Source organism: Nitratireductor pacificus pht-3B (assembly GCF_000300335.1).
Classification (GTDB): Bacteria; Pseudomonadota; Alphaproteobacteria; order Rhizobiales; family Rhizobiaceae; genus Nitratireductor; species Nitratireductor pacificus.
Map to the genome: position 1 here is coordinate 54,872 of NZ_AMRM01000018.1, position 55,870 is coordinate 110,741.

Annotated in this window: 54 protein-coding genes, 1 tRNA gene and 1 pseudogene (2 of these 56 cut by a window edge); 28 read left to right on the forward strand and 28 right to left on the reverse strand. The window is 65.2% G+C overall.

The window, feature by feature from the left end; genetic code table 11:
- On the forward strand, positions 1–267 hold the 3' portion of the coding sequence (locus NA2_RS15680) for an Lrp/AsnC family transcriptional regulator (RefSeq protein WP_008597996.1). 228 nt of this gene lie to the left of the window's left edge; only the last 267 of its 495 coding nucleotides appear in the window; its start codon lies beyond the left edge, outside the window; it ends in the stop codon at positions 265–267.
- 55 nt (positions 268–322) lie between these two features.
- On the opposite strand, the pseudogene NA2_RS15685 reads toward NA2_RS15680, so the two are convergent.
- From NA2_RS15685 to moaA, 9 genes and pseudogenes are all read right to left on the reverse strand, one after another.
- Positions 323–1,216: pseudogene (locus NA2_RS15685) on the reverse strand (NAD(P)-dependent oxidoreductase); the annotation flags it as partial.
- A 24-nt stretch (positions 1,217–1,240) separates the two neighbouring features.
- Entirely contained in the window at positions 1,241–2,065 is an 825-nt protein-coding gene (locus NA2_RS15690) for an ABC transporter permease (RefSeq protein WP_008597998.1), read from the reverse strand.
- Entirely contained in the window at positions 2,062–2,775 is a 714-nt protein-coding gene (locus NA2_RS15695) for an ABC transporter permease (RefSeq protein WP_008597999.1), read from the reverse strand. The genes NA2_RS15690 and NA2_RS15695 overlap by 4 nt, the downstream gene beginning before the upstream one ends.
- A 179-nt stretch (positions 2,776–2,954) precedes the next feature.
- Positions 2,955–3,740, reverse strand: coding sequence for an ABC transporter substrate-binding protein (locus NA2_RS15700; RefSeq protein ID WP_040678149.1), 786 nt, complete (start codon positions 3,738–3,740; stop codon positions 2,955–2,957).
- Between the two features lie 109 nt (positions 3,741–3,849).
- Positions 3,850–4,386 carry a molybdopterin-guanine dinucleotide biosynthesis protein B gene (mobB, locus tag NA2_RS15705; protein ID WP_008598001.1) on the reverse strand — a complete coding sequence of 179 codons (537 nt, stop codon included), beginning with the start codon at positions 4,384–4,386 and terminating at the stop codon, positions 3,850–3,852.
- On the reverse strand, positions 4,383–5,003 hold the full coding sequence (gene mobA, locus NA2_RS15710) for a molybdenum cofactor guanylyltransferase MobA (RefSeq protein WP_008598002.1): 621 nt from the start codon (positions 5,001–5,003) through the stop codon (positions 4,383–4,385). Before mobA ends, mobB begins: the two co-directional genes overlap by 4 nt.
- Positions 5,000–6,220 (reverse strand): multidrug effflux MFS transporter, encoded by a 1,221-nt coding sequence (locus tag NA2_RS15715; protein ID WP_040678177.1) that lies wholly within the window; start codon positions 6,218–6,220, stop codon positions 5,000–5,002. Before NA2_RS15715 ends, mobA begins: the two co-directional genes overlap by 4 nt.
- A gap of 130 nt (positions 6,221–6,350) precedes the next feature.
- Complete coding sequence (locus NA2_RS15720) at positions 6,351–7,271, reverse strand: DMT family transporter (protein ID WP_008598004.1); 921 nt, start codon at positions 7,269–7,271, stop codon at positions 6,351–6,353.
- Between the two features lie 165 nt (positions 7,272–7,436).
- Positions 7,437–8,441, reverse strand: coding sequence for a GTP 3',8-cyclase MoaA (gene moaA, locus NA2_RS15725; protein ID WP_040678151.1), 1,005 nt, complete (start codon positions 8,439–8,441; stop codon positions 7,437–7,439).
- A 198-nt stretch (positions 8,442–8,639) separates the two neighbouring features.
- Between moaA and NA2_RS15730 the strand changes: the two genes are divergently transcribed.
- Positions 8,640–8,993: a gamma-butyrobetaine hydroxylase family protein gene (locus NA2_RS15730; RefSeq protein WP_040678153.1), complete on the forward strand. Its 354-nt coding sequence runs from the start codon at positions 8,640–8,642 to the stop codon at positions 8,991–8,993.
- Entirely contained in the window at positions 8,983–9,621 is a 639-nt protein-coding gene (locus tag NA2_RS15735) for a pyridoxamine 5'-phosphate oxidase family protein (protein WP_008598007.1), read from the forward strand. Before NA2_RS15730 ends, NA2_RS15735 begins: the two co-directional genes overlap by 11 nt.
- An 18-nt stretch (positions 9,622–9,639) precedes the next feature.
- On the opposite strand, the gene NA2_RS15740 is transcribed toward NA2_RS15735, so the two are convergent.
- Both NA2_RS15740 and NA2_RS15745 read right to left on the reverse strand, forming a co-directional pair.
- Positions 9,640–9,990 (reverse strand): VOC family protein, encoded by a 351-nt coding sequence (locus tag NA2_RS15740; protein ID WP_008598008.1) that lies wholly within the window; start codon positions 9,988–9,990, stop codon positions 9,640–9,642.
- A gap of 19 nt (positions 9,991–10,009) precedes the next feature.
- Positions 10,010–11,212: an MFS transporter gene (locus NA2_RS15745; RefSeq protein WP_008598009.1), complete on the reverse strand. Its 1,203-nt coding sequence runs from the start codon at positions 11,210–11,212 to the stop codon at positions 10,010–10,012.
- 113 nt (positions 11,213–11,325) lie between these two features.
- On the opposite strand from NA2_RS15745, the gene NA2_RS15750 reads away from it, so the two are divergent.
- Positions 11,326–12,159 (forward strand): AraC family transcriptional regulator, encoded by an 834-nt coding sequence (locus NA2_RS15750; protein WP_008598010.1) that lies wholly within the window; start codon positions 11,326–11,328, stop codon positions 12,157–12,159.
- A gap of 102 nt (positions 12,160–12,261) precedes the next feature.
- Here NA2_RS15750 and NA2_RS15755 read toward each other — a convergent pair whose 3' ends face one another.
- Complete coding sequence (locus NA2_RS15755; RefSeq protein ID WP_008598011.1) at positions 12,262–12,714, reverse strand: MarR family winged helix-turn-helix transcriptional regulator; 453 nt, start codon at positions 12,712–12,714, stop codon at positions 12,262–12,264.
- A 48-nt stretch (positions 12,715–12,762) separates the two neighbouring features.
- On the opposite strand from NA2_RS15755, the gene NA2_RS15760 reads away from it, so the two are divergent.
- Together NA2_RS15760 and NA2_RS15765 are read left to right on the forward strand one after the other, a co-directional pair.
- Complete coding sequence (locus NA2_RS15760) at positions 12,763–13,719, forward strand: alpha/beta fold hydrolase (protein WP_008598012.1); 957 nt, start codon at positions 12,763–12,765, stop codon at positions 13,717–13,719.
- 209 nt (positions 13,720–13,928) lie between these two features.
- On the forward strand, positions 13,929–15,809 hold the full coding sequence (locus NA2_RS15765) for a L,D-transpeptidase family protein (RefSeq protein WP_008598013.1): 1,881 nt from the start codon (positions 13,929–13,931) through the stop codon (positions 15,807–15,809).
- Positions 15,810–15,908: 99 nt separating this feature from the next.
- Here NA2_RS15765 and NA2_RS15770 read toward each other — a convergent pair whose 3' ends face one another.
- From NA2_RS15770 to NA2_RS15780, 3 genes are all read right to left on the reverse strand, one after another.
- Complete coding sequence (locus NA2_RS15770; protein ID WP_008598014.1) at positions 15,909–17,363, reverse strand: TrkH family potassium uptake protein; 1,455 nt, start codon at positions 17,361–17,363, stop codon at positions 15,909–15,911.
- An 842-nt stretch (positions 17,364–18,205) separates the two neighbouring features.
- Positions 18,206–19,129, reverse strand: coding sequence for a hypothetical protein (locus tag NA2_RS15775; RefSeq protein ID WP_040678156.1), 924 nt, complete (start codon positions 19,127–19,129; stop codon positions 18,206–18,208).
- A gap of 224 nt (positions 19,130–19,353) precedes the next feature.
- Positions 19,354–19,842: a TspO/MBR family protein gene (locus NA2_RS15780; RefSeq protein ID WP_051011665.1), complete on the reverse strand. Its 489-nt coding sequence runs from the start codon at positions 19,840–19,842 to the stop codon at positions 19,354–19,356.
- 23 nt (positions 19,843–19,865) lie between these two features.
- Between NA2_RS15780 and NA2_RS22000 the strand changes: the two genes are divergently transcribed.
- The gene (locus tag NA2_RS22000) at positions 19,866–20,063 is read left to right on the forward strand and encodes a hypothetical protein (protein WP_210161292.1); all 198 of its coding nucleotides are present in this window, start codon (positions 19,866–19,868) and stop codon (positions 20,061–20,063) included.
- Here the strand turns inward: NA2_RS22000 and NA2_RS15785 are convergent.
- Positions 20,042–20,116, reverse strand: a tRNA-Val gene (locus tag NA2_RS15785). The genes NA2_RS22000 and NA2_RS15785 overlap by 22 nt on opposite strands.
- Positions 20,117–20,297: 181 nt before the next feature.
- Complete coding sequence (gene gph, locus NA2_RS15790; protein WP_008598017.1) at positions 20,298–20,981, reverse strand: phosphoglycolate phosphatase; 684 nt, start codon at positions 20,979–20,981, stop codon at positions 20,298–20,300.
- Positions 20,982–21,115: 134 nt separating this feature from the next.
- On the opposite strand from gph, the gene rpiA reads away from it, so the two are divergent.
- The 8 genes from rpiA to NA2_RS15830 all read left to right on the forward strand — a co-directional run bounded on the left by rpiA (position 21,116) and on the right by NA2_RS15830 (position 29,068).
- Entirely contained in the window at positions 21,116–21,820 is a 705-nt protein-coding gene (gene rpiA, locus NA2_RS15795) for a ribose-5-phosphate isomerase RpiA (RefSeq protein WP_008598018.1), read from the forward strand.
- Positions 21,821–21,838: 18 nt separating this feature from the next.
- Positions 21,839–22,387 (forward strand): DUF2059 domain-containing protein, encoded by a 549-nt coding sequence (locus NA2_RS15800; protein ID WP_008598019.1) that lies wholly within the window; start codon positions 21,839–21,841, stop codon positions 22,385–22,387.
- 163 nt (positions 22,388–22,550) lie between these two features.
- Positions 22,551–23,936 (forward strand): glutathione-disulfide reductase, encoded by a 1,386-nt coding sequence (gene gor / locus NA2_RS15805; protein WP_008598020.1) that lies wholly within the window; start codon positions 22,551–22,553, stop codon positions 23,934–23,936.
- A 1-nt stretch (position 23,937) separates the two neighbouring features.
- Positions 23,938–24,540, forward strand: coding sequence for a gamma-glutamylcyclotransferase family protein (locus NA2_RS15810; protein WP_008598021.1), 603 nt, complete (start codon positions 23,938–23,940; stop codon positions 24,538–24,540).
- Positions 24,541–24,673: 133 nt separating this feature from the next.
- Positions 24,674–26,050: a class II 3-deoxy-7-phosphoheptulonate synthase gene (locus NA2_RS15815; RefSeq protein ID WP_008598022.1), complete on the forward strand. Its 1,377-nt coding sequence runs from the start codon at positions 24,674–24,676 to the stop codon at positions 26,048–26,050.
- Between the two features lie 128 nt (positions 26,051–26,178).
- Positions 26,179–26,604: a GFA family protein gene (locus NA2_RS15820; protein ID WP_008598023.1), complete on the forward strand. Its 426-nt coding sequence runs from the start codon at positions 26,179–26,181 to the stop codon at positions 26,602–26,604.
- Between the two features lie 4 nt (positions 26,605–26,608).
- A complete protein-coding gene (locus NA2_RS15825; protein WP_008598024.1) occupies positions 26,609–27,202 on the forward strand; it encodes a hemerythrin domain-containing protein in 594 nt (197 codons plus the stop codon).
- 177 nt (positions 27,203–27,379) lie between these two features.
- The gene (locus NA2_RS15830) at positions 27,380–29,068 is read left to right on the forward strand and encodes an NAD+ synthase (protein WP_008598025.1); all 1,689 of its coding nucleotides are present in this window, start codon (positions 27,380–27,382) and stop codon (positions 29,066–29,068) included.
- A gap of 39 nt (positions 29,069–29,107) precedes the next feature.
- Here the strand turns inward: NA2_RS15830 and NA2_RS15835 are convergent, their stop codons facing one another.
- The 3 genes from NA2_RS15835 to NA2_RS15845 are packed head-to-tail and all read right to left on the reverse strand — an operon-like array spanning position 29,108 to position 30,443.
- Positions 29,108–29,743, reverse strand: coding sequence for an ATP-dependent Clp protease proteolytic subunit (locus NA2_RS15835; protein WP_008598026.1), 636 nt, complete (start codon positions 29,741–29,743; stop codon positions 29,108–29,110).
- Between the two features lie 38 nt (positions 29,744–29,781).
- Positions 29,782–30,132 (reverse strand): SRPBCC family protein, encoded by a 351-nt coding sequence (locus NA2_RS15840; protein WP_008598027.1) that lies wholly within the window; start codon positions 30,130–30,132, stop codon positions 29,782–29,784.
- Positions 30,129–30,443 carry an ArsR/SmtB family transcription factor gene (locus tag NA2_RS15845; RefSeq protein WP_008598028.1) on the reverse strand — a complete coding sequence of 105 codons (315 nt, stop codon included), beginning with the start codon at positions 30,441–30,443 and terminating at the stop codon, positions 30,129–30,131. The genes NA2_RS15840 and NA2_RS15845 overlap by 4 nt, the downstream gene beginning before the upstream one ends.
- A gap of 173 nt (positions 30,444–30,616) precedes the next feature.
- Here NA2_RS15845 and NA2_RS15850 point away from each other — a divergent pair, with 173 nt between their 5' ends.
- From NA2_RS15850 to gltX, 3 genes are all read left to right on the forward strand, one after another.
- Positions 30,617–31,834, forward strand: a complete 1,218-nt coding sequence (locus NA2_RS15850; protein WP_008598029.1) for an MFS transporter — start codon at positions 30,617–30,619, stop codon at positions 31,832–31,834.
- Positions 31,835–32,169: 335 nt separating this feature from the next.
- Positions 32,170–33,972 carry an ABC transporter ATP-binding protein gene (locus NA2_RS15855; protein WP_008598030.1) on the forward strand — a complete coding sequence of 601 codons (1,803 nt, stop codon included), beginning with the start codon at positions 32,170–32,172 and terminating at the stop codon, positions 33,970–33,972.
- Between the two features lie 72 nt (positions 33,973–34,044).
- The gene (gene gltX / locus NA2_RS15860; RefSeq protein ID WP_008598031.1) at positions 34,045–35,418 is read left to right on the forward strand and encodes a glutamate--tRNA ligase; all 1,374 of its coding nucleotides are present in this window, start codon (positions 34,045–34,047) and stop codon (positions 35,416–35,418) included.
- On the opposite strand, the gene NA2_RS15865 is transcribed toward gltX, so the two are convergent.
- Positions 35,336–36,457 (reverse strand): DUF2865 domain-containing protein, encoded by a 1,122-nt coding sequence (locus NA2_RS15865; RefSeq protein ID WP_008598032.1) that lies wholly within the window; start codon positions 36,455–36,457, stop codon positions 35,336–35,338. The genes gltX and NA2_RS15865 overlap by 83 nt on opposite strands.
- Positions 36,458–36,672: 215 nt before the next feature.
- Entirely contained in the window at positions 36,673–38,988 is a 2,316-nt protein-coding gene (locus NA2_RS15870; RefSeq protein WP_008598033.1) for an NADP-dependent malic enzyme, read from the reverse strand.
- 261 nt (positions 38,989–39,249) lie between these two features.
- Here NA2_RS15870 and NA2_RS15875 point away from each other — a divergent pair, with 261 nt between their 5' ends.
- The gene (locus tag NA2_RS15875) at positions 39,250–40,077 is read left to right on the forward strand and encodes a UDP-2,3-diacylglucosamine diphosphatase (RefSeq protein ID WP_040678158.1); all 828 of its coding nucleotides are present in this window, start codon (positions 39,250–39,252) and stop codon (positions 40,075–40,077) included.
- Between the two features lie 44 nt (positions 40,078–40,121).
- On the opposite strand, the gene dgcA is transcribed toward NA2_RS15875, so the two are convergent.
- On the reverse strand, positions 40,122–41,105 hold the full coding sequence (gene dgcA / locus NA2_RS15880; protein ID WP_008598035.1) for an N-acetyl-D-Glu racemase DgcA: 984 nt from the start codon (positions 41,103–41,105) through the stop codon (positions 40,122–40,124).
- A 115-nt stretch (positions 41,106–41,220) separates the two neighbouring features.
- On the opposite strand from dgcA, the gene NA2_RS15885 reads away from it, so the two are divergent.
- The 4 genes from NA2_RS15885 (at position 41,221) to NA2_RS15900 (ending at position 45,380) form a co-directional block, all read left to right on the forward strand.
- On the forward strand, positions 41,221–42,411 hold the full coding sequence (locus NA2_RS15885; RefSeq protein WP_008598036.1) for an ABC transporter permease: 1,191 nt from the start codon (positions 41,221–41,223) through the stop codon (positions 42,409–42,411).
- Positions 42,412–42,421: 10 nt separating this feature from the next.
- Positions 42,422–43,234 (forward strand): ABC transporter ATP-binding protein, encoded by an 813-nt coding sequence (locus NA2_RS15890; protein ID WP_008598037.1) that lies wholly within the window; start codon positions 42,422–42,424, stop codon positions 43,232–43,234.
- 10 nt (positions 43,235–43,244) lie between these two features.
- Positions 43,245–44,618: an MlaD family protein gene (locus tag NA2_RS15895; RefSeq protein ID WP_008598038.1), complete on the forward strand. Its 1,374-nt coding sequence runs from the start codon at positions 43,245–43,247 to the stop codon at positions 44,616–44,618.
- Between the two features lie 165 nt (positions 44,619–44,783).
- Positions 44,784–45,380, forward strand: coding sequence for an ABC-type transport auxiliary lipoprotein family protein (locus NA2_RS15900; protein WP_008598039.1), 597 nt, complete (start codon positions 44,784–44,786; stop codon positions 45,378–45,380).
- A 232-nt stretch (positions 45,381–45,612) separates the two neighbouring features.
- On the opposite strand, the gene NA2_RS15905 is transcribed toward NA2_RS15900, so the two are convergent.
- A complete protein-coding gene (locus NA2_RS15905) occupies positions 45,613–50,289 on the reverse strand; it encodes an apolipoprotein A-IV repeat region-like domain-containing protein (RefSeq protein ID WP_008598041.1) in 4,677 nt (1,558 codons plus the stop codon).
- 262 nt (positions 50,290–50,551) lie between these two features.
- Here NA2_RS15905 and NA2_RS15910 point away from each other — a divergent pair, with 262 nt between their 5' ends.
- Positions 50,552–50,911, forward strand: coding sequence for an Hpt domain-containing protein (locus tag NA2_RS15910; RefSeq protein WP_008598043.1), 360 nt, complete (start codon positions 50,552–50,554; stop codon positions 50,909–50,911).
- 131 nt (positions 50,912–51,042) lie between these two features.
- Entirely contained in the window at positions 51,043–51,363 is a 321-nt protein-coding gene (locus tag NA2_RS15915) for a 2Fe-2S iron-sulfur cluster-binding protein (protein WP_008598045.1), read from the forward strand.
- Between the two features lie 18 nt (positions 51,364–51,381).
- Here NA2_RS15915 and NA2_RS15920 read toward each other — a convergent pair whose 3' ends face one another.
- Positions 51,382–51,996: a DUF922 domain-containing Zn-dependent protease gene (locus tag NA2_RS15920; RefSeq protein ID WP_008598046.1), complete on the reverse strand. Its 615-nt coding sequence runs from the start codon at positions 51,994–51,996 to the stop codon at positions 51,382–51,384.
- Between the two features lie 171 nt (positions 51,997–52,167).
- Between NA2_RS15920 and folP the strand changes: the two genes are divergently transcribed.
- From folP to folK, 3 genes are read left to right on the forward strand one after another with little or no spacing between them, the layout of a single operon-like run.
- Complete coding sequence (gene folP / locus NA2_RS15925) at positions 52,168–53,022, forward strand: dihydropteroate synthase (protein WP_008598047.1); 855 nt, start codon at positions 52,168–52,170, stop codon at positions 53,020–53,022.
- Positions 53,022–53,381 carry a dihydroneopterin aldolase gene (gene folB / locus NA2_RS15930; RefSeq protein ID WP_008598048.1) on the forward strand — a complete coding sequence of 120 codons (360 nt, stop codon included), beginning with the start codon at positions 53,022–53,024 and terminating at the stop codon, positions 53,379–53,381. Before folP ends, folB begins: the two co-directional genes overlap by 1 nt.
- A 1-nt stretch (position 53,382) precedes the next feature.
- Positions 53,383–53,907 carry a 2-amino-4-hydroxy-6-hydroxymethyldihydropteridine diphosphokinase gene (gene folK / locus NA2_RS15935; protein WP_008598049.1) on the forward strand — a complete coding sequence of 175 codons (525 nt, stop codon included), beginning with the start codon at positions 53,383–53,385 and terminating at the stop codon, positions 53,905–53,907.
- 12 nt (positions 53,908–53,919) lie between these two features.
- On the opposite strand, the gene NA2_RS15940 is transcribed toward folK, so the two are convergent.
- From NA2_RS15940 to NA2_RS15950, 3 genes are all read right to left on the reverse strand, one after another.
- Positions 53,920–54,462 (reverse strand): hypothetical protein, encoded by a 543-nt coding sequence (locus NA2_RS15940; RefSeq protein WP_008598050.1) that lies wholly within the window; start codon positions 54,460–54,462, stop codon positions 53,920–53,922.
- A gap of 143 nt (positions 54,463–54,605) precedes the next feature.
- Complete coding sequence (locus NA2_RS15945) at positions 54,606–55,670, reverse strand: YcjF family protein (protein ID WP_008598051.1); 1,065 nt, start codon at positions 55,668–55,670, stop codon at positions 54,606–54,608.
- A protein-coding gene (locus NA2_RS15950; RefSeq protein WP_008598052.1) for a YcjX family GTP-binding protein crosses the window boundary here: on the reverse strand, positions 55,667–55,870 show its 3' portion. Its footprint extends 1,248 nt past the window's final position; 204 of the gene's 1,452 nt are visible here — the last part of the coding sequence; its start codon lies beyond the right edge, outside the window; it ends in the stop codon at positions 55,667–55,669. Before NA2_RS15950 ends, NA2_RS15945 begins: the two co-directional genes overlap by 4 nt.

Consider the following 55,870-nt stretch of genomic DNA (forward strand, 5'->3'; position numbering starts at 1 on the left):
GAATGGCTGAAGCGCTTCTCGGAAGTCATCCAGCAATTCCCGGAGGTGGTTGAGTTCTATCGCATGAGTGGGGATGTGGACTATCTGCTGCGCGTCGTGGTGCCGGATATTGCCGCCTATGACGCGTTCTACAAGCGGATGATCGCCAAGATCGAGATCCGCGACGTGTCGTCCACCTTCGCGATGGAGCAGATCAAGTACACGACCGAGCTGCCGCTGGACTATCTGGTCCTCGACAAGGAGTCGGGCGCTTCCAACGCGGCGTGACGCCTGCGCACCGCGCGGCAGCAGCCAGGTGCGGTGACCCGGCTGCGGTACACGGTCACTTCTCCAGCCGGGCGAGCAGGGAAGACGTGTCCCAACGTTTGCCGCCCATGGACTGGACCTCCTTGTAGAACTGGTCGACCAGCGCCGTGACCGGCAGCGCGGCGCCGTTGCGATCGGCCTCGGCCAGGCAGATGCCGAGATCCTTGCGCATCCAGTCGACGGCGAAGCCGAAATCGTAACGCCCCTCGTTCATCGTCTTGTGCCGGTTTTCCATCTGCCACGAGCCGGCGGCCCCCTTGGAGATGACGTCGATCACCTTCTCGATGTCGAGGCCGGCCTTCTTGCCGAAATGGATGCCCTCGGCCAGTCCCTGAACGAGACCGGCGATGCAGATCTGGTTGATCATCTTGGTCAGCTGGCCGGCGCCCGCCGGTCCCATGAGGCCGACCATGCGCGCGAAGGACTGGATGACGGGGCTCGCCCTGTCGAACACGGCCTGGTCGCCGCCGCACATGACGGTCAGCACGCCGTTCTCCGCGCCGGCCTGGCCGCCGGAAACCGGGGCGTCGATGAAATCGAAACCGCGCTTCTGCGCCTCGGCGGCCAGCTCGCGCGCGACTTCGGCGGAGGCCGTGGTGTTGTCGATGAAGACGGAGCCGCTTTTCATGGCGTGAAACGCGCCGTGCTCGCCGGTCGTGACCGAGCGCAGGTCGTCGTCATTGCCCACGCAGGCGAACACGAAATCCTTGTCGCGTGCGGCCTCCATCGGCGTCGCCGCCGTCTGTCCGCCATGTTCCGCAACCCATTTCTCGGCCTTCGCGGCGTTGCGGTTGTAGACGGTCACCCTGTGGCCGCCCTTGTTCTGCAAGTGGGCGGCCATGGGGTATCCCATGACGCCCAGTCCGATGAACGCGACTTCAGACATTCGGCACTGCTCTCCCGGTGGTTCTCGCTGCCAGGCCGCCGGCCTGCCTCAGCGCTTCAGATGGCGGGTGATGCGGCGCTCGATCCAGTCGATCAGGTTGCGCAGCACCTCGACGATGGCAAGATAGATCATGGCCGCCCAGATGTAAGTCTGGAAATCGAAGGTCTGCGAATAGGCGCGCCGGGTCTCGCCCATCAGGTCGTAGACCGTGATGATGGCCACGATGGCAGACCCCTTGATCATCAGGATGATCTCGTTGCCATAGGGGCGCAGGGCGACGATCATCGCCTGCGGCACGATGATCTTGCGGATGGTCTGCATCTTCGACAGGCCGAGTGCCGCGGCGGCTTCCCACTGGCCGCGCCGGACGCTTTCTATCGCGCCGCGCAGGATTTCCGCCTGATAGGCGGCGGTGTTCAGCGTGAAGGCGAAGACGGCGCAGTACCAGGCCTCGCGGAAGAAGGTCCAAAGCCCGACCGCCTGCAGTTCCGGGCGGAACGAGCCGAGCCCGTAATAGACGAGGAAGGTCTGTGCCAGAAGCGGGGTTCCGCGGAAGAAATAGACATAGGCATAGGCCAGCGCCGCGACGAAGCCGTTGCGCGAGGTGCGGCCATAGGCGATCGGGATCGATAGGAGCGCGCCCAGAATCACCGAGACGACGACCAGCTTCACGGTGACCCACAGGCCCGAGAGGTAGCGCGGTAGATAGCGCTGGAAGATCGCCGGGTCCCAGGCGTCGAGCATGAAGACCAGCACCGCCAGGGCGAGGGCGGCCCAGATGCTCAGGAGGACAACGCCGATGGTGCGCTGGAGGGTCCAGCGGTCTCTCACGACCGGCGGTCGTTCCGCCGCCAGGGTCTGTTCCGTCCTCATCGCGATGCCCCGCTGCGCCGGGTCCAGTTCTCGATGGCGTGCAGGACGATGGAGGAAAGCATGGCCAGAACCAGATAGATCAGGCAGGCGATGCCGAAGAAGAGGAAGGCTTCCTTGGTCACCCGCGCCGCAATGCCGCTCTGGCGGAGGATATCCGCAAGACCGATGACCGAAACGAGCGCCGTGTCCTTGAGCAGGATCAGCCACAGGTTCGAGAGGCCGGGAAGGGCAAGGCGCACCAATTGCGGCAGGATGATGAGCCGCATGGTCTGCAGTCCGGAGAGACCGACCGCGAAACTGCCCTCATACTGTCCCTGCGGGATGGCGCGAAACGCGGCCAGAAACACCTCGCTGGCATAGGAGGAGAACACCACGCCGAGCGCGATCATGCCGGCGACGAAGGCGTTGACCTCGATGTTCGCCGAGGGATCGAACAGATGGACGAGGCGCTGCAGTCCGATCTGCGCGCCGTAGAAGACCAGGAAAAGGGTCAGGAGTTCGGGAAGGCCGCGAAACAGCGTCGTGTAGATGTTGGCCGCCAGGCGCAGGAAGCGGTCGTTGGAGCGCTTGCCGAGCGCGATGAAGAAGCCCACGAGCAGACCGAGCGGCAGCGTCGCGAGCGCAAGCGACACCGTTACCAGCACGCCTTCCGCAATGTTATCGCCCCAGCCTTCGGGCCCGAAGCTCAGCAGGGTCAAGACCCGTTCCATCTCCCAAATCCCCGTTTTGGGCATCGTTCCGGGATTGTTGGCTGTCGCAGCGCGTGCCCCTGGCTGCGGTTCCCGGTTCCGATTGCATGTGCCGCATGGCGGCTCGTCTTGCAAGACAGGCGGCCGGACCTACGTCCCGCCGCCTGCATGGTGCTTCGATCAAGACATGTTATGCGCGTTCAATCGCCATAGGCGTCGAACGAGAAATACTTGTCGTTGATCTCCTTGTACTTGCCGTTCTCGCGAAGCGCGATGATCGCCGCGTTGAACTTTTCACGCAGCTCGTCCTCGCCTTTGCGGATGGCGATGCCGGCGCCGGGGCCGTGGATCGCTTCGACCGGGGTGATCGTGCCGACCAGCTTGCAGCAATCGCCTTCGTCGCTCTCCAGGAATTCCTGCAGGACGATGACATCGTCGGTGACCGCGTCGAGCCGCCCGTTAATGATGTCGAGCTTGTACTCCTCGGCGGTCGGGTAGAGCCTGACGTCGCTGTCCGTATAGGTCTGCTCCGCATAGGCGGAATGCGTCGTCGATCCCTGCGCGCCGATGCTCTTGCCGGCCAGGTCTTCCTTCGTGACGCCCGCGATGTCGGTATCGTTGGGTGCGACGATGCCGGGCGGCGTGTTATAGTATTTGTTGGTGAAATCGACCTCTTTCTTGCGATCCTCGGTGATCGACATCGAGGCGATGATGGCGTCGAACTTGCCGGCCTGCAGCGCCGGAATGATACCATCCCAGTCCTGCGTGATGAATTCGCACTCGGCCTTCATCTCTTCGCAGAGCGCCCGCGCGATATCGATGTCGAAGCCTTCAAGCTTGCCGTCCGCGGTGAGATTGTTGAAGGGCGGGTAGGCGCCTTCCGTGCCGATCTTGATCTTCATCGGTTCCTGGGCATTGGCTGCTCCCACAGCCAGCGCAAGAGCCGCAGCCGGCAATGCAAGCGCGATACGCCTTGAAATACGCATTCGTGTTCCTCTCTGTTTTCTTCTCCATCCCGGGGCACGTGCCCCGGAGCGGGTCATGAGACCGGATATTCCCATCGTTCCGCGCAAGAATGCAACCGTAAAAGCCGTGTCATACAGGCCGAGACGGGTCAGCGTCCGGCGCTTCCGATCCGGTCTGCTGAAGAATGAAATCGGCGATGCCGGAAATGTCTTCCAGCGAAAAGAGCGGCAGGCCGCCGCCCTCGGTGTCATGATCGGCCGCAATCGCAAGGATCGCGGGGTCTTCTGCCGCAAGGGGTGCCGTGTCCTTCGCACCGCTGCGCCGGCACTCGATCTTGGGATGCGGGCCGCGCTTGTAGCCTTCGACGAGGACGAGGTCGCAGGGAGAAAGCCGTTCGAGCATCGCTTCGAGGCCCGGCTCCTCCTCGTCCTGCAACTCATGGATGAGGGCCCAGCGGCGGCTGGAGACGATGGCGACCTCGGCCGCACCGGCGCTGCGGTGGCGGAACGAATCCGTGCCCTCATGGTCGATGTCGAACGCATGATGGGCATGCTTTACCGCTGCGATGCGCAATCCGCGCCCGCTCAACTCGGCGATCAGGCGGGAGGTGAGGGTTGTCTTGCCGGAATTCTTCCAGCCGACAATGCCGAAAACGCGGTGGCTCATTTCGTTTCCCCCTGCATCATCGCCCGCGCCCTGCGCAGGTCTTCCGGCGTGTTGACGTTGAAGAACGGGTCGCTGTCGGGCTCCGTGGGGAAGTCCACCAGCGCGGCGAGGTGACGGTCGCCGGCATAGGCCGTTACCCGGCGTTTTCCGCCTTGAGCAAGATATGTTTCGAGATCGTCGGCGAGCGCCAGGGGCCACAGGCCGAAAACCGGATGGATGCGTCCCAGCGACCGCGCAAGGACGATGCCCCGTATATCGGCTGCCGCATTGCCGAGGCGCCTGGCGAGGTCGAGCGGAAAGAACGGCGTGTCCGCGGCAGCGGTAACGATATGCGTGAAGGATCCCTGCCGTTCCGCCCAGCGCAGGCCGGCGAGAACGCCGCCGAGCGGCCCCACCGGCTCTGGAAACGGATCGGCGACAATGTCGAGGCCGAAGGAGGCGAACCTCTCCGGATCGCCATTGGCGTTGAGGATCACGTGATCCGCCTGTGAGGCAAGGCGCGTTGCGACCAGCCCGAGGAGCGTCGTGTCGCCGATCGCCGAGAGCCCCTTGTCGCCGCCACCCATGCGGGTGGCTTCGCCGCCAGCCAGAATGACGCCGGCGATTTTTCTGATCATGTCGGTTCCCCGTCGGAGAGACCCAACTGGCGGGCGACATGGATGACGTAGAGGGAGGCGCCGATCGCCAGAGCCGACGAGATCAGCATCACCCAAAGCAGCGGGAAGGGGCCGGATTCCGCCGTCAGCAGCGCACCGGCCACGACCGCCAGCGCCGCGCCGCCGCCGATCTGCAGCGCGCCGCCCAGTCCCGACGCCGTACCGGCGATGTGTGGCCTGACGCTGACCAGACCGGCATTGGCGTTGGGCATGGTCATGCCGTTGCCGATCCCGACGAACATGGACGGGCCAAACAGCGAGAGCGGATGGAAATAGCCGGCGGTGAACAGGACCAGCGCCAGGACCAGGCCGAGCGTGGCGATGATGTTGCCGACCAGCATCATGCGGTTGATGCCGAAGCTGCGCGAGAAGCGGGCGGTCAGGAAGTTGCCGAACATGTAGCCGAGGGAGATCAGGATGAAGTACATGCCGTAACCCGACGATGTCAGGTGCAGCATCTCGGTGGCGACATAGGGGCCACCGCCCAGGAAGGCGAAAAAGGCTCCTGACGCGAAGGCGGCCGTTGCCGTGTAGCCCCAGAAGCGGCGCGCGCGAAACAGCTCGGGATAGTGCTTCAGCTGCGATGTCATGCTGACGGAGCGGTTGCCGTTGGTTTCTCCCAGATCGAGATAGACGATCGCAAAGGAGACGATGCCGAAGGCGAGGATCAGGTAGAACGTGGCCTGCCAGCCGTAGAGTTCATCGAGAATACCGCCGATCAGCGGCCCGATCATGGGCGCGAGCGTCATGCCCATGGTAATGTAGCCGATGCGGCTGGCCGCATCCTCCGCGCTGACCGTGTCACGGACGATGGCGCGCGACAGGACCATGCCGGCGGCGGAAAACGCCTGGAACACGCGACAGATCAGGAAGATCGTGATGTTCGGCGCGTTCAGTGCCGCAATGGTGCTCAGGATGAAGATCGCAAAGCAGGCCAGCATCACCGGGCGGCGGCCGAGCCGGTCGGAAGCCGGTCCGATCACGAGCTGGAGGGCGGCCGTGGCGGCGAGATAAAGCGATACGGCGAGCTGGACGACACTGTAGTCGGCGTCGAAATAGGTCGCCAGGCCGGGCAGCGACGGCAGGAAGACATTCATCGACACGGCCGCCGTCGCGGTCGCGACCACGAGCGTCATGATGTGGGGAGGGGTGGTGCGGTCGAACAGGGGACTGGCCAGTGCTTTGTGAGAACGATGCCGCCCCAACAACCGTGTCCGGCGAACAAAGTCAAACCTGGAATTGCTCTTCCCGGAACATGCGGCCAGTACCCGAGGCAGGAACATGCGGCCAGGACCTGGGCGGCTACGGTCAGGTTCCGCCGGGCGTCATGCTGGGGCTGGTACTCTTCGCGGCAGGCTTCATGGTGCCGCGGAAGCGCTCGCGATAGAGCGTGTAGAGACCGGAGCAGACGACGATGGTCGCGCCGATGATCATCGGCAGATCCGGCTTGTCGCCGAAGACCAGGAGACCGAGCGCCAGCGCCCACAAGAGGGCGGTGTAGCGAAACGGCGCTATGAACGACAGGTCGCCGGCACGCAGCGCCTGAATGATGAACTGGTAGCCGAAGACGAGAAAAAGCGCCGCCGCCGCCAGCATGCCGAGGGACCGGCCGTCCACCGGCGCCCAGCCGCCATAGGGAACGACCAGCATGGCCCCGGCCAGGGTGACGGCGGCGGAGGTGGCGGTCGAGATCAGAAGTGTCGGCACGGCCGACGGAATGCGGCGCGTGGTCAGGTCGCGCATGGTGGCGAAGGCGACGGAGGCCAGGCCGTAGAGCGCGTAGGCGTTGAAGCCCTCGAAGCCGGGACGGATGATGATCAGGATGCCGATGAAGCCGGCCACGATAGCGCTCCAGCGCCGCCAGCCGACCGGTTCGGAGAGGAACAGGGCCGCGCCCATCGTCACCGTCAGCGGCAGCACCTGGAGCACGGCGGAGATGTTGGCGATCGGCATGTGCTGCAGCGCCGCCAGAAAGCAGATCGTCGCGCCGGTCTCGCCGATGACGCGCAGGGCAATCATCGGATGCAGGATGGAGCGCAGGCGTGCGAAGGCGCCCCAGCGCCAGGCGAACAGGCCGATCAGCAGCGTCGCCATGATGCCGCGGATCAGCATCACCTGACCCATGTTCATCGACTGGGCGATGAGCTTGGTCAGCACGTCATTGACGGTGAAGGCGGCCATCGCCACCGACATGAGCAACGCGGCGCGCAGATTGGGTGAAAGAGGCAAGACCGCTCCAGAAGGCTAGCGATTCTGGAGACTAAAGCATCGGATCGAAAAGTGGAATCCGGTTTTCGGTTATTCCGGTGCTCGGCCAATGATGTACGACGCCGGATGGGCTTGGCATTCCAGCCGGCACCGACAAACGCGGGAGGCCCGGAGGACCGCCGGGAGCTATCCGCCCGTCACGCTCATGTGGCGGGAAACCGAGGGGCGGTTGGTGCGGCGGTCGATGATGAAATCATGACCCTTGGGCTTGCGCCCGATCGCTTCATCGATGGCCGTGGACAGCAGCTCGTTGCCCTCCGAGGCGCGCAGCGCCGCGCGCAGGTCGGCCGAATCGTCCTGGCCGAGGCACATGTAGAGCATGCCCGTGCAGGTGATGCGCACGCGGTTGCAGCTTTCGCAGAAATTATGGGTCATCGGCGTGATGAAGCCCAGCCTGCCGCCGGTTTCGGCGATCTCGACATAACGGGCCGGCCCGCCGGTCTTGAAGGGAATGTCGGTCAGCGTGAATTGCTGCTCGAGTTGGGCGCGTAGAAGGGACAAGGGCAGATACTGGTCGGTGCGGTCGGCGTCGATCTCGCCCATGGGCATGGTCTCGATTACGGTCATGTCCATGCCGCGGCCGTGCGCCCAGCGCAGCATTTCCGGCAGTTCGTCCTCGTTGAAACCCTTCAAGGCCACGGCGTTGAGCTTGACGTGCAGCCCGGCGGCCTCCGCGGCTTCGATGCCGCGCATGACCTTGTCGAGATTGCCCCAGCGCGTGATGACGCGAAACTTGTCGGGGTCGAGCGTGTCGATCGACACGTTGATGCGGCGAACGCCGCAGTCGGCAAGTTCGGCGGCGAAGCGCTCGAGCTGCGAGCCGTTGCTGGTCAGGGTAAGCTCCTGCAGCGCTCCCGACTTCAGGTGGCGCGAAAGCTGGCGGACCAGATGCATGATGTTCTTGCGCACCAGCGGCTCGCCGCCGGTCAGCCGCAGCCGGCGGACGCCCTTCTCGATGAAGACGGTGCACAGGCGGTCCAGTTCCTCGAGGCTCAAAAGGTCGCGCTTGGGCAGAAACGTCATGTCTTCCGCCATGCAGTAGACGCAGCGGAAGTCGCACCGATCGGTAACCGACACGCGCAGATAGTCGATGGCGCGGCCAAAGGGGTCGATCATGCTAAACTGCGTCATTCAAGCTCGCTCTCGCTGGCAGTCCCCGGCTGGACCTTCTCCACATCATGTCGTCTTCTGAAGCCGGCAATTCAAGCGCCGCAAGCTAGCATCAGGCCACGCCGCTCGGCAATGCGTCGATATGGGGCTTTTCCGCTCGGCCAAACCTGAATACTGCTATGGACCGAAAGGCGCTGCCACATGACCCCATCTCATCCCATGAAGCCGCCAAGGGAACTGCGCGTATCCCGGGACCGCGCGGCGATGACCGTCCTGTTCGCCGATGCCGAGCCGGCCACGCTCACGGCGGAGATGCTGCGGGTTCTCTCGCCGTCGGCCGAGGTGCAGGGCCATGCGCCGGAGCAGCGCGTGACCGTGCCGGGCAAGCGAAGCGTCACGATCGTTCGCGTCGATCCCGTGGGAAACTATGCCGTCCGGATCGTTTTCAGCGACGGCCACCAGAGCGGCATCTTCACATGGCTCTACCTTCACGAGCTGATCATGGGGAAGGAAGAGAAGTGGCAGGGCTATCTGGAGGAGCTGCAGGAGAAGGGGCTGAGCCGTGGCGACTAGCGAGACCGATCAGACCGATCACATCATTACCTCCCTCGACGCGCTGGAAGCGCTTTACGGAACGCCGGGGGAGGCATCGCTCGTGAAGGTGACCGAGCGGATCATTCCGGAATATGCGGCGCTCATCGAGGCATCGCCGTTCGCAGCCCTGGCGACGGTCGGGCCCGAAGGGGTCGATTGCTCGCCGCGCGGCGACCAGCCCGGCTTCGTCCGCATCCATGACGAACGAACGCTGATGATGCCGGACCGGCGGGGCAACAACCGGACGGATTCGCTGCGCAACATCGTCCGCGACGACCGTGCGGCCTTTCTGTTCCTCATCCCGGGTTCCGGGACGACGCTGCGCGTCAACGGACGGGCGCACCTGACGGTCGATCCGGAAATCTGCGCCTCGTTCTCGGTGGCCGGAGCGGCGCCCCGCTCGGTGATCGTGCTGTCGATCGAAGCCGTCTACTTCCAGTGTGCGCGCGCCATCGTCCGCTCCGACCTCTGGAACGGCGAGAAGCATGTCGATCCCAGGCATCTGCCGACGCCCGGCAAGATCCTCTCGGCGACCAGCCGGCAGAAGATCAACGGCAAAGCCTATGATGACGAATGGCCGGGGCGCGCCGCCAAGACAATGTGGTGAAGTGGCGAACCGGGCGGCTCAGCGATGGGCCAGGATGTTGACCAGTTTGCCGAAGGGGTCGCGCACGTAGAAGCGGCGCACGCCCCAGGGCTCATCCGCGGGGCCGTATTCGATCTGGATGCCGGCCGCCTGCATCCTCGCCAGCACGGCATCGACGTCATCGACCTCGATCGACAGGTCCGGAACCGGCGTTCCCGCGCCGCCTTCCGTCGCGAAGCTGACCTGAACGCGCATCTCGGCCGTGTTGCCGTAGGTGGCGATCCATCCGTGATCCATCAGGAGATCGAGGCCGAGCAGGTCGCCATAGAAGCGCTGCGCCGCTGCAGGGTCGCCGACCTGAAAGTTGCTGACGATGCGCCTGACGCTCAAATCTTCCTCCTCCTTCCGGTCATCCTGCCTTCTTGAGGTTCGGAAGGAAAGCCGTCAGCAGGCCGAGCAGCGGCAGGAAGGAGCAGACCTTATAGACATATTCGATACCCTTCGCATCCGCCACCACGCCGAGCACCGCCGCCCCCAGACCGCCCAGCCCGAAGGCGAAGCCGAAGAACATGCCTGCGACCATCCCGACACGGCCCGGCAGGAGTTCCTGCCCGAAGACGATGATCTGCGGGAAGGCCGATGCCAGGATCATGCCGATCGCCACGGTGAGAACGGGCGTCCAGGTCAGGTCGGCATAGGGCAGGGCGAGGGTGAACGGCAGGACGCCGAGGATCGAGAACCAGATCACGGTTTTCGAGCCGACACGGTCGCCGATCAATCCTCCGAGGATGGTGCCGGCGGCGACTGCGCCGAGGAACACGAACAGCAGGACCTGCGAGTGCTGGACCGAGACGCCGAACTTCTCGATCAGGTAGAAGGTGTAGTAGCTCGAGATGCCGGCCATGTAGACATTCTTGGCGAAGACCAGCGCGACGAGGATGGCGAGGGATATGGCCACCTTGCCGCGCGGCAGCGTCAGCGTCCTGGCCGCTGCCGGCCGCGCCGCCGTGCGGCGGCGGTACTGGCTGTACCAGCTGCTGACCCGCCACAGGATGATCATGCCGATGAGCGCGGCAAGCGAGAACCAGCCGACGCTGCCCTGGCCGCGCGGAACCACGATGAAGGCGGCCAGAAGCGGCCCGATGGCGGACCCGGCATTGCCGCCGACCTGGAACAGGGCCTGCGCCAGCCCGTAGCGGCCGCCGGATGCCAGACGCGCGACGCGCGAGGATTCTGGATGGAAGATCGCCGAACCGAGGCCGATGAACATCGCGCCGACGAGCAGGACCGGATAGTTCGCCGCCGTCGCCAGGAGCAGCAGGCCGATCAGGGTCGAGCCCATGCCGACCGGCAGCGAATAGGGCAGGGGCTTCTTGTCGGTGAAGAGGCCGATCGCCGGCTGCAGCAGCGATGCGGTCACCTGGAACGCCATCGTCAGGAGACCGATCTGCCAGAAATCGAGGCCGTAGTCGCTTTTCAGCATCGGATAGATGGCCGCCAGCATCGACTGCATCACATCGTTCAGCATGTGGCAGAAGCTGACGGCGAGGAGCACCGAGAATGCGGTCTTCTCCACGGATGCCGGGAGCCGGCTGGCGGTGGTGTCGGTCAAGGGGAACTCCGTCATGTTGCCGCTGAAGCAGGCGGCAGATGTGCTTATAAGCTGCTTGCCAATGACCTTCCTTGGTGATTTGGTCTAGTTTTTTCGCGAGTGGGCCAAACTGCATGCGGGATTTCACGCCGGAAGAGAAGCGCCTGGCGCGCGAGATGGGGCAGGTCGATGTGCGTCGCCGCGCCTGGCTGGAACAGGTCGATGGCGACGTGGTGGTCTGGCAGAGCGTGTATTCGAACGGATTTCAGGTCGCCGGCCACCAGCACAGCCGCTCGCAGCTCCTGCATGTGTGCGCCGGTGTGGTTCTGGTGAAAACGGTTCTCGGTCACTGGATGGTGCCGGTCGGACACGCGATCTGGATCCCTGCGGGGATCGAGCATGCCGTCGACATGCTGGGGGGCGTGCGGATGCAGTCGGCCTATATCTCTCCCGGTGCGATCGACGGGCTGCCCGACACGTTGAGGGTCGTCGGCGTGACTGATCTGATGCAGAGCCTGCTGGACGAGGCTGTGCCGCTGCCGCACGAGGCGCATCCCTCGGGGCGGGGGGCGCTCCTGCACGGACTGATCCTGCATGAGATCCCGCGATTGCGGGAAATGCCGCTCGGCCTGCCGTTCCCGACCGATTCCCGGCTTGCCGGGTTGTGCCTGCGCTTTCTCGAAACGCCGTCCAGCCGGGTCACCATCGATTCCTGGGCGGCGGAGATCGGCATGAGCCGGCGTAGCTTCACGCGGAAATTCCAGCAGGAAACGGGGATCGGCCTTTCGCTCTGGCGGCAGCAGGCCAGTCTTTTCGCGGCGCTGCCGCGCCTGACCGCGGGCGAAAGCGTGACCAATGTGGCGCTCGACCTCGGCTATGAGAGCGTCGCTGCCTTCACAACCATGTTCAAGCGGATGCTCGGAGCATCGCCCCGCAGCTATCTGCGCGTTGCGCCGGTGAAGTCCTGATCGAGCGCGCTTCCGGCAAAACAAGGGCGCCGGAAAGGCGCCGGATCCTTGCTTTCCCCGGTGGTCCTTAGTCGAAGCGCTGCCGCGTCGGCCAAGGATGCCCTAGCTCTCCGCCAGCGCCTCGCTGATGCGCCGCATCTGCTCGCCCATGGCCTCGCATTGCGCCGGCGTCGACTGGGCCATCACCCGGTCGATCAATTCTGTATAGACGGCGAGCGCCTGCATCAGGCGCGCTTCGCCCTCCGGCGTCAGCCACAGGCGCAGCACGCGCTTGTCGCTCGCGTCGCCTTCGCGCCGGACGAGGCCCTGCGTCTCCATCTGCGGCAGCAGCATGGTGATGTTCGAGCGCCCCACGAGAAGGCGGCGGGCCAGATCGTGCTGCGACTGACCGGGATGCCGGTAAAGATTCATCAGCATGTCGAGCTGCGCGATCTTGAGTCCCAGCGGCTCCAGGCTCTTGCTCAGCGCGCGCACGATGGCCTTCTCGGCACGGGCGACGGCGATCCACGTGCGAAAACGCGGATTATCCCAGGGGAGGTCTTGTTTTTTGTTCATGCTTGAACTAATTTTGTTCATCGTTGAACATTATCGCGGATCGCCGGCATGGACACCCTCAGCTTGCGGATCATACGTGGTCTTTTTGGCACAATCGAACATGTCGCGCCAAGGCTTGCCGGACGCTTTGCCTTCGCCCTGTTCTGCCGAACGCCGAACCCGCGTCGGCTTTCGGCCAGGGAAAGCGCGGCGCTTGCCGGAGCCGGCAACTTCATGAAGCGCGCGCGCTGGCATCGCCTGAAGAGCGCCCATGGCAGCTTCATGGCCTATGAGTTCACCAACTGGAACGCACGGCGCGACGGGCCGGCCGTCCTGGTCCTGCACGGCTGGCGGTCGCGCGCCGAGCACATGCGGGCGGTCATCGAGGCGCTTCTGGCGCGCGGCTTTCGCGTCGTGGCGCTCGACCTGCCGGGACATGGCAGGGCGGCGGGGCGGCGGCTCCATATGCCGAACGCCGTGGCCGCGGTTCAGGAGGCCACCCTGTGGCTTGGCCCGTTCGATACGGCGATCGGCCATTCCTTCGGCGGCGCCGTCGCGCTGAATGCGGCTGCGGGCTCCGTGCGGCAGACACCGCTGCTCAGCCTGCGCCGGCTGGTGATGATCGCCTCGCCCGATTCGATGCCGCGGCTGTTTCGCCTGTTCGGCCGGGCCGCCGGCCTCGGGCCGCGCACGCAGGCGGCGTTCGAGGGACGGGTGCTCGACCTGACCGGCGCCCCCCTGGAAACCATGGTCGGTGCGCGCTTGCTCGAGAATCTGCGGCTGCCGACCCTGATCATCCATGCGCCCGAGGACAAGGAGGTTCCGGCCGAGGACGCACGGGCCATGGCCGCGTCGGGTGATCACGTCTCGCTCGCCTGGGCGTCCGGGCTCGGCCATCGGCGCATCCTGGGCGATGCTGCGGTCGCCGCGCACGCGGCGGAATTTGCGGCCAGCCGGCCGGAACGTGCGCTTCCCAAGGCGATGGGCAGCGCGCCCGATGCCTTAAGTGTTCATTCACCACGCTGAGACCGAGCGGGCATTTCAAGACAATTTTATCGATCGCCGGGCGACCGGGCGCTTCTCGAATGCTATCCTCGGTAGCGATTCACGGGCATGCCGTGAAGCAGCTCGCGAGCAGCCGCCAGGGGCGAACTGACGCAAGGGTTGAGCGTCTGCCTGCGAATGCTATTCTCGGCGTGACGTGCGGGTTCGCAATTCTCAGGGTGGGGAGATTGATGGTTTCGTCGTTTCTTAAAGGGGCCGGTCTTGCCTGCGCCACCGTTTCGTTGCTGATCGGCAGTGCGCCGGCAGTGCATGCGGACAATCTGTTCGACATGCTTTTCGGCGGCGGTAACCGCGCCACGAGCAGGGCGCGTGTGGAGCCGCAGCGCGGCGTGGTTCCGCAAGCCCCGGTTCAGCGCCGGTCTGCGCCACCCAAGATTTCAGCGCCTTCCTACTATACCTACAAGCCGGCAGAGCCCGTGCATGTGGATTTCTCGCGCATTGCGCCGCCGCCGCTGGAAGAAGCCTTTCAGCCGATGCTGGACGGCGCTGCGTTCCGCGAGGCCCTGCCGAAGCTCGCCGGCTTCGAACTCTTCACCGAAAAGAGCATCGCCGCCGCCCTGATCGAATACTATTCGAAAAACCCCGACTTCATCTGGGTGTCGGGCTATCAGCCCAACAAGCGCGCCGAGCGGGCGCTGCGCGTCCTTGCGGAGGCCGGGACGTTCGGCCTGTCGGAAGCGGACTACACGGTCGGCGTGCCGAGCGCCGATGTCCAGTATGACCGGATCGCCGAGCGGCAGCAGCAGCTGATCCGCTTCGAAATGGCGCTTTCGGCGCGTGTCCTGCGCTATGCCCGCGACGCCTATGGCGGGCGCATCGATCCCAACAAGCTGTCCGGCTATCACGACCTTCCCGAAAAGCGTCTCGACTTGGTGCAGAGCCTGGGTTTCATGGCGCGCATGGCGGATGTCGACATCTATCTCGAGCGCCAGCATCCCCAGAACGGCGATTACCGCGCGCTGCGTGCAGAACTCGAGACGTTGCGGGCCGCGGCCGAGCGGGAGATCGTCGTCGACCCCAAGACCTTCGTGAAGCCGGGCGGCAGCGATCCCGAATTCGCCAAGCTGCTGAAGATCATCGAGCGCGACGGCGAGGCCGATTTCCTGGCGGAGCATGGGGCGGTTCTCCGGGAGCATGCCGGGAGCGAGGTCTATACGGATGCGCTGGTGCCGCTCATCAAGGCCGTGCAGGAAAGCCACGGTTTGAAGCCGGACGGCGTCATCGGTCCGCGCACGGTCGGCGCGGTGGCGGGCGAATCGAAGGCCGCGCGGATCGAGAAGGTGCTTTTCGCGCTGGAGCGCCTGCGCTGGCATCCCTCGAAGCTGGGCGAAACGCGGGTCGTCATCAACGCGGCCTCGTTCAAGGTCGACTTCTTCGACAAGGAGAAGCTCCGGCTGTCGATGCGCACCGTCGTGGGCAGCCGTTCCAACCAGACCAGTTTCTTCTACGACAAGCTCGAAACGGTGGAATTCAACCCCTATTGGGGTGTGCCGCGCTCGATCCTGGTCAACGAGATGCTGCCGAAGCTGCTGCGCGACCCGAGCTATCTCGACCGCAACGGTTACGAGGTGGTCGCCGGCAGCGGCAAGCAGGTGTCGTCGTCCTCCGTGGACTGGGGCCGCTATGGCAGCAAGATTCCGTTCAGCGTGCGCCAGAAGCCCGGTCCTTCGAACTCGCTCGGCGAGTTGAAGATCCTGTTCCCGAACCGGCACGCCATCTACATGCACGACACGCCGTCCAAGAGCCTGTTCCAGCGCGACACCCGCGCCTTCAGCCATGGCTGCGTGCGATTGGCCGATCCCCGGGCGATGGCCGCTGCGGTGCTCGACATCTCAGTGGAGGAGGTGGCGGCCAGCATCAACAGCCGCGGCGGCCAGACGACGCGGCGCAAGATCGAACGCGATATTCCCGTCTATGTCGGCTATTTCACCGCCTGGCCGGACGCCGAGGCGGACGGCAGGATTGCCTATCACGGCGACGTCTATGGGCGCGACGAGCGGTTGAGGATCGCACTGGAGAAGCTTGCGGACACGCGCGCGCCGAGCAGCTGAAGCGCTTCGCAATCTTCAGGCTTCGCTCGCGCGCCTCAGGTCCTTTCATGATCGCATGTCGTTGTCCCGAAACCGGCGCCCGCTCTTGGGCGGAATGAATTAGCTGCGCCAGAAGGTCGGGACGAACAGGACCAGCACGGCGAGAATCTCCAGACGGCCGAGCAGCATGGTCGCCGATAGGACCCATTTGGCGAAATCGCTGAGCGGGACGAAGTTTCCTGCCGGCCCGACGATGGTGCCGAGACCGGGGCCGACATTGGTCAGCGCGGTGAGCGCAGCCGTGACGGATGTCACGAGGTCGAGCCCGGTCAGCGAGAGAAGCAGCGTCGAGACCACCCAGGACGCGAGGAAGGCCGTCAGGAACAGGACGACGGAGCGCTGCATCTCCTCGTCCACGATGCGCTTGCCGTAACGCAGGGACTGGACGGAATGCGGGTGGATCAGGAGCTTCAGCCCGTTCAGCAACATGCTGCCGAGGATCAGGAATCGGTAGGATTTGATGCCGCCGGATGTCGAGCCCGAACAGCCGCCGAGAAATGTCGCGAAGAAGGCGAGCGTTACCGCGAACGGTCCCCAGAGCGTGTAGTCTTCGCTGGCGAAGCCGGTCGTGGTGATGATCGAGGTGAAATTGAAGGCCGTCGTGGCCAGGGCTTCGTCGAAGGGCAGGCCTGTGGTGATGCGCCGCTCTATGGCCAGTGCCAGCACGATGGCGGTCACATAGGCCAGGAACAGCTTGATCTGCGGATCCTGCAGTGCATCGAGGCGGCCCCGGACAAACAGCAGCACGAGGATCGAGAAGGGCAGGGCGCCGAGCAGCATGAACACCGTGCCGACCCACAGGACGGTCAGCCCCTCGAAGTGACCGAAGGAGGCGTCGTGCGTCGAGAATCCGCCGGTGGCGATGGTTGTCAGCGCGTGATTGACCGCGTCGAAATTGCTCATGCCGGCCGCAGCATAGCCGAGCGCGCAGAGCGCCGTCAGAAGGCAGTAGATGCCGATCAGCGCGATCAGGAAGCTGATGAAGCGCTCGAACGGCCGGTTCTCGATGTCCGATGATTCGACGCGGAAGTAGGAGAAGCCGCCGACCTTCAGCAGGGGCAGCAGGAACAGGCCGAGCGCCACGACCCCGATGCCGCCGATCCATTGCAGGAGCGAGCGCCACAGAAGCAGGCCCGGCGGCAGTCCGTCGAGACCGCTGATCACGGTCGAGCCTGTGGTGGTGATCGCCGACACGGATTCGAAGACGGCGCTCGCCAGATCGAGCTTCAGCGATGCGGTGTAGAAGGGAACGGCGCCGACGGCCCCGAGCGTGACCCACAGGACGACGACGACCAGGAAGGTGGACTGCGTCGAGACGCGGGGCAGTGAGCCGCTCGTCGCCGCGGCGATGGTCAGCGCCACCGCGCCGGTCGCCAGCGCGCAGACGACGAAAACCTGCCAGTCGTCATTGCCGTAGTAGAGATCGACGGCGGCCGGAAACAGCATCGATGCCGCGACATAGACGGCGAAGATCGCTGCGGGATAGGTGGCGGTGCGTATCGCGGATGGCTGCACTGGATGGCTCTCACCAATTGACGGTCAGTCCGTGTGCGGAAACTGGTCGTGGGACTCCCGAAGGGCGGGAAGGGGCGTTGGATTTCAGTTAGGGGGCTGATCTCAACTTGCGGCGTTCCCGGGTTTGCTCCACGGGCAGCGGCGGATGCCGGAGGGGGAGCGGATGCTTGCCAGCGCACTGATGCCACAACTGCGGCCTCTGGTGAAGCGGATTCTCCGACATTCGAAAAGGGGACGGAACCCGGAACCGATCCCGCACAAGGTTCTCCGAAGGGCCCTGATTTCGTCTCAAGCATCTGAAACAAATAAAAAAATCCGTCCGAAAACCTCTTGAAGAAGCCCGCTTCATGGCTACATGAAGAGACATGTGCATGGAAACCTTCATCAGGACATCGAGGCTCGCCGGGCAAGCATCTGCTTTGTCCCGGAGCGGCTTCCTGTCACCTGTCGAACGCCGCACGTAACTCCGCTCCGGGACGCCTATCAAGAACCATGCGGCTCATGCCAGCGATGCAGTCGCATCGCGTCGATGGAGCCTGTCGATGCTTCCTTTCCATTCTCCGCCGTTCTGTCTGTCATGCCGCCGTCGCCTGCCGCGGTCTGCCTATCGTTGCCCCTGGTGCAAGGGACCATGCAGCACCGATTCCGGCGGGCCGGGCTCTCCGGGGAACGGCGGTTCAAGGATGCGCCGCTCGTTTTCACGATCTCCAGCCTGGCCGGCAGCCGGCGACTGGCAGCGTTAGGGGCGTGAAGAGCGCCATCACGTCCGGGCAGGATGAAGCCGACCGGCATTTCGGAGCAGGGCGGCAGCCCTCCGTCGATGCGCTGCCGCCCCGAGCGGTTCAGGCCGGCAGCGCCCCGAGGAGATCGTCATAGGTCGGAGCGAGCGCTCGCAGCGCATCTGCTGCAGCGGCATCGTCGCGGGATACCAACAGGTATTGCAGAGAGCCTATGAGCCGGGATTGCCGGTCTAGGATGGCCGCAGCCCGCGTTTCGCCGATCTGCATGAGGCAGGCGGCGGCGTCGGCCGCCCGCCGCGCGCCGACGCGAACGGCGAAATGAACGAGATGATCGCGCAGGCCTTCCGTCAGGTCGTTTTCGATCATGCCCGCGAGAGCCTCCGCAGCCTCGCCGTTGCCGACCGTTCCGGAGGGCACGTTACTGGCACCCTTGCACGACAACCATGCGCGCGCGGCGGGCAGCGCGGCGCGAATGATCTCGGCGTTGGCCTTCGCGGCGACCCGGCGAAAGCCATGCCGCATCGTGAAGGAGGTTCCATAGGCAAGCGTCTCGGTCCGCCAGGCCTGCAGGAAGGTCTCGAGGGGCAGGCGGACATAGGGAAAGCCTTCCGGATCGTGCATCAGGACCGATGCTCCTTCGATCCCGATGACCACGACATAATGATCCGCCCCGATCGGACCGGTCTGTCCCGGCTGGTGCGTCAGGAGGCCCATCTCCACCGGGCCGACCCAGACCGGCCCGTCGGCCAAAGCCGCTTCGAGGAGCGCGAGCGCGTGGTGCGGGTCGTTGCCGCGAATGAGAGCGGATGTCCAGCCGAGTGCCGCCAGGGCATCTTCGAAACTGGCTTCCGGCGTCCAGCCATAGGGGTCGAAGAACGGCAGCGTGCCCCCCAGAAGATGCATGCCGAAGGCGCTGCTGGTTGCAAATTCAATTATGTCGGTAGGTGGCGACTTGTCGCCAAACATCATCGAGAAAGAGTTTGAATAGCAATAAGGACCGGAACCTGTGTAGGGGAAATGTTTCATTTCTAGGGGCCTCAATTTGAAAGGAGGCACAGATAGAGAAGGAAATTCAAAAAATTTGTCAACAACTGCAATTTTGCTTCTTCGATATTATTTATTTCATTGTGAAATACTCGCTCGCGCGAGCACAGAAGAAGGCTGCCGGAAGAGGGAATTCCAAGCCTTGGTCCCGACCATCGGGAAGTGCGTCCGGATGTGAAAGGCGGCGGCACCGAAGCCGTGGGTGGTTATGGGTTGAGGTAGGCGATGGCGCCGTTGAGCACGCTGGCGAAGGCCGCCCAGGCGGCATAGGGGACGAAGAGCACGACGGACCAGCGGTCGAGCGTCCAGGCCCGTGCCATGAACAGCAGGATGGATGCCAGCAGCGCGAGGATGATGCCAAGAGCGAGCCGGGGGGCCTCGGCGCCAAAGAAGGCCGGCGACCAGAGCCAGTTGAGAATCATCTGCGCGATCCAGAGTTTCATCGCGCCGCTGCCCGGAGCCAGGCGCCAGATCCGCCAGCCGGCGATGGCGATCAGGACATATAGGACGGTCCATACCGGCCCGAAGACCCAGGCCGGTGGATTGAAGGCGGGCTTGGAAAGACCCGCGTACCATTCTCCGGGGGCGGTGATGTAGCCGATGCCAAGGCCGATGGCGACGATGAATGCGATGAACACCGCTGCCGAGACCGTGTTGCCCCGTATGCGCTCGCTGTTTTCTGTCGGGATGCTCATGAAGCCAACAACCAATCGGGTGGATGGAAGTTCCCGTGTATCGCTTCGGGATGGGATTCATCAATCCGATGACCGGGGCAGATCGCCATGTCGATAATCGCCGGCGGGGCAATCTTCAGCAGGCTCCGGGCGAGACAATCAGGGGAGAAGGTCGTGTTCGTTTCCATCAAGCAAACCAAGACTTTGCCCTGATCGTCGATGGTGGGCGCGGCAGGGATTGAACCTGCGACCCCACCCGTGTGAAGGGTGTGCTCTCCCGCTGAGCTACGCGCCCGCTCGCAAACATCCTCGAGCGAGCCGCGATATAAGGGGCGGTCCGGGGGCGAGTCAAGGTGGGTTTCACCGCCTTTACCGGAGCATCGGATCGAAAAAGGGGGACTTCGGTTTTCGGTTGGTCCGATGCTCCGTCTACAATCCGGATCGTCCCCTGTGCCCCGGGATGGGTGCAGGGCGATCTAGGCGGCGGTTGCCGCCATCAGCCCTTCGGCCATTTCGACGCTCAGTTCATCGAAATGCGAGATGATCCGCGACGGCTCGAATTCACGGACATGGCGATCCGTATAGCCGAAATCGACGGCGACGACGGGAATCCCCGCCGCCTTCGCCGTGTCGATGTCGGTGCGCGAATCGCCGACCATCACGGCGCGATTCGGATCGGCGCCCGCCATGGCGATGGTGCTGAGCAGGTGGCCGGGGTCCGGCTTGCGCACGGGGAAGGTGTCGGAGCCGCAGATGGCCTTGAAGTGCTGCGCGATGCCAAGCGCCGAAAGCAGCGACTTCGACATGCCTTCCAGCTTGTTGGTGCAGATCGCGGCCACGTAGCCCGCATCCTGGAAGCGGGCGATCGCCTCGATCACGCCGGGATAGGGGTGCGAACGGCCAGGCACGTTGTCCGTGTAGTGTTCGAGGAACATCGCCTGCAGTTCGTCGAGCTGTCCGGGGGCAAGCTGGCGCTGGCGGACGGCGTAGGCACGCTCGATCATCACGCGGCTGCCGAACCCGACGATCCGGTTGATCTCGTTCTCGTGCACCGGCGCGATGTCGACGCTTGCGAGGCAGTGGTTCAGGCTGTCCAGAAGGTCCGGCGCTGTATGGACCAGCGTTCCGTCCAGATCGAAGACGATGATTGGCGCTGTCATAATGTCCCCTTTGCAATCCTGCTGGGATACCCTGCCAGCCCGGGCTGCGCAAGTTAACCGCGGCCGCGCACAACTCGCATTTGCGAGCCGGGGCAAAACGGGTTAGGAACCGCAGACCAACAACCGGGGGTGCGATGTCGGGCGATATGCGTGAACTGAAGATCGAGGCGGCGCGGGCAGCGCTCGGCCAGGTCACCGACGGCATGCGTCTGGGAATCGGCACCGGCTCCACGGCAGAGGAATTCGTTCGCCTTCTGGCAGCGCGCGTCGCCGAGGGTTTTTCGGTGATCGGCGTGCCGACCTCGGAGCGCACCGCGCGGCTTTGCGTGGAACTGGGCGTCCCGCTGACGACGCTCGACGAAACCCCCGCTCTCGACCTGACCATCGACGGCGCCGACGAGGTCGGTCCCGGGCTGGCCCTGATCAAGGGCGGCGGCGGGGCGCTGCTGCGCGAGAAGATCGTGGCCGCGGCTTCCCGGCGCATGGTCGTCATCGCCGACAAGAGCAAGATGGTGGAGACGCTGGGACAGTTTCCGCTGCCCGTCGAGGTCAATGCTTTCGGGTTGCGCGCCACCATGCTGGCGATCGAATCCGCCGCCCAGGCGCTTGGGCTTTCCGGTCCGCTCGCGGTTCGTCAGGCCGGAGAAAAACCGTTCGAAACGGACGGTGGACATCTTATAGTCGATGCATCATTTGGCCGCATTCGCGATCCAAGAGCATTGTCAAACGCATTGCACGCCATCCCGGGCGTCGTGGAACACGGCCTGTTTCTCGACCTCGCCGACACCGCCTTCATTGCGGGTGACGGCGGGGTGCGAACGGTTGGGCTGTCTGAATAGAAATGGAGTGTGAATAACATGATCTTGGCAACTCGCGTCCGTCTCTTCACAGCCTCCGCCGCGGTGGCGGCGATGGTCGCCTTCGCCCCGGCGAAGGCACAGGAGATTTCCGAGACGCATCTTTCGGCGGCGCGCGCCGCGATCTCGGCGATCAATGCGACCGGCGATTTCGACAGCGTTCTGCCGCAGGCCGCGGGCGCCCTGAAGTCCGAGCTGATCCGCAAGAATCCGGACCTGGTCCAGCTGATCAATGCGACCGTCGACGAAAAGGCCATCGAGCTGGCGAGTCGGCGCGTCGATCTGGAGCGCGAAGCGGCGCAAGCCTATGCGCGCGTCTTCAGCGAGCAGGAGTTGAAGGACATCGCGGCGTTCTACGATTCGCCGACCGGCCGGAAGCTGATCGCCGACGGTCCGATCGTGACGCGGGAAGTGCTCAAGGCCGGCGAGATCTGGCGGCGCGGCATCGCCCGCGATCTGGCGCAGATGGTCGGCGAGCAGATTCAGGCGGCGGCCGAGGCGACAGGCGCCGGCGCGGCGCCGGCGGAAGGCGCACCGGCGAACCAGTAGGTCGTCCGTTTCCGTTCAAGAGCCCGGCCTCAGCGCCGGGCTTTTATTTTTGCCCCGGCGTTTCTAAGTCTAGGGACGGTCGGGGCGGCGGGAAGCGATGTGTCAGTCTCGAACCGCGAATGCGATGCGTGATGAAGAATGGCCGTCGGGCCGAGGGATTGAGATGACGAAATTCGACTACGACCTGTTTGTGATTGGCGGCGGCTCCGGCGGCGTGCGCGCGGGGCGGCTGGCGGCCGGCCTCGGCAAGCGCGTGGCGATCGCCGAGGAATATCGCTTCGGCGGCACCTGCGTCATACGCGGCTGCGTGCCGAAGAAGCTGTTCGTCTACGCGTCGCAGTTCCCCGAGCATTTCGAGGACGCCGCCGGCTATGGCTGGACGGTGCCGGAGGCGCGTTTCGACTGGCGCGTCCTGGTCGGGAACAAGGATCGCGAGATCACGCGGCTTGAGGGCCTTTACCGCAAGGGGCTGGAAAACGCCGGCGCCGAGATCATCGAGGCGCGCGCGACGCTGGTGGATCGGCACACGCTGGATGTCGGCGGCAGGCGGGTGACGGCGGAGAAGATCCTGATCGCCGTCGGCGGGCGACCCAATCCGCATGCCGCGCTGCCGGGGCATGAGCATTGCATCTTCTCCAACGAAGCATTCGACCTTGCCGAACTTCCATCAGCCATCGTGATCGAGGGCGGCGGCTATATCGCCGTCGAGTTCGCCAACATCTTTCACGGCCTGGGGGTCGATACGACGCTCGTCTATCGCGGCAAGGAAATCCTCTCGCGCTTCGATGCCGATCTGCGGCGCGAACTGCACGCGACGATGGAGGCGAAGGGCATCAAGATTCTGTGCCATGACGTGCTGACCTCGGTCGAGAAGGACGCCGACGGGATGCTCACGGCGCATCTCAAATCGGGCAAGGCGCTGCGGGCCGGCCAGATCATGCTGGCAATCGGCCGCATTCCCAACACGGACGGCCTCGGCCTCGAGGCGGCCGGCGTTGCGACCGGAAAGACCGGCGAGATCATCGTTGACGATTATTCGCGCACCAATGTCGACAACATCTGGGCGCTGGGCGACGTCACCAACCGCGTTCAGCTGACGCCCGTGGCGATCCACGAGGCGATGTGCTTCATCGCCACCGAATACCGTGGCAAGCCGACGAAGGTCGACCACGACACCATCGCCACCGCCGTGTTCTCGCAGCCGGAGATCGGCACGGTGGGCCTTTCCGAGGACGAGGCCGCGCAGCGCTTCGACAAGCTCGAGATCTACCGCGCCAGCTTCAGGCCGATGCGGCACACCCTGTCGGGCCGACAGGAGAAGATGTTGATGAAGCTGGTCGTCGATGGCGAGAGCCGCCGCGTCTTGGGTGCCCATGTCATGGGGCCGGATGCCGGCGAGATGGCGCAGCTTCTCGGCATTTCCGTGAAAGCGGGGCTGACCAAGGACGATTTCGACCGTACGATGGCGGTGCATCCCTCTGCCGCCGAGGAGTTGGTGACCATGTATGCGCCGAGCTATCGCGTCGAGAAGGGCGAACGGGTCGGCTGATATGGCGAAGCGCACCGGCGAGGGCGAGCTTGTCGCCTATTTTGGCTACGGGTCGCTCGCCAACCGCGCCACCCACCGGACGGAAATCGTCGATGCGCTGCCGGCGCGGCTCAAGGGATGGCGCCGTCAGTGGGTGCGTCGCGACGGCGAAAGCAACCGCGCGCTCCTGAGCGTGCGGCGCGACCCGTCCTCCGTCATTGACGGTCTGCTCGTCATCGACCGTGCGGAGAACCTGCCGGCCGTCGACCTGCGCGAGGAGCGCTACCGGCGGGTGGCCCTTGCGCCGTCCGATCTGGAACTGTCGACCGATCTGCCCCCGGGATGCACGCTTCACGTCTACGAGGCCGCGACGGTTCATCCACCAGCTCGCCTCGAGGTTATCCAGTCCTATCTCGACGCGGTGCTGCAGGGCTTCCTGCGCGAGTATGGCCGCGCGGGCGTCGAGCGCTTCACGGCGGATACGGACGGTTTCGATCTCGCCGTCATTGCTGATCGCAAGGCGCCGCGCTACCCGCGCGCGGTGGCGCTCGATGCCGAGGAAGAGGCTTATCTTGATGCATTTTTGATGCAAAAAATCGCCGAATATGCATCTTTCGTGCGCTAGCGTTCCCCGCTCGCCACAATTGCGGGCTAGTATCGGCCGCTTCCATTGGTTAAGAAGCGGCCTTCCGGTATCCGTAATAGCAGTCGCAACGGACCGAAGGCATGATCCCTGAAGCCAAAGTCGAGTAAGCAAGATGACGAAGTGGTCGCCGAACTCGTGGAGAGAAAAGCCCATCCAGCAGGTTCCGGCTTATCCGGACCTCAGCGCCCTAGCCGAGGTCGAGGCGCGCATGGCCACGTATCCGCCGCTCGTTTTTGCAGGCGAGGCGCGCAAACTGAAGAAGCAACTCGCCGCCGTCGCGGAGGGCAACGGTTTTCTGCTCCAGGGCGGTGACTGCGCGGAAAGCTTCATCGAACACGGCGCCGACAATATCCGCGACTTCTTCAGGGCGTTCCTGCAGATGGCCGTCGTCCTGACCTTCGCCGGGTCGCAGCCTGTTGTGAAGGTCGGCCGCATCGCGGGGCAGTTCGCCAAGCCGCGTTCGTCGGATTCCGAGACCAAGGGCGACGTGATCCTGCCGAGCTACCGTGGCGACATCATCAACGGCATCGAGTTCGACGCCGCCTCGCGCACGCCCGATCCGGCGCGCCAGGAAATGGCCTACCGGCAGTCGGCCGCAACGCTGAACCTGCTGCGCGCCTTCGCCCAGGGCGGTTTCGCCAATCTGGAGAACGTCCACAAATGGATGCTCGGCTTCCTGTCGGACAGCCCGCAGGCGGAACGCTACCAGGAGCTGGCGACACGCATCACCGAGACGATCGACTTCATGCGCGCCGTGGGCATCACCGGCGAAAGCTCGCATGCGCTGCGCGAAACCGATTTCTACACCAGCCACGAGGCGCTGCTGCTCGGCTATGAGGAGGCGCTGACGCGCGTCGATTCCACGTCCGGCGACTGGTACGCCACGTCCGGCCACATGATCTGGATCGGTGATCGGACGCGCCAGGCCGACCACGCGCATGTGGAGTTCTGCCGCGGGATCAAGAATCCGCTCGGCCTGAAATGCGGGCCTTCCATGACCGCTGACGGTCTTATCGAGCTGATCGACCTGCTGAACCCGGAGAACGAGGCGGGCCGCCTGACGCTGATCGCACGTTTCGGCGCCGACAAGGCGGGCGAGCACCTGCCGAAACTCATCCGCGCCGTCGAGCGGGAAGGGCGCAAGGTGGTGTGGTCGTGCGATCCCATGCATGGCAACACGATCACCGCCGCCGGCTACAAGACGCGGCCCTTCGACCGCATCCTGAAGGAGGTGCAGACCTTCTTCGAGGTGCACCGCGCCGAAGGCACGCATCCCGGCGGCATGCATGTGGAGATGACCGGCAAGAACGTGACCGAGTGCACGGGCGGCGCGCGCGCCATCCGCGACGAGGAACTGCAGGACCGCTACCACACGCATTGCGATCCGCGCCTCAATGCCGACCAGGCGCTGGAACTGTCTTTCCTGGTGGCGGAGCTCCTGAAGAAGGATCGTGCCGGGCATCAGGTCGGCAGGGCCGCCAGCGCCTGAACGGGACCGGGGATGCGCCTGCCTGAAGCTTAGGTTCAGCTTTTGGCGATCCCCTTGCTCGTCTCGGAATGCTATTCATGGTCCCTGCAAGCTGACGGGCAGGCAAGCCGAAGGGATTGGAGGGAGCCATGAGCAGTCATAACGACGGATCGTGCCTGTGCGGCGCGGTCCGTTTTCGCACCAGCGGGCCGTTGCGCGGGGTCGTCTATTGCCATTGTTCGCAATGCCGCAAGCAGACGGGCCTTTACTACGCGGCCACCGATGTTCGCGATGACGATCTGACGATCGAAGGCGCAGAAAGCCTCACCTGGTACGCCGCCTCGGATTTCGCACGGCGAGGCTTCTGCAAGGTTTGCGGCTCGGCGCTGTTCTGGAAACGCAACGGCGCCGACCAGGTCTCGATCATGGCAGGTGCGTTCGAGCAGCCGACGGGACTTGCCGCCGACAGCCACATCTTCGTCGCCGACAAGGGTGATTTCTACACGATCGACGATGGTTTGCCGCAGCATGCGCGCTCTTCGGCCGGCGTCATCGTCGCGGGCGACGACGATTGAGGCAATGAGCGGTTTCTCCGATGCCCTGAGGGTCGAGGTGCGGCAGGGCCTGCCTTCCGACCTGCGCTATCTGGTAGAGAAGTATCCGCGCGAGACGTGGCAGGGTCATCCCAATCTCGGCGACATGGCGCAGTTCTGGCTGCAGCGGCACGACATGTTTCGCGAGCTTGGCGGGCTGCTTCGGGGCAGCGTTTCCGATTATCGTGAAGGGCGGCTGGCGCCGCATGATTTCGCGGCCTGGTTCGCGCCGCGCCTGCGGTTCTTCCTGCAGCAATTGCATGGTCATCACCAGATCGAGGACATGCATTACTTTCCGGTCTTCGCCGCGGCGGAGACGGGCCTGAAGCGCGGCTTCGACCTTCTCGATGCCGACCATCACACCATCCATGATGCGCTCGAGCGCAATGCCGAGGCGGGTTTGGCCTTCCTCCAGGCGCTTGGTGCCGACCGCGACAGGCTCCTGTTCGCCGCCGATGCCTATGCGGATGAGAACGCGCGTCTCCTCCCGATGCTGCTGCGGCATCTGCATGACGAGGAGGACCTGATCATCCCGCTGATCCTGGACCGGACGGAGGAGGGGCTGGGAGTCGGCATCTGAGCCGCCCGGCCTTGTTGCAAGGTCCCGGTGCGCGGGCTAAACGCAAGAGGGCAGCAGTCTGGAGCGCCATGCGTCCGCCGGAACGCAGGAAGGTCGCTCCATCGTTTTGTCTTTCCGCGCTTGTGCGGAGGTCCGGTGTTTCCACCTGGCCGCAGGATGCAACAGGAACAGGAACGCATGGCCCGCAAACCGCAACAAGCCCCCGACATTCTGCGCATCGCCACCGCACAGCTCAACCCGGTGGTCGGCGACGTGACCGGGAACCTGGCAAAGGCGCGCGAGGCCCGTGCCGACGCTGCGCGGCATGGTGCCGATCTGGTGCTGTTCACGGAACTGTTCATCGCCGGCTATCCGCCGGAGGATCTGGTGCTCAAGCCGGCATTCCTGGAAGCCTGCGAACGCGCCATGGCGGATCTGGCCGAGGACACGAAGGATGGCGGCCCGGGGATCATCATCGGCACGCCGCTGCGCCGCAAGAGCGGCCTGCACAACGCCATCATGGTGATGGATGGCGGCAAGATCGTCGCCGAGCGCTTCAAGGTCGACTTGCCGAACTACGGCGAATTCGACGAGAAACGCGTGTTCCAGCCGGGACCCGACATGCCGGGTCCGGTGAACTTTCGCGGGATCCGGCTCGGCATTCCGATCTGCGAGGACATCTGGGGCGAGCTCGGGGTCTGCGAGACTCTGGCGGAATCGGGGGCGGAAATCCTGCTGGTGCCGAACGGCTCGCCTTATTATCGCGGCAAGGTGGACGTGCGCCACCAGGTGGTGATCGCCCAGGTGATCGAGAGCGGCCTGCCGATGCTCTACGCCAACCAGCTCGGCGGGCAGGACGAACTGGTGTTCGACGGCGCTTCCTTCGCCATCCAGGCCGACAAGTCGCTCGCCTTCCAGATGAGCCAGTTCGAGGAATCCGTTTCAGTCTCCACCTGGAAGCGGGAGGGCGAGGACTGGCGCTGCGATGACGGGCCGATGTCGCGCATTCCCGAAAAGGAAGAGGCTGACTACCGGGCCTGCATGCTGGGCCTGCGCGACTACGTCAACAAGAACGGCTTCAAGAACGTGGTGCTCGGCCTGTCGGGCGGCATCGATTCGGCGATCTGCGCCGCGCTCGCCGTCGACGCTCTCGGGGAGGAGCGGGTGCGCTGCATCATGATGCCGTACCGCTATACGTCGAAGGATTCGCTCAAGGATGCCGAAGCCTGCGCGCGGGCGCTGGGCTGCCGCTACGACATCGTGCCGATCTCCGAACCCGTCGAGGGCTTTGCGCATGCGCTGACCCAGCTTTTCGAGGGTACGAAGGAGGGGGTCACCGAGGAGAACCTGCAAAGCCGCACGCGCGGAACCATCCTGATGGCGGTGTCCAACAAGTTCGGCTCGATGGTCGTCACCACGGGCAACAAATCGGAAATGTCGGTCGGCTATGCGACGCTTTATGGCGACATGAATGGCGGGTTCAATCCGATCAAGGACGTCTACAAGATGCAGGTCTACGCGCTTTCGGCCTGGCGCAACACGACCGTGCCGCCAAGCGCGCTGGGGCCGTCGGGAGAGGTGATCCCGCAGAACATCATCGACAAGGCGCCCTCGGCCGAACTCCGCCCGGACCAGACCGACCAGGACTCCCTGCCGCCCTATCCGGTACTGGACGACATCCTGGAATGCCTGGTCGAGGGCGAGATGGGCGTCGATGCCATCATCGAGCGCGGCCATGACCGCGAGACGGTGCACCGGATCGAACACCTGCTCTACATCGCCGAATACAAGCGGCGGCAGGCGGCGCCCGGCGTCAAGATCACGCGCAAGAATTTCGGCCGCGACCGGCGCTATCCCATCACGAACAGATTCCGGGATCGCTCGTAAGGTTCTGGTGTTGAAGGGGTTTTTTCTCCTGAGAATGTCTCAGGAATCGTCAGTCTTTCCTCGTGCGGCCTTTTCCATCTCCGTGCGCGTCGAATAGACCCGGTCGACGATCCCCCAGTCGCAGGCTTCCTGCGCGGTCATGAAGAAGTCGCGGTCGAGCGTGCGCTCCACCTCGTCCTCCGTGCGGCCGCAATGTTCGGCGTAGAGCCGGATCAGGCGCCGCTTCAGCTTGATGATGTCCTCGGCATGCCGCTGTATGTCGGAAGCCTGGCCGCGATATCCGCCGGAGGGCTGATGCAGGACGATGCTGGCATTCGCCAGCGCGGCGCGGCGCCCGGGTTCTCCCGCCATCAGGAGAAACGACCCCATCGACCCGGCGGTACCCATGCAGACGGTCGCAACCGGGCATCGGATGAAGTTCATCGTGTCGTAGATGGCGAAGCCGCTCGACACCACGCCGCCCGGGGAGTTGATGTAGAAAGCGATCTCGCGTTCGGGGCTTTCCGATTCCAGAAACAGAAGCTGCGCGCAGATGAGCGCGGCGGAATCGTCGTTCACCTCGCCGTTGAGGAAGATGATCCGCTCCCGCAGGAGTCTCGAATAGATGTCGAACGAGCGTTCGCCCCTCGGCGATTGCTCCACGACCATGGGGACGAGCGCCATCGTGTCGCGCATGCGCGATCTCCTTTCCATCAGTGAAGGTTTGTGGAGCGTCAGGCGGCCTGCGCCATCGGTGCTCCGTTGCTGTTTGCTGCGGCGCGCGGCAGGGCGGTGTGGGTGAGGCGGAAATGCGTGTTGCCGCCGGGAGCGGGGCTGATCTCGAAGGTCACCAGCGTTTCGGGCATGTCCGCATCCCCGTCGCGCCAGGCGTAGCGCACCCGCGAGCCGGGTTCGGTATCGAGGATTTCATAGGCCGGCGACGTCCGGCCGTCGCCTGGTTCACCAAGCCAGTTCGCGGCGAGTTCGGGGATGGTGAGCGCCCGCCAGACCTTTTCGGGAGATGATTCCAGAAGGCACTCCACGACGATGTTTTCCTTGGTCTTTTCCTCTTCGGCGTCGCTCATTGATCCATCTCCTTGAGCAGGGTTTTCAGCCTGTCGATCCGTTCGGGCCAGAAGGCGCGGTAGCGCGTCAGCCAGTCGACCACCGGGGCAAGCCCGTCCGGCCTGATGCGGTAGAGCATCTGGCGTCCGGTCTTCCGCTCCTCGATCAGGCCGGCGCCGCGCAGCACCGCGATGTGCTGCGAGACGGCGGGTTGCGAAATGGCCAGCCCCTCGCGCAGCTCGGTCGCATTGCGTTCGCCCGCGCTCAGCCGTTCCAGCATCTGCCTGCGGGTCGGGTCGGCAAGGGCCCTGAAGATATCCGGTTCGGTCATGTGTGATACATAAGTTGATTCTTATGTGTTTTGCAAGGGCATGGCGCAACGGATCACGCCATCGCGGCCATTGCGCTCCTTCGGCAGGCGGCTACGATGCGGGTCGTCGCCTTCACGACCTTCCCGCCGCGCATGCCGGCCCAACATCCGAGTTTCGCCCCAGGTCCTCGCTCATGTCCTATCTGATCTTTCTGCGCGAAAATGCGCGCTGGCTGGCTGGCGGCTTTCTTCTGACGCTGTTCTCCTCCTTCGGCCAGACCTTCTTCATCTCGCTTTCGGCGGGCGATATCCGCAGCGAGTACGGCCTGTCGCATGGGGCGTTCGGAACGCTCTACATGCTGGCCACGCTGGCGAGCGCCTTCACCCTGCCGCGCCTCGGGCAGATCGTCGACCGCTATTCGGCGCGGGCCGTCACCTGCATCATCGTGCCGATGCTGGCGCTTGCCGCGGTCTCGATGGCGCTGTCCCACTCGATCGTCCTGCTGGTGGTGACCATCTATCTCCTGCGCCTGTTCGGGCAGGGGATGATGACCCACAATTCGCTGACGGCGATGGGGCGCTGGTTCTCGGCGCAGCGCGGGAGGGCCGTCTCGATCGCCACGCTGGGACACAATGTCGGCGAGGCGCTGCTGCCTCTCGCCTTCGTCGCGCTGGCCGGCCTTGTCGGCTGGCGCAACAGCTGGTTGATCGCCGCCGCCATGCTGATCCTCGTCGCCCTGCCGGCGATCAGCGGCCTGATGGCGGTCGAGCGTGCGCCGCGCGCCAGCGATCCGGCGGCGCGCAGAAGCACGGCGCGCGACTGGACGCGCGGCGAGGTGCTGCGCGACCCGATCTTCTATCTCCTGCTTCTCGGCGTCATGGCGCCGGGCTTCATCGGCACCACGGTGTTCTTCCACCAGATCTACCTGGTCGACCTGCGCGGCTGGTCGCTGGAGGTGTTCGCCTCGTCCTTCACCTTCATGGCGTCGATGACCGTGGTCTTCGCGCTGGTCGCCGGCCAGTTGATCGACCGCTTCTCGGCGGTCGCTCTGCTGCCCGGCTTCCTGATCCCGCTCGCGGCGGCGTGTCTGGTGCTTGCCGGCTTCGAGGGCCAGTGGAGCGCGTTCGCCTTCATGGGGCTGATGGGGGTCTCCTACGGGTTTTCGTCAACGCTGTTCGGATCGCTCTGGCCGGAAGTCTACGGACTGAGGCATCTCGGATCGATTCGCGCCCTGACGGTGGCGATCATGGTTTTCGCCACGGCGATGGGGCCGGGCGTGACCGGGTTTCTCATCGACCGTGGCGTGAGCTACCCGCTGCAGATCGGTGTGATGGGCGTCTACTGCCTTTTCGCCAGCGCCATGCTGCTCGTCGTTTCGAGAGGGTTGTCGGCGCGTCTGCGGGCCGCGTGAGGCGTGGCTGGGTATATCGCGCGAGAGGGGCTTGGCGAAGCGGATCGGCTTCGCTATAAACGCGCTCTTGTTTTCGCTCTCTCGGGAGGTTTGCATGCCAGCTTTCTCCAATCCTATCCTGGGCAGCGCTCGCTGACCGACTGACTTGTTGCGGCCGCCTCTGCGGCCCCCAAAGCCGGCGGTTCATCGCGCGACTGCGCATGACGTCCTCCGCTCGACAGCGGCTGGACGCCGTTCCGATTGCCGGCGCACCCTTCTCGACAATCAGCTTTTCCCCGCGCCAGCACCCGTAATCCGTTTTTCGGGACCGGAAGCACATGCTTCCGGAATGCATAATGACCCTTTTGCGCAAGGCCCTGCGGGGCAACGCTTTTCACAGCGTGTTCGCCTTCACGTTCCGGCACTGGCGGCGCCAGCCCGTGCGGCTGACGATCATCGTTCTCCTGGTTCTGATCGCCACCATGGCGGATGTCCTGACGCCGCTCTATTCCGGCCGTCTGGTCGATGCCGTGGCCAATGGGGCGGCAAGCGACGAGACGGCGTGGAACGCAGCCCTGTCCGCCTTCTTCATGCTGCTCGGCCTGTCGGCCAGCGCGATCGTCGCGCGCCATTTCGCCTTCACTGCGATCATCCACCTGTCGCTGAAGATGATGGCGGACATCGCTGCCGATGCGTTCGCGCACGTCCAGCGCTTCTCGACCGATTGGCACGCCAACAGCTTTGCCGGTTCGACCGTGCGAAAGGTGACGCGCGGCATGTGGGCGCTCGATCTCCTGAACGACACGCTTTTGGTGGCGCTGCTGCCGTCGGCGGTGATGCTGGTCGGCTCGACGCTGCTGCTCGGCTGGTACTGGCCGATGATGGGCGTGATCATCGCGGTCGGCACGATCCTCTATGTGGCGATGACGGTCGCTCTGTCGCTGTTCTATGTGGCGCCGGCCGCCAGCCTTGCCAACAGCTGGGACACGCGGCTCGGCGGTGCGCTGGCCGACGCGGTCTCGTGCAACTCGGTCGTCAAGGCATTCGGCGCAGAGGCGCGCGAGGATGCGCGGCTGGCGGGCGTTACCGCCAGATGGCGCGGCCGGACGCATCGCGCCTGGATGCGGGGCACCTATAACGGCACGTCGCAGGGCGTCACGCTGCTCTTCCTGAGGGCGGCGGTGATCGGCTTCGCGGTGCTCTTGTGGGCGCGCGGCCAGGCGAGCGCCGGCGACATCACCTTCGTGCTGACGGCCTTCTTCGTGCTTCAGGGCTATCTGCGTGACGTGGGCATGCATGTCCGCAACGTGCAGCGCTCGGTCAACGAGATGGAGGAACTGGTCGACATCCAGGCCGAACCGCTCGGCGTGGCCGACAAGCCCGAGGCACAGCCGGCCGTCGTCGGGGCAGGGCGCATCGACTTCGAGAACGTCACCTTCCACTATGGCGGCCATGACGAACCGCTTTACAGGGACTTCTCGGTGTCGATCCGCGCTGGCGAGCGGGTCGGTCTGGTCGGGCATTCCGGCTCCGGCAAGACGACCTTCGTCAAGCTAATCCAGCGGCTCTACGACCTGACGGACGGGCGCATCCTGATCGACGGACAGGACATCGGAACCGTTCAGCAGGCGTCGCTGCGCGCGCAGATCGCCATCGTGCAGCAGGAGCCGATCCTGTTCCACAGGTCGCTGGCGGAGAACATCGCCTATGCCAGGCCGGGCGCCAGCCAGGAGGAAATCGAGCATGCGGCACGGCTCGCCAGCGCCGACGACTTCATCCGCCGGCTGCCGAAAGGCTATGGCACGCTGGTGGGCGAGCGGGGTGTAAAGCTGTCGGGTGGCGAGCGCCAGCGCGTCGCCATCGCGCGGGCGTTCCTCGCTGATGCGCCGATCCTGATCCTCGACGAGGCGACGTCCAGCCTCGATTCGGAATCGGAGGTGCTGATCCAGCAGGCGATGGAGCGGCTGATGGTCGGCCGCACGACGCTGGTCATCGCGCACCGGCTCTCGACGGTGCGCTCGCTCGACCGGCTTCTCGTGTTCGACAAGGGCCGCATCGCCGAGGAAGGCGACCACGCCTCGCTGATCCGGCTCGAAGGCGGAATCTACCGCAGGCTGTTCGAGCGGCAGGCGCTCGAACTGACGAAGGGGTTCGCCTGAGAACCATCGGACGGGCCGCCGGGTTCGGCGGCCCGCCTTGCCAAGGAAGAAGGCTTCGGCTACGCCGCAATCATGACAGTCACCGTTCGTTTCGCGCCGTCTCCGACCGGCCATATCCACATCGGCAACGCGCGCACCGCGCTCTTCAACTGGCTCTATGCGCAACAGCACCAGGGCCGCTTCATCCTGCGTTTCGACGATACGGACAGGGAGCGCTCGAAGGCGGCCTATGCGGAGGGCATTGCGCACGATCTCGCCTGGCTCGGCATCCGGCCCGACGACACCGTCTCCCAATCGGCCCGTTTCGCGAAATACGACGCGGCGGCGGAAGCGCTGAAGGCGGCGGGGCTGCTCTATGCATGCTACGAGACACCGGAAGAATTGGAGCGGCGGCGCAAGATCCGCCTCACGCGCCGCCTGCCGCCGGTCTACGGGCGTGAAGCGCTGAAGCTGACCGATGAAGAGAAAGCGGCTTTCGAGGCCGAGGGGCGCAAGCCGCACTGGCGCTTCCTGCTGCCCAACTTTTCCGAAACGCCGTTCGATCCGGTGCGCACGGAGATGCGCTGGGAGGATGTGGTGCGGGGACCGCAGACCGTCGATCTGGCGTCGATGTCTGATCCCGTGCTCATCCGCGCCGACGGCACCTATCTCTACACGCTGCCTTCGGTGGTGGACGATATCGACCTCGGTGTCAGCCACGTCATTCGCGGCGACGACCATGTCACCAACACGGGTGCGCAGATCGTCCTGTTCGAGGCCTTGGGCGCGCCACCGCCGGCCTTCGGGCACCACAACCTGCTCACCACCGTTTCGGGCGAGGGGCTTTCCAAGCGGTCGGGGGCGCTTTCGATCGCCAGCCTGCGCGAGGACGGGATCGAGCCGATGGCTGTCGCCTCGCTCGCGGTCCTGATCGGCACGTCTGAAAACGTCGCGGCGGCGGCCAGCATGCAGGAACTGGCCGACCGTTTTGCGCCGACGGCGACCTCCAGATCGGCCGCGAAGTTCGACCCGCTCGAACTCGCCGCGCTCAGCCGCCATCTCATTCAGGCGATGCCGTTTGCGGAGGCGGCCGGACGGTTGGCGGCGCTCGGCATCGCCGGCGACAGGGCGGAAGCCTTCTGGTTGGCCGTGCGCGGCAATCTCGACCGGATGGACGATGCGCTCGACTGGTGGCGGATTGTCACGGAAGCGCCCGATCCGGAAGGCGCGCTTTCCGAGGAGGATCGGGCGTTCGTGAAGGAAGCGATGCTGCATCTGCCGGCCGAGCCGTGGGATGCGGGAACGTGGCGGGCATGGACGGATGCGGTGAAGGCCGCGACCGGGCGCAAGGGCAGGGCTCTGTTCATGCCCCTTCGGCTGGCGCTTACCGGGCGCGGTGCTGGGCCGGAGCTCGCAGATCTATTGCCTCTTCTGGGTCGGGAAGAAACTCTGGCCCGACAATCCTGACGCGGCGCGGTTCGCTGGAAGCAGCGGGGGCCACCGGGGTGACTTCTTGCTCGGGCGGCGCCTCGGTTTCCAGCGTGGCGCTTGCCACCATGTCCGGCGAAGGCCGCGGCGTGGGCACCACGTGGAAGCTCCCGCCCGCCGGCGCATTGCCGTCGGCGGAAGGCGTTTCTTCCGGTGCGGGTTGCGCGCCGGCGGAACCCGTCGCCAGACTGTCATCGACAGGCGCCTCGCCGGCGACGACCGAGAAATTCCGGCTCGGCTGGCAGCCGCAGACCTTCTTGCTGACGCCGTTGAGCCGGTAGCTGAATGCCTTCGGCAGATCGCGGTACGGCGTACCGGTCGCGACCGAGACCATATCCTCCGATTCCTCTTTCAGCACGTCATGCGCGTAGAGCGCGACCTCGGCGCCCGGGCATCGCGCCTGACAGGTCTTCTGGTCGCGATCGAACATGTCTTTCGAGACGGAGAATGAGATCGGGAAGTAATAGCCGTCGCATGTGCGCACGCACATCGTCTGATAGACGTCGCCGGAGCGGCGCAGCGGGCTGGCGGCCTCCTGCGCCCGGCGCGCGGCCTTGCCGGCGCCGGCGGGCGCGGAGACCGTCTTGACGGCGGGCTTCTGATTGCAGCCATTGGCGCGCATCGAGGCCAGGATGCGGTTCCGGTCACGACCGGAACCGGGGCGCCCGCTGCGGTCCAGCCGCATCTGCAGCTTCCAGATGTTGTTTTCCATGCTCGCCGCGGATTTCCGCAAGGTTGCGCAGTGCGCGACATTGTTGCTGAAGATGCCGAAACCGCACTGCGCCTGCCTGATCTGCGCACGGACCTTGCCGAGCTGGACGTTCTGCTGGGCAATGGCGTTCTGCAGCTTCCGGGCCTGCGCGCCGGAAGACCCGCGCCCCGCCATCTTGAGTTCGGCGGCCAGGTTGCGGCAAGCCTGGGACTGGCCATAGGCGGTGTCCGCCGTCGCGGAAAGCCCGGCGCCAAACCCCAGAATCAGACAAAACGCGCGAAAAACCGATCCGCGACCCGTGTCCATAACGCCCCCAATGGCGCAGGTCACCCGCTCGAGGGCGATGCGCCGACAAAATCCCTGATAGAAACCCGCAAGGCAATTCAACCATATCGTGGGGTGAAATTCCACCCTAGCCGGCCGAGGTTAAGCCGGCGTTAGAGCCGTATGGTAAATTTCGCACGCATGAACAGGCGAGAATGGTGCATCGCGCCCGCGCGCGATGCACTCCCCGCCGACCGTCAGCCGTCCGCGATCGCCTTGCTCTTCTGCAGGGCCTCGACGGCCGCGAGCGCCGTCATGTTGACCACGCCGCGCGAGGTCACCGAGGGCGTCAGGATATGCGCCGGCCTGGCGGTTCCAAGCAGGATGGGGCCGACATGCAGCGCGTCCGTCATGGTCTTGAGTGTCGTCAGCGTGATGTTCGCCGCGTCGAGATTGGGGAAGACCAGAAGATTGGCTTCGCCGGCAAGGCGCGCCTGGGGATAGACCCGCTGGCGGAGGGTCTCGGAGAGTGCAGAGTCTCCGTGCATCTCGCCGTCGGACACCAGGTCCGGGGCGATCCTTCTCAGAAGGTCGGCGGCCTCGCGCATTTTCAGCGCGCTCTCGGAATCGCGCGAGCCGAAGTTCGAGTGCGACAGCAGCGCCGCCTTCGGTTCGATGCCGAAGCGGCGGATTTCTTCGGCGGCGAGCACCGTCATCTCGGCGATCTCCGAGGCGGTCGGGCACATGGTGACATAGGTGTCGGTGAGGAAGATCACGCCCTGCTGCGAGATCAGCATCGACAGGGCGGACAGTTCGCCGACGCCCTCGCGCCGGCCGATGATCATGTCGACATAGCGCAGGTGCCGCTCGAACCGTCCTTCCAGGCCGCAGATCATCGCGTCGGCCTCGTCGCGCATCATGGCGATGGCGGCGATCACCGTCGTGTTGGTGCGCACCAGCGTGCGGGCCGCCTCCGGCGTCACGCCGCGGCGCCCGGCGAGCTGTACCAGGAGATCGACATAATGGCGGTAGCGCGGATCGTCTTCCGGGTTGATGATGGCGAAATCCTCGCCGGGCCGGATGCGCAGGCCGTAGCGCTTGAGCCGCGTTTCGACCACCTGCGGGCGGCCGATGATGATCGGCTCGGCGATGCCTTCCTCGATGACCACCTGGGCAGCCCGCAGCACGCGCTCGTCTTCGCCGTTGGCGTAGATGACCCGCTTGCGCCCCGCGCCCTTGGCGGCGGAGAAGACCGGCTTCATGACGAGACCCGAGCGGAAGATGAAGCGGTTCAGCCGATCGAGATATTGATCCATGTCGGCGATCGGGCGCGCGGCGACGCCGCTGTCCATGGCCGCCTTCGCGACGGCCGGCGCGATGCGCAGGATGAGCCGCGGATCGAAGGGCGAGGGGATCAGGAAATCGGGACCGAAGATCGGCGTCTCGCCGGAATAGGCACGTGCGGCGACATCGGAGGGTTCTTCGCGTGCCAGCGCGGCGATGGCCTTGACGGCGGCGCGCTTCATCTCCTCGTTGATCGCGGTGGCGTTCACGTCGAGCGCGCCACGGAAGATGTAGGGGAAGCACAGGACGTTGTTGACCTGGTTGGGGAAATCCGAGCGTCCCGTGCAGATCATCGCGTCGGGCCGCGCCTCGCGGGCGACGTCGGGCATGATCTCCGGTACGGGGTTCGCCAGCGCCAGGATGAGCGGCCGCGCGGCCATGCCCGCCAGCATCTCCGGTTTCAGCACGCCTGCGGCGGAAAGGCCGAGGAAGACATCCGCGCCGCCGATGACCTCGGTCAGGGTGCGCGCCTTGGTCTTCTTCACATAGGGCGCCTTCCAGCGGTCCATCTCCTCCTTGCGGCCCTCATAGACCACGCCGTGCCGGTCGGTCAGCCAGATGTTCTCCGGTTGCGCACCCAGCGAGACCAGCAGGTTGAGACAGGCGAGGGCGGCCGCACCTGCGCCCGACGAGACGATCTTCGCATCGGCGATGTTCTTGCCGGCGAGCTCGAGGGCGTTGAGCGTGGCCGCCGCGACGATGATCGCCGTGCCGTGCTGGTCGTCGTGAAACACGGGGATGCCCATGCGCGCCTTCAGCTGCTCCTCGACCTCGAAGCACTCGGGCGCCTTGATGTCCTCCAGATTGATGCCGCCGAACGTCGGCTCGAGCGCCGCGACGGTTTCGACCATTCGGTCGATTTCGGGCGCGTCGATCTCGATGTCGAAGACGTCGATGCCGGCGAACTTCTTGAACAGGACGGCCTTGCCCTCCATCACGGGCTTCGAGGCAAGCGGTCCGATATTGCCGAGGCCCAGAACGGCCGAGCCGTTGGAGACGACCGCCACGAGGTTGGCACGCGCCGTGTAGTCGGCGGCGCGGCTCGGATCCTCATGGATCGCCATGCACGGGACGGCGACGCCCGGCGAGTAGGCAAGCGCCAGATCGCGCTGGTTGCCGAGCGGCTTGGTCGCCTGGATCCCGAGCTTGCCGGGCGTGGGGTGGCTGTGGAAGTAGAGCGCTGCCTCGTCGAACTCGGATTTCGCGGGCTTCTTGGGCTTGGACGACATGCGAACGGCTTCCCCATCCATCGTGCTGATCGGCGACCGCACCGGGCGGTTGAGGGGTAGTGATTAGGCTTTCGGGCCGCCTTTTTCCAGTGCGGAATGGACGCTTGCGGCATTCCGCGCCGAAATTCAGGCCGCTTCCAAGGAACTGTGGTCAAGGAACCGCGGGAAGACGCGGTCCTCCGTCGTCGACACCTTCCGTCATACGGCTGTGACATGAATCGGGTCATAGAGAGCGCGATTTTGGCAGGCTTGGACGGGATCATGGACGGCGCTGGGCATCGCAGGTTTCGGGCTCTCTTCATCTCCGACATCCATCTGGGGTCGAAACCGGCAAAGGCGGAATTCCTGATCGACTTTCTGCGCCATCACGACGCGGAGAAGATCTATCTCGTCGGCGACATCGTCGATGGCTGGAGGCTGCGGCGTTCCTGGCACTGGCCGGAGAGCCACAACGACGTGGTGCAGAAGCTGCTGCGCAAGGCGCGCAAGGGCGCCGAGATCATCTACATCGCCGGCAATCACGATGAGTTCCTGCGCTCCTTTCAGGGCGTGCATTTCGGAGGCATCGTGGTGGCAGACGAGGCGATCCACGAGGCGGCGGACGGGCGCCGGTTCCTCGTCATCCATGGCGACCAGTTCGACCAGGTGGTGCACAATGTGCGCTGGCTGGCCTATCTCGGCGACAAGGCCTACGACATGGCGATCGTCGTCAACCGGGTGATCGGGCGGGTCCGGCGTCTGTTCGGCCGGCCCTACTGGTCGTTTTCATCCTGGGCCAAGATCAAGGTGAAGAAGGCCGTCAAGTTCATCAGCTCGTTTCAGGACGTGCTCGCGCAGGAGGCGCAGCGGACCGGGGTGGACGGCGTGATCTGCGGCCATATCCACCACGCCGCGATTGAGGACATCAATGGCGTCCGCTACATGAACACCGGCGACTGGGTGGAGAGCTGCACGGCGCTGGCGGAAAATTTCGACGGATCCTTTGAGATCATCACCTGGGCGCAGGTGCTCGATGCCGAGGCGGTGCCGGCGAGCGCCGGGCCGGCGATTGTCGCCGTGTTCGCGCGCCAGCGCGAGGAGGCCGCCTGACCGCCCCGCTTGCCTGCAATCCAAGTCGTTCTGGCCTGCGTTTATCAGCCCCAGAGCTGCGGATGGGGCGGCGAGACCAGGGAGCCGGAATAGCTCAATCCGTGCGGCCGGTCGCGCGCCAGAAGGAGCGGTCCGTCGAGATCGACGAAATCGGCGCCCTGCGCGAGCAGCACCGCCGGCGCCATGGCCAGCGACGTGCCGACCATGCAGCCGACCATCACGCCGAACCCCATCTCGCGCGCCCGGTCGCGCAGTTCGAGGGCTGCGGTCAGGCCGCCGGTCTTGTCGAGCTTGATGTTGACGAAATCGTAGAGGCCGGCGATTTCCGCCAGATTGTCGGTGGTATGCAGGCTTTCGTCGGCGCAGATCGGCACGGGGTGCGGGATGGTGCGCAGGATCTCGTCCTTGCCGGCCGGCAGCGGCTGCTCGATCAGCGCGACATGGAACTCCGCAGCCGCGAGCATGTTTTCGCGAATGTTTTCTTCCGTCCAGCCTTCATTGGCATCGAGAATCAGGCGGCTTTCCGGCGCGGCGCCGGCGACGGCGTGAATGCGCGCGATATCGTTGTCGCTGCCGAGCTTGACCTTCAGCAGGGGGCGGGAGGAATGGGCGCGGGCCTGCGCCGCCATCTCCTCGGGCGCGGCCAGCGAGATCGTGTAGGCGGTCGGAACCGGGCGGGGCGGCATGGCACAGGCCACGGTGGCGGCGCGCTCGCCCGACAGCTTGGCTTCCAGGTCCCAGAGGGCGCAGTCGACCGCGTTGCGCGCGGCGCCGGCCGGCATCTTCGCCGCAAGATCGGCGCGGCCGATCCCATCGGCGAGATCCCGGCGGACGGCCTCGATCTGCTCGACGACGCTTTCCATCGTCTCGCCGTAGCGCGGGTAGGGCACGCACTCGCCCTGTCCCTGAACGCCGTCCTGCCGCAGCGTGCAGGTCACCACGCGCGCCTCGGTGCGGGAGCCGCGCGAAATGGTGAAGACCCCGGCGATGGGATAGCTCTCGATCTCGGTGAACAGTTCGCGTGTCATTTCCGCCTATCTTTCGCGCCAAATTCGCTCGTTCGGAGAATAACACCCTTATAGGGCGGTCTTCCTAGCCGACCAACGGTTCCCTTTGGGCCTTCTCCGCACTAATGATGGTGCCATGTTGACCAATTCGCAGGGTGAGGCAAGCGGCGCGCCGCATCGGCCCGGAGAGAACGGCGAACCGCGCGTGACGCTCCGCGAGGATGGCGGAGCGGTGGCCTGCAGCCTGAGCGGGGCATGGAACACGCGGACCGTCGCTCACATCGACGCGCAGATGCGCGCGCTGGAGGCGCGGGACGACATCCGCCATCTGGAACTCGACGTCTCGCAGGCCACGGGTCTCGATACCGCCGGCGCCTGGCTGATCGAACGCCTGGTTCATGCGCATGAGCAGCGCGGCGTCGATGTCACGGTGTCCGGCCAGTCGGAGGCGGCGACGATCCTGCTTGCTGCGGTGCGCGATGCCGTCGCCCAGGATCGCGAAGCCGCCGCGCGTCCCCACAGGGCATGGATACTGAACCTGCTCGAGCGCATCGGGCGTGCCATGTACGAAGCGCGCGACGACCTCGTCTACGGCGCGAACATCCTGGGAGCGACCATCGGCGGCGCGCAGATGAAGCTCGGACGGGCGCATGCGGTCAACCCGGCCGCCATCGTCCACCAGATCGACCGCATGGGCGTCGGCGCCGTGCCGATCATCGTCCTGATGTCCGCCATCGTCGGTGCGATCATCGCGCAGCAGGGCGCGTTCCAGCTGCGCTATTTCGGCGCCGAGATCTTCGTCGTCGACCTGGTCGGCATCCTGATCCTGCGCGAGCTCGGCGTGCTGATGACGGCGATCATGATCGCCGGTCGTTCTGGCAGCGCGATTACGGCGGAGATCGGCTCGATGAAGATGCGCGAGGAGGTCGACGCGCTGACGGTCATCGGCCTCAATCCTGTCGGCGTCCTGGTGTTTCCGCGCCTGGTCGCCTTGATGATCGCCGTGCCGTGCCTGACCATCGTCGCCAATTTCGCCGCGCTCGGCGGCGCCATGTTCATCACCTGGCTGTATTCGGGCATACCGCCGGCCGCCTTCATAGACCGGCTGCGCGATTCCATCGATCTCTCGACCATCTTCGCCGGCCTCATCAAGGCGCCGTTCATGGCGCTCATCGTCGGAATCATCGCCTCCATCGAGGGCATGAAGGTCGGCGGCAGCGCGGAATCGCTCGGCAATCACGTCACCGCCTCCGTGGTGAAGGCGATCTTCGTCGTCATCGTCATCGATGGCCTTTTCGCCATCTTCTACGCGGCAATCGATTTCTAGGGCGGACGCGATGACGGTGCTGACGGAGAGCAGGAATATCGAGACCGGGACGGAACGGGACGTCCTCTTGTCGGTGCGCGACGCGACCGTCGCCTTCGGGGAGAGCGTCATCCTCGACAAGCTCTCGCTGGATGTCTACCGCGGAGAAATCTTGGGCTTCGTCGGGGCTTCGGGCTCGGGCAAGTCCGTTCTGCTGAGGACGATCCTCGGCCTCGTCCGCAAGCAGGGCGGCACCATAAGGCTGCTCGGCCAGGATCTCGACAAGGCGAGCGACGAGCAGCGCATGCGCGTCGACATGCGCCAGGGTGTGCTTTTTCAGCACGGGGCGCTGTTCTCGGCCCTGACGGTTCTGGAGAACATCCAGGTGCCGATGCGCGAATATCTGGACCTGCCGCGCAAGCTGATGGACGAGCTCGCCCTCCTGAAGCTCGAACTGGTCGGCCTGCCACCCGATGCCGCGCCAAAATTCCCCTCGGAACTGTCCGGCGGCATGATCAAGCGGGCAGCACTCGCCCGCGCGCTGGCGCTCGACCCCGACATCGTCTTTCTCGACGAACCGACTTCAGGCCTCGACCCGATCGGCGCTGCCGAGTTCGACGAACTCGTCGGCAAGCTGCGCGATACAATGGGGCTGACCGTGTATATGGTGACCCATGACCTCGACAGCCTGCTCACGGCGTGCGACCGCATCGCGGTTCTCGGCGGCAAGCGGGTGCTGGTGGAGGGAACGGTCGACGACATGCTAAAATGCGACGACCCCTGGGTGAAAGCGTATTTCAGAGGAAAGCGGGCACGGCAGATCGACCGGTCGGCACGAGGTTAGCAAGCGCATTATGGAAACCAAAGCCAACTACGTTCTTGTGGGGTTCTTCACCGTCGTGGCGATCCTTGCGGCGTTCGGATTCGTCTATTGGACGGCGGCGCTCGGCGACCGCGGCGAGACCGCGCTCCTGCGCTTTCGCATTCCCGGCTCGGCATCGGGGCTGTCGCGCGGCAGCGCGGTCCTGTTCAACGGCGTCAAGGTGGGCGATGTCCGGCGCGTCTATCTGGACCTCAGCAACCCGACCTTCGCCGTTGCCGACGCGGAGATCGACCGCCTGACGCCGATCACCCATTCGACCAAGGCCGATGTCGGCCTGGCGGGCCTGACGGGGCAGGCGAACATCGAGCTGCGTGGGGGCAATCCCAGCGAACCAAACCTCCTCGACGTGGCGGAAGAGAACGACACGGTCGCCGAAATCGAGGCCAGCCCCTCCGCCGTGACCAATCTTCTGCAGACGGCGCAGAGCCTCCTGACGCGCGCCGATTCCGTCGTCTCGCAGCTGGAAGGTTTCACGACCGATGCGCGCCAGCCGCTCACCCAGACCGTCAAGAATGTCGAGCGCTTTTCCGAAGCCCTGTCGCGCAACGCGGACGGCATCGACAGCTTCCTGAAGAATGTCGGTGCGCTTTCGGAATCGATCGCCGGCGTTTCGGGACAGCTCGACAGCACGCTGAAGGCCGCCGAGGAGCTGATCACCGCCGTCGACCGTGACAAGGTCGCCTCGGTGGTCTCCAATTTCGAGCAATTCTCGCAGCGCCTCGACAAGGCGAGCGAAGGCATCGACACCGTGGTGGCCAATGTCGACCAGACGGTGCGCTCGATCGGCACATTCTCCGACAACGCCACCCAGACGCTTGCCAAGCTCGACGGCGTTCTCGACGGCGTCGATCCGGCGACGGTGAAAGCGGCGCTCGGCAATTTCGAGGAAGCCAGCACCTCCGTGAACCAGGCGGCCAAGAGCATCGCCGATGTCAGCGACACGGTGGGCAAGCGCAAGGACGACATCGACAAGTTCATCACCGATGCGAGCCAGCTTGCGGACCAGCTCAACCGGTCGTCGGTCAGGCTCGACAGCGTGCTTGCCAAGCTCGACGGGATGATCGGCGAGGCGGACGGCGAGGGGATCGTCGCGGAGGCGCGGGCGACGCTGAAATCGTTCCGCGAGATGGCCGAAACCCTGAACGCGCGCGTGAATACGATATCCGGCGGGCTGGAGCGTTTCTCCGGCCAGGGCCTGCGTGAAGTGGAGGCGCTGGTGCGGGATGCGCGGCGTTCGATCAACCGTATCGAGGGCGCCGTGACCGATTTCGAGCAGAACCCGCAGCGCATCATCACGGGCGGGGACGGCAGCATCCGCCGCTATGACGGGCGCGTGCGGCGCTGAGCGCGCACGGTCGGCGCACCTGCGGTGCGCTGATTTGGCCACACTGCCCTTATCTCTTTGTTTTTCCCCGCCTCTGCGGCTGGCAGCGGTTTCCCTGTGTCGGAGAAATGGGTTAAGGGTTCAGGGATTGCACGGGAGAGGTTGCGTGAGGAGCGGTTTTTGAGAGTGGGGACGCGGTTCTGTGCGACGCTTTTTTTCGGCGTGGCCCTGGCGGGGTGCGCTGCGCTTCCGGGCGGCGGGCCGCCGCCGGTGGACGCGTTCGACCTGACGACGCCGAGCGTCGCGCAGTCCGGACGCCGGCTTTCGCGCATCCAGCTCCTCATCACCGAACCAACCGCGATCAAGGCGCTCGACGGCCAGGACATCGTCATCAAGACGGACAGCGGCGCGATCCAGCTTCTCGGCGGCGCGCGCTGGGCCGATCGCCTGCCGCGCATCGTCCAGGCCAGGCTGGCCGATCTCTATCAGCGCTCCGGCCGCTTCGGCGGGGTCGGCAGGCCCGGCGAGGGGCTGGCGATCGACTATCAGGTTCTCACGGACCTGCGCGCTTTCGACATCCGCGTCGGCGGTCAGGACCGTGCCGAGGTCGAGCTCTTTGTGCGCCTCCTGAACGACCGCAGCGGCGTGGTCCGCGCGTCGCGCAGTTTCACGGGATCCTCTCCGGTCGCCGGGACCGGTGGCCAGGCCTTCGCGACGGCGCTCGACCGGGCATTCGCCAATGCGGTTTCCGATCTCGTCGAGTGGACCGGCGCGCGGCTCTGACATCGCCTGACGTCTGCACTATCATTGAAAGCATGGGAGATGGAACGTTCCGACGTTTCTTCATGAACCGTTGCGCCGGTCAGCGTAACGCTCGCGGCCGCTTGTGAAGACCGCCTCATAGCCATCCCGCAATGAAGAATGGCCCGGAGACCGCGAAGGGTTTCCGAGCCACTTGTTTTCCTGGCCGGGACGGCGCGTCTGCCGCGCCGTTGTTGAGGAGACACGATCCGGCTTAACGCAGTCTGCCGCTCGCATGGGCGAGCATCGTGTAGACCTTGCCGGTGTCGGAGGTCAGATAGGCCTGCGTCGTCATGTTGTCGCGGTCCGTGCGCGACACGTCGCGAAGCAGCTTCTCGAAGTCGCGGCAGTAGAGATCGACCGCGGCATGGAAGTCCGAATCGGTGCGGTACTTCCGCTGGATCTCGTCGAAGGTCTGCTGTCCCTTCAGCGTGTAGAGACGACGCGTGAAGACGTTGCGCTCGCCGCGCCAGTAGCGCTCCCACAGGTCGATGGAGGCTTCGTGGTCGATCGCACGGGCGATGTCGACCGACAGCGAGCTCAGCGTTTCCGCGTGCAGCGCGGGGCGACCTTCCTTGCCCGACAGGGGTACGCCCGGTCCGCCGGCGTGGTCTTCTTCGTTCGACGCGCTGCTCAGGAGATCGCGGATCCAGCCTCCGGTCGGCTGCTGCTCCCGCGCGGCCTGTGCGGTGGCCGCGTGTTCGCGCAGCTCGGCTGGACGGGCAACCGGGGCAGGGCGCGGCTTCTCGATCACGGGAGGCGGCATCGATGCGGCCGGCATGCGCTGCGGTTCGGGCTGCGGAACGGGGCTTGGCCCGCGCGGCGCGACCCCCAGATCGGCACCGTACATGCGGCCGGATTTCGAAACGATATCCGAGAGCTCCTTCAGCGCATTCACCTGTTCGGTGATGGCGTTGCGCATCGCGGAGGTGGACTGTTTGGCTTCCGCCGGCAGTTCCGCGATGCCGCGCTTGACGTCATTGCGCGTCTCTTCCAGTTCGTTGCGGATGGCGGAAGCCGTGCGGCGGATCTCGTCAGTCGCTCCCGTGAAGCGGCTGGTGGCCGCTTCCACGACTTCCGAGATCGATTCGCGGATCCCATCGACGGACTGCCGGGTACGGCCTTCCGCCTTGACGAGCACACGGTCGATGAAGTCCTCGAACGAGCTCATCGTCTTCTCGATCTGCTCTGATTTCTCGACGAGTCCCTGTGCCAGCGCCTGGAGGGCTTCCTGGCGGCCATCCATGTTCCCGGTGAGGCCGGCCTGGGCCTTCTCGAGTAGGGTGGAGGCGCTCTCGAGAACCTTGCTGTGGTCCTCGAAGCGGCTCGCGATCGCCGAGATCTCGCGCAGCGTCCGGTCGGAGAAGTCCGCCAGGCGCCCGGAATTGGCGTTGATCAGGCTTGCCGAGTTGGAGAAGGTTTCCGCTGCCTTTTCGGCATTGGCCGCGAAGGCGCTGGCCGTTCCGCTGAGGCGCTCGTCCACTTCCGACAGGTTGCGCGAGGCGGTGGTGATCAGCGCGCCCAGCCGCTGTCCAGAGACGCCGAGCTTCTGCAGCAGGCCGTCGACATTGCCGGTCAGGCTCGCCTGCGCGTTCTCGATGGCGGCCAGCGTTTCGGCCGTGCGGCTCGACAGGGCCTGCACCAGCGCCGCGTTCTCCGACTGGAGGCGCTGCGTGGTCTCTTCGGTCAGGGCCTCGATGTTCTGGCGCAATTCTCCGCCGCTCGCGGCGAAGCGATCGACCAGCGGACGCGCCGTCTCGTCGAGGATGCGCGTGATCTCGGAGGTGCGGCCGGCCAGCATCGCGTTCAGTTCGCGGGTCCGTTCCTCGAGCGTCGAAACCGTCTCGTTGGTGCGCTTGCCGATGTGCTCATCGACCGATGCGAAGGTCTGGGCGATGGTGTCGGCGGTGGAAACCAGTCGCGCCTGGGTCGTCGAGAGCTGCTGGTTGACGTGCTGCGCAACCGCTTCGGCGCTGCCGCGCAGGCGTTTCTCGGCATCCTCGAGCCCGCCGGCGATGGAGCTGGCGATCAGGCCGGCACTGTTCGACAGGCGCTCCTGCAGGCCGTCTAGCGAGCTGCCGATCGCCGCCGCGCGGGCGTCGAGCTCGGCAGAGGTCTGGTGGGTGCGGGCGATGACCTGATGATCGAAGTCCTCGAAGGTCCGGGCGAGTTCGCTGGTGCGCGCCGTGAGCTGCTCCGCGGTCGCGTCGACGCGGTTGACCAGATTGCGGTCGGCTGCCTCGAAGGTGTCGGCGATCGCCTTGGTGTGTTGCGACAGGGTTTCTGCCGTGGTCGCCACACGATCCGCAATGCGGCCATCCACCTCCGCGAAGGTCTGCGCAAAGACGCCGGCGCGCTCGGTGAAGCGGGCGGAGGCGTCGTCGAAGGCGCGGTCGATGTCGCCGATGCGGGCGCCGAGGGTCTCGGCGGTCTGTTCGGCGCGGGCGGCAATCCGCTGGTCGGCTTCCTCGAAGAGCTTGCCGGCCTCGTCGTGCAGCGTCGTCGTGGCCTCGACCACCTTGTCGCGCAGCGCTCCGGCGACAACGACGGCGCTGTTCTCGAGGGTCGAGCGAACGTTTTCGACACCCATGGAGAGCGCTTTCTCCATGGTCTGCGTGCGCTCCTCGATGACGCCGGTCTGGCGGGCGAACATCTCGTTCACGCGCGCGGCGTCCGCTTCGATCACCGCATTCAGCGCCTCGCGGCGCTCCTCGATCTTGGAGATGTTGATCTCGAGGGCCTGGGCGAAACCGTCACGCGTCTGGGCGAGCTGCTCGACCTGCAAGCCGATCCCCGTCTCGAAGGCGGTGCGCGCCTCGCCGATCTTCTCCATGTCGTTCTCAAGAATGGCCGAGAGCCGCTGGTGGGTCTCGGCAAAGGCGTCGACATGGGTTTCAACCGCGCTGCTGAGACGCGCCTGCGCGGCGTCCAGACGGTCCACGCCCGCGTCGAACTGGGCACCGACCTGGGCCCAGCCCTTGTCGATGCTCTTGCCGAACTCGCCAGCCGTATTCTCCAGCATGATGCTGGTGGAGGCGACCAGATCGGCGAACTCCGTATCGAGCGCGGTCTTTCCGACCTGGACGGCTGCAGATACCTCGTCCTTGCCGCGGGCGAAGGTCTCGGCAATCTCGCGGGTCCGCTCGACGAGGGTTTCGTTGATGCTGCGGGCGCGGGCTTCGAGCGCCGTGTTGAGCTTCTGCGTGCCGGCGTCGAGCGCCTCGGCGCGCGTGGTGAACTCCGAGATCAGCGAGCGGCCGCGTTCGGTGAGCGCCGTCTCGAGCTGACCCAGGCGCGTGTCGAAGGTGCTGTTCAGCGTATCGCTCGCCTCGTTGAGCGAGGACAGCAGGGTCGAGGTCCGCGTCTCGAACAGCGTTCCGAGTGTGCGCGTGGCCTGGTCCGACCGCTCGGCGAGGGTCGCCAGGCGCGTGTCGAACAGCATGCTCAGCGTTTCCTTCGCCTCCGTCGTTCCCTCGGTGAGGGAAGCAAGACGCGTGTCGAGGATATCGCCGATCGCCTGCGTGGCTTGCTGGCTGTCCGACGACAGCGCCGCGATCCTGGTGTCCAGCAGTTCGCCGATGGTTCTGGTGGCTTCCTCCGTGTGCTCGGTCAGGGTCGACAGACGCGCGTCGAAGATGCTGCCGAGTGTCTGCGAAGCGTCTTCCGTACCCTTCGTCAGGCTGGCAATGCGCGTGTCGAGCAGGTTGGCGACCGCATCGCCCGACGTGGTGATGCGCAGCGAGATGTTCTCCAGCCGCTCGTCGATGCCGCGATGCAGCATCCCGCCGGTGCCTTCAAGCTGCTTCAGCAGCGCCTCGCTGGACTCGCTCATCGTCGTTGCGAGCTGGCGCGAGGCGTCGGCAATGGTCGAACGGATGAGGTTGCCGGCTGTGTCCAGCTCTTCCTTGAGGATCTCATGGGCGCCGGCGATGGAGGCGCGCACGCGCTCGGCATGGCCGACGATGCCCTCGCGCTCGCTGCCGAGCCCGTCAACCAGGTGGCGGATTCGAGACTCGTTCTCCGAGTAGGCGCGTTCGAGCTCGCTGACCTCCGTGTGGACGAGGGATTCCAGCTCCACGGCGCGGGCAAGCGTACGGTCCATCCCGTCGCCCATCGCCTGGACTTCGCGGCGGACGGCCTGGCCGACCGTCATCACCCGCTCATGGGCGAGGTTCTCAGGCTCGGCGAGGCGGAACGCCATCTCGGCCATGGACTGCGCCGCAAGGCGCATCTCCTGGGCGCGGCGAACCATCACCGCAAAACCCCAGAACAGGATCACCGGGACGATGATGCCGACGAGTATGGCAATGGCGTGCGGGGCGTTCATGAACGCTTCGGCGGAGCGGATGTCCCAGAGAGAGGGACCGTAGATCAGATGGCCGAGCAGCAGTCCGGCACCGATCCACAGCACCGACAGCGCGGCGACGAGCCAGTAGGCCGTGCTGGGTGCGCGGCGGTTGAGCTTGCGGACCAGAAGATTGAAATCGCCGGCGCGGTCGTCATTCGCCGGTGCGAAAGGCTTTGCGCCCGCTTCCTTCGGCTCGGGATCGGCGAGGGTGAGTTCCTTGCGGTCGACGGGCGCTGCCGGCGGCGGCACGGCCCGCGCCTCTTCCTGCTTGGCGGGCTGCTTTGCCACCGGCGCTACGCTCCGGCCTTCAGCGGCCGCGTCGGCCTTCGGCCTGGCGTTGGCTTCCGCCGGCTTCGCCTCACGGCTCTCGCGGGCGAGTTCTTCAGCCGCGAGGGAGATCTGTGCTTCAAGATCTTCCATGGAGGCCGCGATGTCGAGATCGCCGCTGTCCAGCCCTTCCGAAAGCTCAAGATCGAGGGCATCCTCGAGTTCCTTCGCAAAATCGCGTTTGGGTTGAGTTTTCTTCGCTACTGTACGCGCCATACCGCAAAACCTCAGTTACTCGCCGCCGGAGCCTCACAAACACGAGGCCTCGTACTCCGACACTACGCCCAAAATGAGCCAAACGTATCGTAGTGGGACACAAGCTTGTTGAAAACCAACATTCGCGCGGATGCGTAAAAGTTTAAACATAAGGTTAACGACGCTTTTGCCCAATGGGTCGTTTTGGACCGTCTGCATTAACCCGTTGTCCATCCGGGATTAATAGTCTGTGAAGCGCAGGGAGATCGGGGCGGGGCAGCGAATGTCGAAGCATTATCGGTATGTTTGGCAGGACTGCGGCGAGGAGGCGCGCGCGCGCGCCGCGCCTCTCGATATGACACATCTTTCGCGGCAGACCCTCGGGGACAAGCACATCGAGAAGGAGGTGCTTGCGATGTTCCTGCGGCAGATGGAGGTCGTTTCGGGACAGATCGCAACGGCCGATCCCGCGGCCCGGCGCGAACTGGCGCATGCGCTGACGGGTGCCGCGCGGGGCATCGGCGCGTTCGCGCTTGCCGATTGCGCAGCCGCCCTCGAAGCCGATCCCGGCAACGAAGCGGAGGTCGAGCGTTTATCGAACCTGGCCGCCGAGGTCCATGATTTCATAGCGGAACTGCCGTAAACTCGCCCGGCGTGGGCAAACCGGGCAGGGAAGACCGGGCAGGGCAAAACCGCATTGAGTTTCCGTCGCAAAATATCTAAGTGAACGCCAGCGCCGCGTCGCGGCCTTTCCGCAGCACTCCCGGGACGACCATGACCAAGATCACCTACATCGCGCCGAATGGCAGCCAGTTCGACGTGGATGCCGACAACGGTTCGACGGTCATGGAGAACGCCATCCGCAATGCGGTGCCCGGCATCGAGGCGGAATGCGGCGGCGCCTGCGCCTGCGCGACCTGTCATGTCTATGTCGATCCGGATTGGGCCGAGGCGGCGGGCGAGCCGGAGGCGATGGAAGAGGACATGCTGGATTTCGCCTTCGAGGTGCAGCCCACATCGCGCCTGTCCTGCCAGATCATCGTGCGCGAGGAACTCGACGGGCTGGTGGTCCGCATTCCCGAGCGGCAGGCCTGACCGTCAGCGGCAGGCGCCTCAGCCGGGGATGCGTCCGCTTTCGATCTGTTCCAGCCGGTATTGCAGAAGGCGCAGCAAGCGCCGTTCGAAATTGCTGCTCTCGATGCGGTCGAACTCCTCCTGCGCTGCATCGTGTTCCTCGAGGATCTTCGCTGTCACCCGTTCCGCGCGCTCCTGCAACGGCGCGCATGTGGAGCGGGTCGAGAGCGCCTCGACGGCATCCTCGATCTTGCGGGCGTAGCGCTTGGCGATGCTCAGATGGCTTTCCTCGTGGCGCTTGATGTCGCGCGAAAGCGTGTCCCATATCAGTGCCGTTTCGCGCTCGGCGGTCCGGCGGTTGCGCCAGCGCGGCAGGAAGACCTGCGCCTTGACCGTCACGTTCGCGTCGGCGACACGGCAGCGGTTCGGCGTCTCCGCGTAGCTGATCTTGGTGGTGAATTCCATGCGGGTGGCGCCCGGGTGGCGCTGTCCGGTGCTCCCGACATGCGGGCCGCGCGTGCGCAACTGCTGTTCGATATCGCTCAGGGTCTTGCCGCCGATGGAGAAGTAGCTGTAGCTGCGCGTCAGGCTGGCGCCCTGGCTCGGCCCGCCGACCATCATCAGGGCCAGCAATGTCAGAACGATGCGTGTCATGGGCTGCTCCTTGCGCCACACTGCTGCCTGCGCCCGCGCCTGGCAACCATGTTCGTGCGTGACGGCGGGGAAGCGGCCGCCTCATGCACAGCTAACAGACATTGCCATTGATTTTGACGGCAATGCGCCGCAGAAACGGTTCGGCTTGGAAATCGATCCGTGGAAACCGCATTGCTGACCCGTTCCTGGATACTCGCGCATGGGCGCGCCCTCGCGATCGGCGGCGGGTCGGTGGTGATGGGCATCCTCAATGTGACGCCGGACAGTTTCTCCGACGGCGGTGCGTTCCTGACGCCCGAAAAGGCCCTGGAGCGGGCGCGGGGCATGATCGCCGAGGGCGCGGATATCATCGACATCGGCGGCGAATCGACCCGTCCGGGCGCGGCGGCCATTTCCGCGCGCGAGGAGCAGGACCGGATTTTGCCGATCTTCGAGGCGCTGTCGCGGGAAACGGACGTGCTCCTGTCGGTCGATACCTATCGCGAGGAGACGGCGCGGCTGGCGGTCGCGGCCGGGGCACATATCGTCAACGATGTCTGGGGCCTGCAGCGTGAGCCGGGCATTGCGCGGGTCGCGGCGCAGACGGGAGCCGGCCTCGTCATCATGCACACCGGGCGCGAGCGGCGGAAACTGCCGGACGTCATCGACGATCAGTTCGCGTTCCTGCGCCGCTCGCTCGAGATCGCGACTGAAGCGGGTGTCGCCGACGGGCAGATCGTGCTCGATCCCGGGTTCGGCTTCGCCAAGGACACGGATGAGAACATCGCGATCATGAAGCGCTTTTCGGAGCTCGGCGCGCTCGGCTTCCCGCTGGCGGTGGGCACGTCGCGCAAGCGTTTCGTCGGCGCCATCAGCGGTCGGGAGGACCCGGCGCTGCGCGGCGCGGCCACGGCGGCCACGAGCGTCGTGCTGCGCCTTGCCGGAGCAGGCGTGTTTCGCGTGCACGATGTCGCAATCAACCGGGACGCCCTTAAGGTGGCAGATGCTATGTTGACGGCCCCAGAGAAAGGCCGGATGGAACGATGATGTATGTAATCCGCATGAAGAACTGCGCTTTTTTCGCGCGTCACGGGGTGCACGACGAGGAAGAACGGCTCGGCCAGCGCTTCTACGTGGATGCCGTCCTCACCGTCGAGCCGGGACGTCCGCTCCGTGACGATGTCCTGGAGGGGACCGTCGATTACGGCGCGGCGTTCAGGGTGATCGAGGAGATCATCACCGGCCAGCGGCGCTTTCTGATCGAATCCCTGGCGATGGAAGTGGCCCAGGTGCTGACGGAGCGGTTCAAGGAGGTCGTGCGGGCCGAGATCACGGTGCGCAAGCCGAACGCGCCTGTTCCGGGCGTGCTCGACCATGTCGAGGTCACCGTCGCCTGGCCGCAATAGAATGATGCGCCTGCATGACGCATTCCTGTGCCTCGGCGGCAATATCGGCGCGCCTGACGAGGCGATGCGGGCCGTTCTGGACGCGATGGACGCGCGCGAGGATTGCGCTGTCGCTGCCGTCTCGTCGCTCTATCGCACGCCGCCCTGGGGCAAGCTGGATCAGCCGGATTTCCTCAATGCGGCAGCGCATATCAGGACAAGCCTGGAACCGCAGGAACTGCTGGAGGTCTGCCTGGAACTCGAACGCTCGCTGAAACGAGTGCGCGGCGAACGGTGGGGGCCGCGGGTGATCGACATCGACATCCTGCTCTACGATACCCGGTCGGTGGATCTGCCGGGGCTGGTCGTTCCGCATCCGCGCATGAGCGAGCGCGCATTCGTGCTGGCGCCTCTGGCGGAGATCGCGCCCGAGCGGCTGGTGGCCGGCGCGCGCGTCGATGCCCTTCTGGACCGGGTCGACCGGACCGGTGTGACGAAGATCACGGAAGATGGCGGGTGGTGGGCGCCGATGGCGGAGGAGCGATAGGCCCGTGTCGGCTCAGTTCTTGGCGATTGCGCCGACAGCGCTCGAATCGACGCGCTTGAGCTTCATGCCGATCACCGGAACCATTTCTTCCTCCACCCGCACCGAAATCGTGATGTGGAGCGTGTCCTGTCCCGTGACCCGGGCGCGCATGGCGCCGCTCAGCGTGGAGCGGTTGAGCGCGAAGACCACGTCATTGCCGGTGACCTTGCCGCTGGTCACGTCGAGGCCCTTGCCGGCAGCGCCATCGAGAAACGTGCCCTTGTAGCCCGACTTGCTGCGCACGACGCTGGCCTTCATCGGCTGCGTGAAGACGCCGACCCGGCAGGAGCCGTCGAGCGCCATGCCGACAGCGTTCTCAGGGGTTCCGCCCTCGAAGTTGCAGACGAACTTCGTGCCCTTGTACTTTCCGGCGACGATCTCGCCGGGTCCCGTCCAATTGCCCTGGACGTTCTGGAAGAAGCGTCGGTCGCGGTCGGAAGCTTCAGCCTTGGCGGCAAACGTCAGGGGCGCCGATGCAAGGGCGATGAGGGCGAGCTTGAGCGCGGTTTTCAGCATAGGGACCAGAACCAGTTGAGGTTGCGACACGGAATCTGGGAAACCATGCCGGACATTGGTTAAGGCTTTGTCTACCATAGCAGCCGGACGATTCGAACATGCATTCTTTCAGAGTGCTGTAGCTGCCGCATGGCCGCGACCGCTCAGCTTTTCGCCGCCGCGTCCTCTGCAGCCTTGCTGGACGCAAACCGTGTCAATGCCTTCAGGAAATCGCCGACGCCCGGGCGGGGCAGCGCATTGAAGGCGAGGGGGCGGGCGGCGGCCATCGCCGCGATGCCGATCCGTGCCGTCATCATGCCGTTGACCACGCCTTCGCCGAGCTTGGCCGAGAGCCGCGCCGCAAGCCCATGTCCGACCACCTGCTGAACGAGCGTCTCGCCGGCCGCCATGGTGCCGGTCACGGCCAGATGCGCCAGAATGCTGCGCACCAGGCGCAGGAAACCGAGAAAGCCCGGTCGCCCGCCATAGAGCTGGGCGATGCGCCGCGTCAGGCGTGCCGCCTCGAACACCACATAGAGGACGTCGACCAGCGCGCGGGGCGAGATCGCGGTCACGACGGATACGCGTTTCGCTGCGTCGAGAACCTGTTTCTGGGCAAGCGCGTCTATCGGGGCGAGCAACTCCTTCTCCGCCAGAAGCAAGAGGTCGGCGCCGTCGATGATGTCGTCCCTGATGCTGTCGAGCGACCGGCGACCGGCCGCCGTTTCGGGCCGGGACGCCAGCATGGCGGTCAAGTGCGCGACGGTCCTGCGCGCTGCGCGGGCATCGTTCTGCGCGATCGCTTCGCTTGCGTCGCGGCGGATCCCCTCGATCGAGGCGAGGCGCATCAGAGCAAGCGCTTCGCGGGCGATGATCGCCAGAAGCGCGACGGCGGCGATCGCCGCCACGCCGGCCGCCAGCCAGCCGAGCCAGTCGGCGCGGGTGAAGAGATCGCGAATGAGGCGGTCTGTCCACAGCGCGACCGCCAGCGACAGAAGGATGCCGAATGCCGTGAAGAAAATGCGCGCCAGCCAGGAGCGGCGGCGCTTCGGCACGGGCGGCGGCGGCGAGGCGGCCAGGTCGGCCTCGGAAAAATAGTCCTCGGCATCGGCGACGACCGTCACGGCCTTGCCGGGATCGATCGCCTGGGGCTTGCGCTTCGGTGCGGGTTTCGGCGCCGGCTCGGGTCTTGCGGGCTCGATGCGGAAGGAGGCGGGTGCGCGGCTCATGCGAGGTGATCTCCGATCAGGAACTGCAGCGCCCGGTCGAGCCGGATATGCGGCAGGGACAGGGTGACGCCTTCGGCGGTGCGCTCCAGTTTCGGCGGGCGGAAGCGGACGAAGCGGATCGGCGTTTCTGGCGTTGACCGCTCCTGAAACAGCAGGCCGGGCTTTTCAGGCAGATCGCCGGGAAAGACCGCCGTTTCGGT

Excerpts from the sequence above, each read along its gene's own strand:
- NA2_RS15690 (WP_008597998.1), bottom strand. The coding sequence starts at position 2,065 with ATGAGGACGGAACAGACCCTGGCGGCGGAACGACCGCCGGTCGTGAGA.
- NA2_RS15695 (WP_008597999.1), bottom strand. The coding sequence starts at position 2,775 with ATGGAACGGGTCTTGACCCTGCTGAGCTTCGGGCCCGAAGGCTGGGGC.
- NA2_RS15700 (WP_040678149.1), bottom strand. The coding sequence starts at position 3,740 with ATGCGTATTTCAAGGCGTATCGCGCTTGCATTGCCGGCTGCGGCTCTT.
- mobB (WP_008598001.1), bottom strand. The coding sequence starts at position 4,386 with ATGAGCCACCGCGTTTTCGGCATTGTCGGCTGGAAGAATTCCGGCAAG.
- mobA (WP_008598002.1), bottom strand. The coding sequence starts at position 5,003 with ATGATCAGAAAAATCGCCGGCGTCATTCTGGCTGGCGGCGAAGCCACC.
- moaA (WP_040678151.1), bottom strand. The coding sequence starts at position 8,441 with ATGACGCAGTTTAGCATGATCGACCCCTTTGGCCGCGCCATCGACTAT.
- NA2_RS15730 (WP_040678153.1), top strand. The coding sequence starts at position 8,640 with ATGAAGCCGCCAAGGGAACTGCGCGTATCCCGGGACCGCGCGGCGATG.
- NA2_RS15750 (WP_008598010.1), top strand. The coding sequence starts at position 11,326 with ATGCGGGATTTCACGCCGGAAGAGAAGCGCCTGGCGCGCGAGATGGGG.
- NA2_RS15755 (WP_008598011.1), bottom strand. The coding sequence starts at position 12,714 with ATGAACAAAAAACAAGACCTCCCCTGGGATAATCCGCGTTTTCGCACG.
- NA2_RS15760 (WP_008598012.1), top strand. The coding sequence starts at position 12,763 with ATGGACACCCTCAGCTTGCGGATCATACGTGGTCTTTTTGGCACAATC.
- NA2_RS15765 (WP_008598013.1), top strand. The coding sequence starts at position 13,929 with ATGGTTTCGTCGTTTCTTAAAGGGGCCGGTCTTGCCTGCGCCACCGTT.
- NA2_RS15775 (WP_040678156.1), bottom strand. The coding sequence starts at position 19,129 with ATGAAACATTTCCCCTACACAGGTTCCGGTCCTTATTGCTATTCAAAC.
- NA2_RS15780 (WP_051011665.1), bottom strand. The coding sequence starts at position 19,842 with ATGAGCATCCCGACAGAAAACAGCGAGCGCATACGGGGCAACACGGTC.
- NA2_RS22000 (WP_210161292.1), top strand. The coding sequence starts at position 19,866 with ATGGAAGTTCCCGTGTATCGCTTCGGGATGGGATTCATCAATCCGATG.
- gph (WP_008598017.1), bottom strand. The coding sequence starts at position 20,981 with ATGACAGCGCCAATCATCGTCTTCGATCTGGACGGAACGCTGGTCCAT.
- rpiA (WP_008598018.1), top strand. The coding sequence starts at position 21,116 with ATGTCGGGCGATATGCGTGAACTGAAGATCGAGGCGGCGCGGGCAGCG.
- NA2_RS15800 (WP_008598019.1), top strand. The coding sequence starts at position 21,839 with ATGATCTTGGCAACTCGCGTCCGTCTCTTCACAGCCTCCGCCGCGGTG.
- gor (WP_008598020.1), top strand. The coding sequence starts at position 22,551 with ATGACGAAATTCGACTACGACCTGTTTGTGATTGGCGGCGGCTCCGGC.
- NA2_RS15810 (WP_008598021.1), top strand. The coding sequence starts at position 23,938 with ATGGCGAAGCGCACCGGCGAGGGCGAGCTTGTCGCCTATTTTGGCTAC.
- NA2_RS15815 (WP_008598022.1), top strand. The coding sequence starts at position 24,674 with ATGACGAAGTGGTCGCCGAACTCGTGGAGAGAAAAGCCCATCCAGCAG.
- NA2_RS15820 (WP_008598023.1), top strand. The coding sequence starts at position 26,179 with ATGAGCAGTCATAACGACGGATCGTGCCTGTGCGGCGCGGTCCGTTTT.
- NA2_RS15825 (WP_008598024.1), top strand. The coding sequence starts at position 26,609 with ATGAGCGGTTTCTCCGATGCCCTGAGGGTCGAGGTGCGGCAGGGCCTG.
- NA2_RS15830 (WP_008598025.1), top strand. The coding sequence starts at position 27,380 with ATGGCCCGCAAACCGCAACAAGCCCCCGACATTCTGCGCATCGCCACC.
- NA2_RS15835 (WP_008598026.1), bottom strand. The coding sequence starts at position 29,743 with ATGCGCGACACGATGGCGCTCGTCCCCATGGTCGTGGAGCAATCGCCG.
- NA2_RS15840 (WP_008598027.1), bottom strand. The coding sequence starts at position 30,132 with ATGAGCGACGCCGAAGAGGAAAAGACCAAGGAAAACATCGTCGTGGAG.
- NA2_RS15845 (WP_008598028.1), bottom strand. The coding sequence starts at position 30,443 with ATGACCGAACCGGATATCTTCAGGGCCCTTGCCGACCCGACCCGCAGG.
- NA2_RS15850 (WP_008598029.1), top strand. The coding sequence starts at position 30,617 with ATGTCCTATCTGATCTTTCTGCGCGAAAATGCGCGCTGGCTGGCTGGC.
- NA2_RS15855 (WP_008598030.1), top strand. The coding sequence starts at position 32,170 with ATGACCCTTTTGCGCAAGGCCCTGCGGGGCAACGCTTTTCACAGCGTG.
- gltX (WP_008598031.1), top strand. The coding sequence starts at position 34,045 with ATGACAGTCACCGTTCGTTTCGCGCCGTCTCCGACCGGCCATATCCAC.
- NA2_RS15865 (WP_008598032.1), bottom strand. The coding sequence starts at position 36,457 with ATGGACACGGGTCGCGGATCGGTTTTTCGCGCGTTTTGTCTGATTCTG.
- NA2_RS15870 (WP_008598033.1), bottom strand. The coding sequence starts at position 38,988 with ATGTCGTCCAAGCCCAAGAAGCCCGCGAAATCCGAGTTCGACGAGGCA.
- NA2_RS15875 (WP_040678158.1), top strand. The coding sequence starts at position 39,250 with ATGGACGGCGCTGGGCATCGCAGGTTTCGGGCTCTCTTCATCTCCGAC.
- dgcA (WP_008598035.1), bottom strand. The coding sequence starts at position 41,105 with ATGACACGCGAACTGTTCACCGAGATCGAGAGCTATCCCATCGCCGGG.
- NA2_RS15885 (WP_008598036.1), top strand. The coding sequence starts at position 41,221 with ATGTTGACCAATTCGCAGGGTGAGGCAAGCGGCGCGCCGCATCGGCCC.
- NA2_RS15890 (WP_008598037.1), top strand. The coding sequence starts at position 42,422 with ATGACGGTGCTGACGGAGAGCAGGAATATCGAGACCGGGACGGAACGG.
- NA2_RS15895 (WP_008598038.1), top strand. The coding sequence starts at position 43,245 with ATGGAAACCAAAGCCAACTACGTTCTTGTGGGGTTCTTCACCGTCGTG.
- NA2_RS15905 (WP_008598041.1), bottom strand. The coding sequence starts at position 50,289 with ATGGCGCGTACAGTAGCGAAGAAAACTCAACCCAAACGCGATTTTGCG.
- NA2_RS15910 (WP_008598043.1), top strand. The coding sequence starts at position 50,552 with ATGTCGAAGCATTATCGGTATGTTTGGCAGGACTGCGGCGAGGAGGCG.
- NA2_RS15915 (WP_008598045.1), top strand. The coding sequence starts at position 51,043 with ATGACCAAGATCACCTACATCGCGCCGAATGGCAGCCAGTTCGACGTG.
- NA2_RS15920 (WP_008598046.1), bottom strand. The coding sequence starts at position 51,996 with ATGACACGCATCGTTCTGACATTGCTGGCCCTGATGATGGTCGGCGGG.
- folB (WP_008598048.1), top strand. The coding sequence starts at position 53,022 with ATGTATGTAATCCGCATGAAGAACTGCGCTTTTTTCGCGCGTCACGGG.
- folK (WP_008598049.1), top strand. The coding sequence starts at position 53,383 with ATGATGCGCCTGCATGACGCATTCCTGTGCCTCGGCGGCAATATCGGC.
- NA2_RS15940 (WP_008598050.1), bottom strand. The coding sequence starts at position 54,462 with ATGCTGAAAACCGCGCTCAAGCTCGCCCTCATCGCCCTTGCATCGGCG.
- NA2_RS15945 (WP_008598051.1), bottom strand. The coding sequence starts at position 55,670 with ATGAGCCGCGCACCCGCCTCCTTCCGCATCGAGCCCGCAAGACCCGAG.